General features: G+C 64.9%; 46 protein-coding genes, 1 tRNA gene and 1 pseudogene. 25 read left to right on the top strand and 23 right to left on the bottom strand.

The annotated features are described in order from the left end of the window. From pstP to MSIMFI_RS06215, 3 genes and pseudogenes are all read right to left on the bottom strand, one after another. A pseudogene (gene pstP, locus MSIMFI_RS06225) lies at nt 1–749 on the bottom strand (serine/threonine phosphatase PstP); the annotation flags it as partial. A gap of 19 nt (nt 750–768) precedes the next feature. Continuing rightward, a complete protein-coding gene (locus tag MSIMFI_RS06220; RefSeq protein WP_186245471.1) occupies nt 769–1,236 on the bottom strand; it encodes an FHA domain-containing protein FhaB/FipA in 468 nt (155 codons plus the stop codon). Between the two features lie 124 nt (nt 1,237–1,360). Then, nucleotides 1,361–3,040, bottom strand: a complete 1,680-nt coding sequence (locus MSIMFI_RS06215) for a DUF3662 and FHA domain-containing protein (RefSeq protein WP_191496547.1) — start codon at nt 3,038–3,040, stop codon at nt 1,361–1,363. A 199-nt stretch (nt 3,041–3,239) separates the two neighbouring features. Here MSIMFI_RS06215 and MSIMFI_RS06210 point away from each other — a divergent pair. The 4 genes from MSIMFI_RS06210 to MSIMFI_RS06195 all read left to right on the top strand — a co-directional run bounded on the left by MSIMFI_RS06210 (nt 3,240) and on the right by MSIMFI_RS06195 (nt 7,603). Next, nucleotides 3,240–3,322, top strand: a tRNA-Leu gene (locus tag MSIMFI_RS06210). A 302-nt stretch (nt 3,323–3,624) separates the two neighbouring features. Next, a complete protein-coding gene (locus MSIMFI_RS06205) occupies nt 3,625–4,611 on the top strand; it encodes an AAA family ATPase (RefSeq protein WP_191496546.1) in 987 nt (328 codons plus the stop codon). Continuing rightward, nucleotides 4,611–6,182 carry a DHA2 family efflux MFS transporter permease subunit gene (locus tag MSIMFI_RS06200; RefSeq protein ID WP_191496545.1) on the top strand — a complete coding sequence of 524 codons (1,572 nt, stop codon included), beginning with the start codon at nt 4,611–4,613 and terminating at the stop codon, nt 6,180–6,182. Before MSIMFI_RS06205 ends, MSIMFI_RS06200 begins: the two co-directional genes overlap by 1 nt. 95 nt (nt 6,183–6,277) lie before the next feature. After that, nucleotides 6,278–7,603, top strand: a complete 1,326-nt coding sequence (locus MSIMFI_RS06195; protein WP_191496544.1) for an ammonium transporter — start codon at nt 6,278–6,280, stop codon at nt 7,601–7,603. Between the two features lie 15 nt (nt 7,604–7,618). Here MSIMFI_RS06195 and MSIMFI_RS06190 read toward each other — a convergent pair whose 3' ends face one another. From MSIMFI_RS06190 to MSIMFI_RS06175, 4 genes are all read right to left on the bottom strand, one after another. Continuing rightward, entirely contained in the window at nt 7,619–7,957 is a 339-nt protein-coding gene (locus tag MSIMFI_RS06190; protein ID WP_191496543.1) for a GNAT family N-acetyltransferase, read from the bottom strand. After that, entirely contained in the window at nt 7,954–8,955 is a 1,002-nt protein-coding gene (locus MSIMFI_RS06185) for a pirin family protein (protein WP_191496542.1), read from the bottom strand. The genes MSIMFI_RS06190 and MSIMFI_RS06185 overlap by 4 nt, the downstream gene beginning before the upstream one ends. 18 nt (nt 8,956–8,973) lie before the next feature. Further along, a complete protein-coding gene (locus MSIMFI_RS06180; RefSeq protein ID WP_191496541.1) occupies nt 8,974–10,365 on the bottom strand; it encodes an acyl-CoA dehydrogenase family protein in 1,392 nt (463 codons plus the stop codon). A gap of 64 nt (nt 10,366–10,429) precedes the next feature. Further along, the gene (locus MSIMFI_RS06175) at nt 10,430–10,846 is read right to left on the bottom strand and encodes a WhiB family transcriptional regulator (RefSeq protein ID WP_191496540.1); all 417 of its coding nucleotides are present in this window, start codon (nt 10,844–10,846) and stop codon (nt 10,430–10,432) included. 142 nt (nt 10,847–10,988) lie between these two features. Here MSIMFI_RS06175 and MSIMFI_RS06170 point away from each other — a divergent pair, with 142 nt between their 5' ends. The 6 genes from MSIMFI_RS06170 to MSIMFI_RS06145 all read left to right on the top strand — a co-directional run bounded on the left by MSIMFI_RS06170 (nt 10,989) and on the right by MSIMFI_RS06145 (nt 15,218). Beyond that, nucleotides 10,989–11,765: a helix-turn-helix domain-containing protein gene (locus MSIMFI_RS06170; protein ID WP_191496539.1), complete on the top strand. Its 777-nt coding sequence runs from the start codon at nt 10,989–10,991 to the stop codon at nt 11,763–11,765. Then, a complete protein-coding gene (locus tag MSIMFI_RS06165) occupies nt 11,762–12,601 on the top strand; it encodes a C40 family peptidase (RefSeq protein WP_191496538.1) in 840 nt (279 codons plus the stop codon). The genes MSIMFI_RS06170 and MSIMFI_RS06165 overlap by 4 nt, the downstream gene beginning before the upstream one ends. A 16-nt stretch (nt 12,602–12,617) precedes the next feature. Continuing rightward, nucleotides 12,618–12,980, top strand: coding sequence for a DUF4226 domain-containing protein (locus tag MSIMFI_RS06160; protein ID WP_191496537.1), 363 nt, complete (start codon nt 12,618–12,620; stop codon nt 12,978–12,980). A gap of 110 nt (nt 12,981–13,090) precedes the next feature. Then, nucleotides 13,091–14,536: a DUF4226 domain-containing protein gene (locus MSIMFI_RS06155; protein WP_191496536.1), complete on the top strand. Its 1,446-nt coding sequence runs from the start codon at nt 13,091–13,093 to the stop codon at nt 14,534–14,536. 43 nt (nt 14,537–14,579) lie between these two features. After that, nucleotides 14,580–14,897, top strand: a complete 318-nt coding sequence (locus MSIMFI_RS06150) for an ESX-1 secretion-associated protein (protein ID WP_191496535.1) — start codon at nt 14,580–14,582, stop codon at nt 14,895–14,897. Between the two features lie 15 nt (nt 14,898–14,912). Then, nucleotides 14,913–15,218, top strand: a complete 306-nt coding sequence (locus tag MSIMFI_RS06145; RefSeq protein WP_191496534.1) for a DUF2694 family protein — start codon at nt 14,913–14,915, stop codon at nt 15,216–15,218. A 4-nt stretch (nt 15,219–15,222) separates the two neighbouring features. Here the strand turns inward: MSIMFI_RS06145 and MSIMFI_RS06140 are convergent, their stop codons facing one another. Continuing rightward, nucleotides 15,223–15,366, bottom strand: a complete 144-nt coding sequence (locus MSIMFI_RS06140; RefSeq protein WP_169726412.1) for a hypothetical protein — start codon at nt 15,364–15,366, stop codon at nt 15,223–15,225. 68 nt (nt 15,367–15,434) lie between these two features. Here MSIMFI_RS06140 and MSIMFI_RS06135 point away from each other — a divergent pair, with 68 nt between their 5' ends. The 9 genes from MSIMFI_RS06135 to MSIMFI_RS06095 all read left to right on the top strand — a co-directional run bounded on the left by MSIMFI_RS06135 (nt 15,435) and on the right by MSIMFI_RS06095 (nt 27,704). Further along, a complete protein-coding gene (locus MSIMFI_RS06135; RefSeq protein WP_191496533.1) occupies nt 15,435–16,496 on the top strand; it encodes a DUF5631 domain-containing protein in 1,062 nt (353 codons plus the stop codon). A 49-nt stretch (nt 16,497–16,545) separates the two neighbouring features. After that, complete coding sequence (locus MSIMFI_RS06130; RefSeq protein ID WP_191496532.1) at nt 16,546–16,872, top strand: DUF2710 family protein; 327 nt, start codon at nt 16,546–16,548, stop codon at nt 16,870–16,872. Nucleotides 16,873–16,926: 54 nt separating this feature from the next. Then, a complete protein-coding gene (gene eccB / locus MSIMFI_RS06125; RefSeq protein WP_191496531.1) occupies nt 16,927–18,435 on the top strand; it encodes a type VII secretion protein EccB in 1,509 nt (502 codons plus the stop codon). A gap of 2 nt (nt 18,436–18,437) precedes the next feature. Beyond that, entirely contained in the window at nt 18,438–22,529 is a 4,092-nt protein-coding gene (eccCa, locus tag MSIMFI_RS06120) for a type VII secretion protein EccCa (RefSeq protein WP_191496530.1), read from the top strand. An 82-nt stretch (nt 22,530–22,611) separates the two neighbouring features. After that, nucleotides 22,612–22,917, top strand: a complete 306-nt coding sequence (locus MSIMFI_RS06115) for a PE family protein (protein WP_224770099.1) — start codon at nt 22,612–22,614, stop codon at nt 22,915–22,917. A 9-nt stretch (nt 22,918–22,926) separates the two neighbouring features. Next, nucleotides 22,927–24,102, top strand: coding sequence for a PPE domain-containing protein (locus tag MSIMFI_RS06110; protein WP_191496529.1), 1,176 nt, complete (start codon nt 22,927–22,929; stop codon nt 24,100–24,102). A gap of 70 nt (nt 24,103–24,172) precedes the next feature. Beyond that, nucleotides 24,173–25,921 carry a serine/threonine-protein kinase PknH/PknJ gene (locus tag MSIMFI_RS29210; RefSeq protein WP_191496528.1) on the top strand — a complete coding sequence of 583 codons (1,749 nt, stop codon included), beginning with the start codon at nt 24,173–24,175 and terminating at the stop codon, nt 25,919–25,921. Nucleotides 25,922–25,934: 13 nt separating this feature from the next. After that, nucleotides 25,935–26,420 (top strand): Rv0361 family membrane protein, encoded by a 486-nt coding sequence (locus MSIMFI_RS06100; protein WP_191496527.1) that lies wholly within the window; start codon nt 25,935–25,937, stop codon nt 26,418–26,420. 33 nt (nt 26,421–26,453) lie between these two features. Beyond that, complete coding sequence (locus tag MSIMFI_RS06095) at nt 26,454–27,704, top strand: DUF7373 family lipoprotein (protein ID WP_191496526.1); 1,251 nt, start codon at nt 26,454–26,456, stop codon at nt 27,702–27,704. 96 nt (nt 27,705–27,800) lie between these two features. Here the strand turns inward: MSIMFI_RS06095 and MSIMFI_RS06090 are convergent, their stop codons facing one another. Together MSIMFI_RS06090 and MSIMFI_RS06085 are read right to left on the bottom strand one after the other, a co-directional pair. Further along, complete coding sequence (locus MSIMFI_RS06090; protein WP_191496525.1) at nt 27,801–28,574, bottom strand: TIGR03084 family metal-binding protein; 774 nt, start codon at nt 28,572–28,574, stop codon at nt 27,801–27,803. Nucleotides 28,575–28,585: 11 nt separating this feature from the next. Continuing rightward, nucleotides 28,586–29,872 (bottom strand): MFS transporter, encoded by a 1,287-nt coding sequence (locus tag MSIMFI_RS06085; protein ID WP_191498053.1) that lies wholly within the window; start codon nt 29,870–29,872, stop codon nt 28,586–28,588. Nucleotides 29,873–30,015: 143 nt separating this feature from the next. Here MSIMFI_RS06085 and MSIMFI_RS06080 point away from each other — a divergent pair, with 143 nt between their 5' ends. Continuing rightward, the gene (locus tag MSIMFI_RS06080; protein ID WP_186245440.1) at nt 30,016–30,621 is read left to right on the top strand and encodes a YqgE/AlgH family protein; all 606 of its coding nucleotides are present in this window, start codon (nt 30,016–30,018) and stop codon (nt 30,619–30,621) included. On the opposite strand, the gene MSIMFI_RS06075 is transcribed toward MSIMFI_RS06080, so the two are convergent. The 5 genes from MSIMFI_RS06075 to MSIMFI_RS06055 all read right to left on the bottom strand — a co-directional run bounded on the left by MSIMFI_RS06075 (nt 30,618) and on the right by MSIMFI_RS06055 (nt 36,777). After that, a complete protein-coding gene (locus tag MSIMFI_RS06075; RefSeq protein WP_191498052.1) occupies nt 30,618–31,622 on the bottom strand; it encodes a bile acid:sodium symporter family protein in 1,005 nt (334 codons plus the stop codon). The genes MSIMFI_RS06080 and MSIMFI_RS06075 overlap by 4 nt on opposite strands. 118 nt (nt 31,623–31,740) lie before the next feature. Next, on the bottom strand, nt 31,741–33,513 hold the full coding sequence (locus tag MSIMFI_RS06070) for a PE family protein (RefSeq protein ID WP_191496524.1): 1,773 nt from the start codon (nt 33,511–33,513) through the stop codon (nt 31,741–31,743). Nucleotides 33,514–34,231: 718 nt separating this feature from the next. Continuing rightward, on the bottom strand, nt 34,232–35,275 hold the full coding sequence (locus MSIMFI_RS06065; RefSeq protein ID WP_224770098.1) for a bile acid:sodium symporter family protein: 1,044 nt from the start codon (nt 35,273–35,275) through the stop codon (nt 34,232–34,234). Nucleotides 35,276–35,291: 16 nt separating this feature from the next. Next, nucleotides 35,292–35,642 (bottom strand): hypothetical protein, encoded by a 351-nt coding sequence (locus MSIMFI_RS06060; RefSeq protein WP_191496523.1) that lies wholly within the window; start codon nt 35,640–35,642, stop codon nt 35,292–35,294. 61 nt (nt 35,643–35,703) lie between these two features. Continuing rightward, on the bottom strand, nt 35,704–36,777 hold the full coding sequence (locus tag MSIMFI_RS06055) for an LpqN/LpqT family lipoprotein (RefSeq protein WP_191496522.1): 1,074 nt from the start codon (nt 36,775–36,777) through the stop codon (nt 35,704–35,706). 197 nt (nt 36,778–36,974) lie between these two features. On the opposite strand from MSIMFI_RS06055, the gene leuS reads away from it, so the two are divergent. Further along, a complete protein-coding gene (gene leuS, locus MSIMFI_RS06050) occupies nt 36,975–39,887 on the top strand; it encodes a leucine--tRNA ligase (protein WP_191496521.1) in 2,913 nt (970 codons plus the stop codon). On the opposite strand, the gene MSIMFI_RS06045 is transcribed toward leuS, so the two are convergent. The 8 genes from MSIMFI_RS06045 to MSIMFI_RS06010 all read right to left on the bottom strand — a co-directional run bounded on the left by MSIMFI_RS06045 (nt 39,876) and on the right by MSIMFI_RS06010 (nt 46,569). Beyond that, complete coding sequence (locus MSIMFI_RS06045) at nt 39,876–40,556, bottom strand: SDR family oxidoreductase (protein ID WP_191496520.1); 681 nt, start codon at nt 40,554–40,556, stop codon at nt 39,876–39,878. The two genes, leuS and MSIMFI_RS06045, sit on opposite strands and share 12 nt — an antisense overlap. A 20-nt stretch (nt 40,557–40,576) precedes the next feature. Further along, the gene (locus MSIMFI_RS06040) at nt 40,577–41,086 is read right to left on the bottom strand and encodes a MarR family winged helix-turn-helix transcriptional regulator (protein ID WP_191496519.1); all 510 of its coding nucleotides are present in this window, start codon (nt 41,084–41,086) and stop codon (nt 40,577–40,579) included. A 138-nt stretch (nt 41,087–41,224) separates the two neighbouring features. Further along, a complete protein-coding gene (locus MSIMFI_RS06035; protein WP_191496518.1) occupies nt 41,225–41,977 on the bottom strand; it encodes a GntR family transcriptional regulator in 753 nt (250 codons plus the stop codon). 130 nt (nt 41,978–42,107) lie between these two features. Beyond that, entirely contained in the window at nt 42,108–42,893 is a 786-nt protein-coding gene (locus tag MSIMFI_RS06030; protein ID WP_186245432.1) for an LLM class F420-dependent oxidoreductase, read from the bottom strand. A 15-nt stretch (nt 42,894–42,908) separates the two neighbouring features. Then, nucleotides 42,909–43,802: an alpha/beta fold hydrolase gene (locus tag MSIMFI_RS06025; RefSeq protein ID WP_224770236.1), complete on the bottom strand. Its 894-nt coding sequence runs from the start codon at nt 43,800–43,802 to the stop codon at nt 42,909–42,911. A gap of 42 nt (nt 43,803–43,844) precedes the next feature. Continuing rightward, nucleotides 43,845–44,954, bottom strand: coding sequence for an inositol-3-phosphate synthase (locus MSIMFI_RS06020; RefSeq protein ID WP_186245430.1), 1,110 nt, complete (start codon nt 44,952–44,954; stop codon nt 43,845–43,847). 62 nt (nt 44,955–45,016) lie between these two features. Next, nucleotides 45,017–45,556: a PadR family transcriptional regulator gene (locus tag MSIMFI_RS06015; RefSeq protein WP_191496517.1), complete on the bottom strand. Its 540-nt coding sequence runs from the start codon at nt 45,554–45,556 to the stop codon at nt 45,017–45,019. A 167-nt stretch (nt 45,557–45,723) separates the two neighbouring features. Further along, nucleotides 45,724–46,569: a DUF1707 SHOCT-like domain-containing protein gene (locus MSIMFI_RS06010; RefSeq protein WP_224770097.1), complete on the bottom strand. Its 846-nt coding sequence runs from the start codon at nt 46,567–46,569 to the stop codon at nt 45,724–45,726. 114 nt (nt 46,570–46,683) lie between these two features. On the opposite strand from MSIMFI_RS06010, the gene MSIMFI_RS06005 reads away from it, so the two are divergent. The 4 genes from MSIMFI_RS06005 to MSIMFI_RS05990 are packed head-to-tail and all read left to right on the top strand — an operon-like array spanning nt 46,684 to nt 51,857. Beyond that, complete coding sequence (locus tag MSIMFI_RS06005; protein ID WP_191496516.1) at nt 46,684–47,139, top strand: DUF5318 family protein; 456 nt, start codon at nt 46,684–46,686, stop codon at nt 47,137–47,139. Next, complete coding sequence (locus tag MSIMFI_RS06000) at nt 47,132–49,600, top strand: transglycosylase domain-containing protein (RefSeq protein ID WP_191496515.1); 2,469 nt, start codon at nt 47,132–47,134, stop codon at nt 49,598–49,600. The genes MSIMFI_RS06005 and MSIMFI_RS06000 overlap by 8 nt, the downstream gene beginning before the upstream one ends. Next, complete coding sequence (locus MSIMFI_RS05995; protein WP_191496514.1) at nt 49,597–51,219, top strand: glycosyltransferase family 87 protein; 1,623 nt, start codon at nt 49,597–49,599, stop codon at nt 51,217–51,219. The genes MSIMFI_RS06000 and MSIMFI_RS05995 overlap by 4 nt, the downstream gene beginning before the upstream one ends. Further along, complete coding sequence (locus MSIMFI_RS05990) at nt 51,219–51,857, top strand: DJ-1/PfpI family protein (protein WP_191496513.1); 639 nt, start codon at nt 51,219–51,221, stop codon at nt 51,855–51,857. Before MSIMFI_RS05995 ends, MSIMFI_RS05990 begins: the two co-directional genes overlap by 1 nt. Nucleotides 51,858–52,155 lie beyond the last annotated feature (298 nt).

Raw genomic sequence — 52,155 nt, 5'->3', positions numbered from 1 at the left:
GCCCCGGCCAGAATGGGCTGTGTCTGGCCGTACTCGTAGTCGACGACGTCGGCGACCACGACGGTGACATTGTCGGGGCCGCCACCTCGCAACGCCAGTTCGATAAGGCGGTAGGCGCTTTCGGCAACGTCGGGAATCTGCAGGGCCTCGTGGATGGTCTCATCGCTCACCGGGTCCGACAACCCATCGGAGCACAGCAGGTAGCGATCGCCGGCGCGCACTTCGCGCATGGTCAGCGTGGGCTCGACCTCATGGCCGGTGAGCGCGCGCATGATCAATGAGCGTTGCGGGTGGCTGTGCGCCTCCTCGGCGGTGATCCGCCCTTCATCAACGAGGGTCTGGACAAAGGTGTCGTCCTTGGTGATCTGCGTCAGCTCGCCGTCGCGCAATAGGTAGCCTCGCGAGTCACCGATGTGCACCAGACCGAGCCGGTTGCCGGCGAACAGGATCGCGGTGAGCGTGGTCCCCATTCCTTCAAGGTCGGGTTCCATTTCGACCTGCGCGGCGATAGCCGAGTTGCCGGCTCGGACCGCGGCGTCAAGCTTGGCCAGCAGATCGCCGCCGGGCTCGTCGTCATCGAGATGGGCCAACGCGGCGATCACCAACTGGGAGGCCACCTCGCCGGCTGCGTGGCCGCCCATGCCGTCGGCCAGGGCCAACAGGCGTGCACCGGCGTAAACGGAGTCTTCGTTATTGGCACGTACCAGGCCGCGATCGCTTCGGGCGGCATAGCGCAGGACCAGGGTCACGAGCGCCACTCTCCGCGGGTCACGGGCGCAACTCGATTGCCGTCTTGCCGATCCGAACCGGCGTTCCTAGTGGAACTCGTACCGCAGTGGTCACCTTCGCCCTGTCAAGGTAAGTGCCGTTGGTCGATCCTAGATCTTCGACATACCATTCCGAACCGCGCTTAGACAGCCTGGCATGTCGCGTCGAGGCGTAGTCATCGGTCAACACCAGGGTCGAGTCATCAGCGCGTCCAATCAACACCGGCTGCCCGCTCAGCGTGATGCGGGCGCCCGTCAGCGCGCCATCGGTGACCACCAGGTAGCGGGCCTCGTCCCGGCGCTGACGTGAAGGCAGCAGTGTGCCGCGCAACGCCAACCCCCGGCGGACCATGACAGCTCCAGTCGGTGCGTAGATGTCGGTTCGCAGGATCCGTAGCACGGACCAGATGAAGAGCCATAGCAACATTAAGAATCCGGCACGCGTCAGTTGCAGAACTAACCCCTGCATCTGGCGTCCTTTCCGTCCTGGCGCTGCCCACCCACGCTCGTCATGCCGAGCACATCAGCAAAGTCACGATACTTTGACAGTGGTCGACATGCAGTCAAGCGCGGCTGCTTTGAGCCCAGAGCGTTCAGTGAATCCGGACGATGATCTCAGAATGGCCCAAGCGGATCACGTCGCCGTCGGCCAACTGCCACTCCTGGACCGGTGCATTGTTCACAGTGGTGCCGTTCGTGGAGTTCAAGTCCGAGAGCAGAGCGACCTGCCCGTCCCAGCGGATCTCTAGGTGACGACGTGAGACGCCGGTGTCGGGCAACCGGAATTGGGCGTCCTGTCCACGGCCGATGATGTTGGAGCCGTCGCGGAGCTGGTAGGTCCGGCCGCTGCCGTCATCGAGCTGCAGAGTGACCGCAAGTCCGGGGGCCCCATAGCCGCCCTGGCCGTAACCTCCGTATCCACCACCGGCAGGTTGCCCGTAGTCAGCAGCGGGCGGCTGACCGTAGTCAGGTGCAGCCGGTTGGCCGTAGTCGTAGTCACTCCTGCCAGGCTCGCCATAACCGCCGCCCTGCGGGGGGTATCCGCCCGGCACAGCGGTCTCGGCGTATTGGGTGTAGTCGCCTTGCCCATAGTCTTGCCGACCGTATCCCGGGCCGCCCTGCTGGTAGCCCTGGTCGTACCCGCCGCCCTGGTCTGGGTAAGCCGGCTGCTGTGGTTCCGGCGGGGCCGAGGGTGCCGACGGGGCCGAGGGGGCCGAGGGGGCATAGCCGCCCTGGTCTTGGCGGGCAGGCTCACGTCCGTAGTCGCCGTAACCGCCGTACCCGGGCTGGCCGCCGGCCGGCGGAGGGGCGTAGCCGCCTTGGCGGTAGCCCTGGTCGTAGCCTTGGCCGCCGTAGCCGGGTGGCGGGCCGGCCGGAGCGGGCGGGCGTTGCTCGTACGGCGGTGGGTAGCCACCACCCTGCCCCTGGTCTTGGTAACCGCGTTGGTCGGGGTAGCCGCCCTGGTCTTGGTAGCCGCGTTGGTCGGGGTAGCCGCCCTGGTCTTGGTAGCCGCGTTGGTCGGGATAGGCCCCCTGGTCTTGGTAGCCGCGTTGGTCGGGGTAGCCGCCCTGGTCTTGGTAGCCGCGTTGGTCTTGGTAGCCGCGTTGGTCCGGGTAGCCGCCCTGGTCCTGGCGCGGCGGCGGGTAACCCTGCTGGGGTGGGTAGCCGCCCTCCGGGGGATAGGTGGGTCCGCCTTGCTGGCCCGGGCCGTCGTGCTGGTCCTCTTGCGGACGCGCGTAGCGATCGTCGTAATACTCGTCGGGCCGCCCCTGCCCCTGACCGCCGCGGTAGCTCGAATTGTCAGTCATTGGTGGTACTCCTGGTTCTGCGCCATACGCATGATTTGATTGTGGCCGGGCGGAATCGGTGACTGTCGGGCGGGGTTCGACATCAGGGTTGACAGCCCCGCGGGCGCGGAACTGGCCAGTATGTAAGTTCGACGACTGCTCGAACCGGACGACCACATCACCATACGTTTGCCACCCCTGTTCTTGGATATAGTCCGCCAGGTACCGAGCAAAAACGCTGGATGTGAGATCCGGGTCGGCGCCCAACTTCTCAGAGTCGTGCACACTGAGGGTAATGATGTATTCGTTGGGTGCCAAAAGGCGATTTCCCGGGAGCGACTGGACGCCGTCGGCCGCCTCGCGGCGTAACAGGGCCTCAATCTCTTGCGGCACGATCGAACCCCCAAACACTCGGGCAAACGCGTCACCCACGGTCGCCTCGAGTTTGCGCTCGATGCGCTGAACCAGCCCTTTCTGGCTACCCATTTTTCAGCGCTCGCCCCACCCGTCCTGGAATTTTGCGGTCGCAAAACAAACGACTCGCCCGCGTGTCGTGTCAATAAGCATGCTATCGGGACACCCTGCCGGTGCGGCACCGTGAGAATCCTGAGAATCAGGTCGAGGCGGCCCATGGCAGCAGTTGGGGTGCCCGGCTACTACAGTGGTATGGTCCTGCGGTTGTCTCGGGCGAGTGGCGGAATGGCAGACGCGCTGGCTTCAGGTGCCAGTGTCCTTCGGGACGTGGGGGTTCAAGTCCCCCTTCGCCCACAAATGTGATGAGTCGACCCAGCGCTAGCGGCGCCCAGGCTGCGCGCAATTGTGATGAGTACGCCAACGCCTGCCTCGGCGGAGCGCTATAGGTGTGTCTATCCGCATCCCCAAATCCTGAGGCCGGTTCCTCCTGCGAGGGACGCAACCTGGTGCTACACAGAGTTCGTGCATCGTTTTGATCCGCATCCAATTCGCGCGGAGCGAATGTTCCGCCATGTTGGGTGGGCCGTCGCCGAGGCACAGATCGTCTGTCTTGATCGGCTCGGCGGTGACTCCGTCGCCGGCGTTGGGGCACCGTCGTGACGCACGGAATGGTGCTGGGCAGGTTCGTGCCGCCGCACGCCGGACACGTTTATCTATGCGAGTTTGCGCGTCGATGGGTGGACGATCTGACGATCGTCGTCTCGGTACAGGACGGAGATCCGATTTCGGGCACCCAACGCTTGGCATGGATGCGGGAGCTGTTCCCCTTCGATCGCGTGGTCCTTCTCGCCGTCGAGAACTCGCAGCATCCGTCGGAGCATCGGCCGTCTTGGGACGTCTGGAAGGCGAGGTTGGAGCAAGTCCTCCCAAGGCGTCTCGACTTTGTCTTTGCTTCCGAGCCGTACGGCGCGGACTTCGCCCAAATCCTCGGAGCGCGTTTCGTGTCAGTCGATCAGGCACGTGCCGTCGTTCCGGTCAGTGCAACGTGCATCCGCGCGGACCCGTTTGCTCACTGGCAACACATTCCACGCTGCGTGCGGCCCGCGTTCGTGAAGCGGGTAAGCATCCTCGGCCCCGAATCCACCGGGAAGAGCGCCCTGGCCAGGGCGCTCGCGGAAAAGCTCGGAACGAAGTGGGTCCCGGAGTGGGGACGGACTCTGGGGGCGTTAGATGGCGACTCGCCGGAGGGACTGGATTGGACCGAAATCGTTCGCGGGCAGATCGCTTCGGAGGAAGCCTTGGCTCGCGACGCCGATCGCGTGCTGATTTGTGACACCGATCCGCTCGCCGCCGCCGTGTGGGCCGAGTTGTTGCTGGGGAGCCGCCCTCAAGAGCTTCGCGAATCAGCTTGCCGCCCTTACGATCTCACGCTCCTCACCGCGCCCGAAGCGCCCTCGGACGTGGCCGGCGCGCGTTATCCGCTCAGCGAGCGCGGTGATTTTTTCGCGCGTTGCAAACGCGCTCTGCGCGAGGTGGGACGACCATTCGTGGTGGTCAGCGGCGGTTGGGAGGAGCAGATTGCGATGGCTCTCAACGCTGTCGAAAAACTTGTGCCTTCGCCCCGCCCGACGGGCTTACCGTGATGCGTCGGGTGCGCGCGTCGCGACCCGCTTTCCCCGCTCATCCGGTGAGCCCTAACGAATGCAGCTATCCGGACAAACTCGACACCAGGCTGTGGTGGATAGCAGGAGTGTGCGTCCTGGGCTCATTCATGAACCTTTTGGACACCACTGTTGTCACCGTTGCGCAACGCACGTTCGTCGTTACTTTTGACTCGACCCAGGCCGTCGTTGCCTGGACGATTACCGGTTACACACTCGCGTTGGCCGCCGTGATCCCACTGGCAGGCTGGGCAGCCGACCGATTCGGCACCAAACGAATCTTCATGGGTTCAGTTCTCGTCTTCACACTGGGCTCGCTGCTATGCGCGATAGCGCCAAACATCACCTGGCTGATCGCCTCTCGAGTGGCGCAGGGCCTCGGCGGCGGCATCCTCACAACGCTCACCCTCTCCATCGTGAACCGCGAGGCCGGTCCCAAACGGGTTGGCCGCGTGATGGCCGTGTTAGGGATCCCGGTTGTGCTCGCCCCGGCTTTCGGTCCTGTCTTGGGCGGTTGGCTCATCGACTGTTATAGCTGGCAGTGGATCTTCTGGATCAACCTGCCGGTCGGAGTGGCCGCAATCGGCCTCGCCGCGATCGTGTTCCCTCGCGATCACCCGGCACCGTCGGAAACCTTCGACGTCATCGGTGTACTGCTGCTGTCACCGGGCCTGCCGGCGCTGCTGTACGGGATGTCCGAAATCCCCAGCCGCGGCACCATAGCTGATCGGCACGTGTGGATACCCGCGGCCATCGGTATGGCGTTGATCGTCGGGTTCGTGTTTCACGCCCTCTACCGCTCGGATAAGCCCCTCATCGATCTACGCCTGTTGACCAACCGAGCGTTCACACTCACCAATGCGGCCATGTTTCTTTACATCGTCTCAACTTTCGGCGCCGGGGTGCTGTTTCCGAGCTACTTCCAGCAGCTGCTCAACGAGACACCGTTGCAGGCTGGGATGAGCGTGGTCCCCCGAGGAATCGGTGCCGCGGTCACGATGCCGCTAGCTGGAACGTTGATGGACAGACGTGGCGCTCGCGGGGTTCTTTTCATAGGCGTCACGCTGATTGCGGTGGGCATGGGAGTCTTCGCCTGCGGCGTTGCCAACCAGCGCGAGTCCCTTCCGATGCTCTGGACCGGCCTGACGTTGGTGGGGCTGGGAATGGGCTGTACCAGGATGCCGCTAGTCGCGGTGGCAATGCAGACACTGGCCCCAAATCAAATGGCGAGAGGTTCGACGCTGATCAAAGTCAATCAGCAGGTGGCCGCCGCGGTGGGGACCGCGCTCATGTCGGTGATTCTGACCAGTCAGCTCCAAGAAGGGTCGACGCGCAGCGGGCTAGCCGATAACCTTTCGCACGCCTACAGCGTGGCGTTTGTGGTCGCAGTCGTACTGGCAGGGTTGATCGTCATACCGCTGGCTTTCTTGTACAGAGGTTCGGGAAGCCACGGCACCGAGGCAAACATGGTCGCGCCGAACACGCCGGAACGGGGTGAGGCCAGCGGTGGGGCCGTGCAGCGCAGCGGGCAGTCGTCGACAGGTGTGCACTGATCGATTGCTGGCCAGTCGCCGCATCCAGCGTCTACCGTCCCGCGTTAAAGAGCGCGCCGATATTCTCATCGACGACTAGCGAAGGAGCCGCAGAGTTGGACATCGATCCCGCCGCCACCGCGTGGCTGCTGGCCGCCACCGCACTCGTGCTGCTGATGACGCCCGGGCTGGCGATTTTCTACGGGGGCATGGTCCGCACCACGGGCGTGCTCAACATGATCATGATGAGCTTCATCTCCATACCGCTGGTCACCGTGGCATGGCTGCTGGTCGGTTACACGCTGGCGTTTTCCGACGGCGGCGCGCGCGGATACCCCGGCGGTTTCATCGGCGGATTGGCGCACGCCGGGATGCGGGGCATAGGCCCGGAGACCGCACACGGATCGGGTCCCGAACTGCTGTACGCCACTTTCCAGTTGAGCTTCGCCATCATCACCGCGGCCCTGGTCAGTGGCGCCATCGCAGACCGTGCCAAGTTCGCGGCCTGGATGGTGTTCGTGCCCGTTTGGGCGGTTGCGGTGTATTCCGTTGTTGCGCACTGGGTGTGGGCGCCCAGCGGCTGGCTGTTCAAGATGGGCGTGCTCGACTACGCAGGCGGACTGGTTGTCGAGATCGTCTCGGGTTCCTCGGCGCTGGCACTGGCGCTGGTGCTCGGTCCGCGCATCGGCTTCAAGGTGGAGGCCATGCGCCCGCACAACCTGCCGTTCGTGCTCCTCGGGGTGGGATTGTTGTGGTTCGGCTGGTTCGGGTTCAACGCCGGTTCCGCGTTGGCCGCCAGCGGATTAGCATCCGCGATCTTCCTCAATACCCTGGTCGCCGGCTGCCTGGGCATGCTCGGATGGCTTTCGGTCGAACAGGTGCGCGACGGCAAGCCGACCACTTTCGGTGCTGCGTCGGGAGTGGTCGCCGGCTTGGTGGCGATCACGCCGTCGTGCGGGACGGTGAGCACCGTCGGCGCCGCTGTCGTTGGACTGGTGGCGGGAATCGTGTGCTCGTTCGCGATCGGCCTGAAGTTCAAACTCAACTACGACGACTCGCTTGACGTCGTGGGCGTGCACTTTGTCGGCGGAGTGGTCGGGGTGCTGTTGATCGGGCTGCTCGCCACCGCGGTGATGACCCACGGCCCGAAGGGACTTTTCTACGGCGGCGGATTGGGCCAGCTCGGCAAGCAGGCTTTGGCGATGGTCGTGGTCGGCCTCTACGCCTTCGCGGTGAGTTATGCGCTGGCCATGTTGATCGAGCGTTTCATGGGGTTCCGGGTCAGCGCCGAGGACGAGGTGAGCGGTGTCGACCTCACCCAGCACGCCGAGACGGCTTACACCGAGGGCGTCTACGGATACCAGCAGGTGCGCCGACCGTCGTTAGGTCAGCGGGACGAGCTTCGCCCGCGCATGAAGGAAATTGAAGACGAAGACGCGTGAATTGCCGCCGTACGGTCAGCTCGGCTGCGTCTGTGCCCAGCCGCGGACCTCGGCGGTGACGGGGTCGGTGATGTCGTCGAATTCGGGATGCTTCTTGAGCACCGTGTCGACCATGGAGCACACCGGGACGATGCGTCTGCCGTCCTTGCGGGTGGCGTTGAGCGCCTCTTCGACAAGGATGGTCGCCAGCCCCCGTCCGCCGAACTGCGGATCAATCTCGGTGTGGTAGAAGACCCGCTGGGCGCCACGGTCCGCGTAGTCGGCGAGGCCGACCGTCTTGCCCTCCACGGAGATCGTGTACTTCTGGTGCTCCGCGCGGACGGTGGCTTCTGCGCCGGTCTTGTCAGTAGTCATTCGGGTTCCCTTCTGTTTGGTGACGGTCGAGGCCGCAGCCGCGCGGTGGGCAGCGGTGGGGCGGGTAGTCGGGCGACCGAACCCCGATAGCCCTGTACGGTGCCGAAGCGGTCCTCGAAACTGTCCTTGCCGTCCTGCCACAACCGGCGATAGGTGACGATGTCGTCGTGACTGCGCCCGACGAAGTTCCACCACATCACCAATTCTTCGGTGAACGGTGTGCCGCCCAGCAGCAGCACCCGCGCGGGGCGCTTGCCAAGGTTGTTCAGGCGTACTGACGGACTCCCGGGGCCCTGGTACCCGAGATCGGCCACCGCCAGGGCGATCCCGCACATCTCTATGTCGCCGGCATCGCACAGCACCCCATGTTCGAATGCCGGATCGACATCAATATCGAGCGCGGCACCCGCATCAACCTCGATCTGGGCGCCCAGCAACGGAGTGTGGGTCGGCACCGGCGAGCGGCTTCCGGCAAGCTCGCCGAGAAATACCCGCGCCACCGCGCCTGGCAGCGAAACCACTGGGGGCCGGTAGTGCGCGAAGTCGCGCCCGGTATCGCGATCGGAGTCCGGCAGCGCCACCCACAACTGCGCGCCGTGGAGCACCGCACTTCGATCGGAGTCGATGGACACTTCCGAGTGACAGATACCCGCCCCCGCCGTCATGAGATTGAGCTCGCCGGGCCGGACCATTGCATGGACTCCAGCGCTGTCGCGGTGCTCCACTTCCCCACTGAACAACCAGCTGACCGTTTGCAATCCGGTGTGCGGATGCGGCGGGACGTCCATGTGTGCGGACGTCGGACCGTAATGGTCAACAAAACACCACGCCCCGATCAGCGAGCGCTGCCGCTGGGGAAGTGTGCGTTGTACCCGGATTGCTCTCGGCCCACCCAGCGGGACCTCGCGGGGCCGCAGCACTTGCACCACCGGCGAGATACCCGCATCCCACGAAGCCCTGCAGGCGACTTCGGCCGGCGCGGTCTCCAGGTTGCTCATCGCCTAAGACGCTACGCCTTATCTGCCCGGCGGCCGCAGCGCATGCATGGCGACCCTCATGATCGGTTGGGGAATCCGATCCTTCATGGCCAACGCGGCCCCGGCGGCGCGGGACCGCAGTAGGGTGCCGCGACCAAACACCCGGTTCAGCGGTCCTCCGGACGGCTCGATCACCACGTGTAGCGGCGGGGCGTCCACGGCGGCGCCCCGCGCGTTCGAGATGACCAACCGCTGAATTTCGCTGGGGCCTTCAAAGATGGTGTACAGCTTGGCATCTCGATACCCCTTCTCCACCGGGGGATCGGTGATGTAGCCCCAGCCGCCCCTGGTCTGGATCGCCCGCTCGGTGGCCTTGACGGCAACCTCGCTGGCGGCGAGCTTTGCCATCGAACCCTCTGCTCGCTCGAATGCAATGCCGTTAGCCGCCATCCAGGAGGCGCGCCAAGTCAGGAGTCGGGCGGCGTCGACCTGGGTTGCCAGGTCTGCCAACGGAAACGCGATGCCTTGGTTATCGATGATTGGCCCGCCGAACGCCTCGCGCTCCGTGGCATACGTCGTCGCGTATTCCAATGCGGCGCGCGCGATTCCAATTGCCTGAGCGGCGACCATCGGACGGGTCTGTTCGAAGGTGCCCAATGTCGCCGAGCCGGCACGCTTTCCACCGGCGGCCGTTTCGCGGGCCTTGGCGAGTTTGTGTTCGAGCTTTTCTTGTCCGCCAAGTAGATTGGCTGCGGGGACGCGGACATTGTCGAACCGCAACTCGGCTGTGTGGGACGCGCGGCATCCCAGCTTGTCGAGCTTTCGCACCGTTTCCAGGCCGGGTGTACCGCCGGGCACCACAAACAGTGCCTGTCCGCGGTGGCCCAGCTCTTCGTCGACGACGGCGTTGACCACGTGCACGTTGGCGATGCCGCCGTTGCCGATCCACATCTTGTGGCCGTCGATGATCCAGTCCCCATTGGCCGAGCCGTCGCGGCGGGCGTGGGTACGCAGGTTGCGTACATCGCTGCCACCTTCGGGTTCGGAAATCGCTAACGCGGCAAGTTTGAGATCGCCTGGCGTTCCGAAACATTCGGGTGCCCATTCCAACATCTGTTCTGGCGTGGCAGCCTGACCGATGGCCGACAGCGCTAATGCCGGCATGACAATCGCCAACCCGATTCCGGCGCAACCCCAAAACAGGTCCTCCATGAACATCGGCAATGACAGGCCGGTCGGGTCGCCGATCAAATCGCGGTAGAACAGTGCGCTGTAGAAACCACGCTGGGCCGCCTCCTCCAGCACGGGCCAGGGAAATTCCTGGCTTTGGTCGTATTCGAGGGCGACCGGACGAACCACCTCTTCGGCGAACTCGTGCGTGCGCCGGGCCAGATCATGCTGCGCCGCCGTTGGTGTGAGGTCGAATGTCATGGATGCGCCTATGGTTTCCTGCGGCCCGTCTACCCCGTCGGCCGGTGGGGCAAACGAGCCATTTTCAGGCAGCCGAACGTGGGCCAATACGTACGGCCGGCAGGTGCAACACCACCGCGGTCACCGGGACAGAGGTGCTTTCGCTGCGTGCCAGAAGCGCTGCATTCTCGGGAAGTTGCCGTGCATTGATTTCACCGGCGGCGATCCGCCGCAGCACGTCGTGTGCCTGAGCCAGCTGTTCGCGCTTGCGATACTGGCCGCCGGGCAGCTTGACGCCGGCCCATACGCCGTACTCCTCCCGATGTTTGATGGCCCGTTGGGCGCAGATGCGCTGTTGTGCGAGTGGGCACCGACGGAGGCATTGAATCCGGGCCTCGGTGGCTGACCGCTCATAGGCGCGTGCCTTAGCGGCGCCGTCGCCGCCGTCGTCATCGGGGTAGCCGAACCATAGTTCAGGGTTGGCTGCGCAGGGGTTCGCCATGTCTCGGCCTCCTTGTTCGGTGAAACGTAGGCGGAAGCGTATACACAGATTGTGTGGGGGCGCAAGTAAAACGTGACAAAAACGTATATACACTGAGGTGTCGTGAGGCCTGTGTAATATCCGCCTATGGCTGGAGCCTGCGGTGAGCCGTGAGTCGGCCGGCGCGGCGATCCGTGCATTGCGCGAGTCACGCGATTGGTCGCTGGCCGATCTCGCGGCCGCGACCGGCGTCAGCATCATGGGCCTTAGCTATCTGGAGCGTGGTGCCCGCAAGCCACACAAAAGTACAGTTCAAAAGGTTGAAAACGGTCTTGGCTTACCGCCCGGTACCTATTCGCGGCTCTTGGTAGCCGCCGATCCCGAGGCCGAGCTGGCCCGATTGATCGCCGCGCAGCCGCCCAAGGCGACGTCACCCCAACGGGCTGGAGAGGTCGTCGTCGACCGCCACAGCGACACCGATGTACTCGAAGGCTACGCCGAAGCACAACTGGATGCCCTCAGATCGGTTATCGATCGACTACCTGCGACGACATCAAACGAATATGAGACGTATATTCTCTCCGTGATCGCGCAATGCGTGAAGGCCGAGATGCTGGCCGCAAGCTCATGGCGGGTGGCGGTGAACGCCGGGGCGGAGTCGACCGATCGGCTCATGGACCATCTGCGGGCGCTCGAAGCGACGCGCAGCGCCCTGCTGGAGCGGATGCCGACCAGCTTGAGCACGCGGTTTGATCGGGCATGCGCGCGGTCGTCGCTTCCGGACGCGGTCATCGCTGCGCTCGTCGGCGTCGCCACCGATGAATTGTGGGATATCCGCAATCGAGGTGTCATCCCACCGGGGGCGCTCCCCCGCATTCGCGCGTTTGCCGATGCGGTCGAGACGCCGGACCAGGCCGAAACAGCTGAGGGGGGCCAGTGAGTCACAACGAAGTCGAGGCATTGAGCCGTGCGCATCAACTGTTCGCCGGCGGAAGTCGGCCCCCGGCTCTCGACGCGGGTACTTTGGCCTACGACGGGCTGCTGCATAGGCTTGCTGGACTGAATCTTGTTGCGGGACAAGGGCGTTATCAGGAAGTGGCGCACCACAGCCGGGCGGCCCTGCTGTCGGCGGCGCGCACCGATGCCGGGGTCGCGGCGGTCATCGCGGGTGCTCAACGAGACCGGGCAATGGCTCGGGAGCTAACGGGGAGTGTTCTCGAGGAGGCCCGCGCCGATGCCGCTGTTAATCCGATGATGCCGATGGCACATCGCGAGGCGATGCGTCGCCGGGTCGCGCGGCTGCGGGCTCAACGGGCCCACGTCTTGACAGCGCGCGGACGGGCGCGACGGCATCTAGCGGTACTGCGTGCGCTGCGTTACCGGATGTCGCATCACCGCCATGGTTCAGGGCTGGTGGGACGACGGCTGCCTCCCGCGAGCGGCCGCGCCGGGATCGCCGTGCGTGCCGCGCTGTCGCGACTGGGCCGCCCGTATGTCTGGGGCGCAACCGGGCCCAATCAGTTTGACTGTTCCGGGCTGGTCCAATGGGCCTATGCGCAGGCCGGTGTCCATTTGGACCGGACTACCTATCAACAGATTAATGACGGGATACCGGTGCCCCGCTCGCAAGTGCGGCCAGGCGACCTCGTCTTTCCACACGCGGGCCACGTGCAACTGGCGATTGGCAACAACCTGGTCGTCGAGGCGCCCTACTCGGGTGCTTCGGTCCGGATCAGCCGGTTGGGCAGCAACGTGCAGATCAGACGTCCACTTTGATGAGAAGGTTGAACGCATGTCGGATCAAGCCGGATCGTCGGTAGCTGCCATTCAGGCACGGCAGGCGGCGCTGGCTAGACAGCACGACGCGATTGCTGAGGCCGACCGTGTGCTGGCCGAGGCTCTTGCCAGCGCCCATGCCGCGATGCGAGAGAGCGTCCGTCGGCTGGACGCGATCGCAGTCGAGATCGATCGAGCTGCAGCGGATCACGCTGAGCTGGCGGTCGATACGTCTTTGGGGGCGCGAGAGTTTCAAAAGTTTCTCATTGCTAAGCAGCGTGAGATCGCAGCTGTGGTGACAGAAGCCCAGGAGCTCGATCGCGCGAAAAGCGCAGCGCTGGAAAGCCTGCGCGCGCAGTACGAAACCCCGGCGGTTTAACCAAGCGTAGAAAGGTGAATTGTCGGCCTGGCGGCGCCTGGGTACCGTCGCCGGGCATGGAGGGGTCGCGACGTCGCCCGCAGCGGGGCGCAGCGCCGTTGGTCTAGACGATGTCGACGTATGCGGACCTACTCGCCGCCATCAAGACCGTGCGGGACGCCACGGGCGACCCGAACGCGTGGCAGACCGGACTGACACCAAGTGAGGTGGCTGCCGTCGTCACGCCCACGACGCGTGCGGAACAACTGGATGCGATTTTGGCCAAGATCCGCCAACAACATCCGAACCTGTTTGCCCCGGCGACCGGAACCATGCCGCAATACCCACCGGGCGCCCCGTCCGATCGACAGGAAGGCGATGCCGCCAAGGCTATTGCAGCCGCGGAAGCTGCTCTGGCGCACCAGAATTCGGTTAGTTCGCAACTTGACCTGCAAGTGATTACGGCGATCTTGAATGCTCACCTGAAGACCGTCGAAGGCCGAGAAGCGCTCAACAAGCTTCAGCAAGAAACCGAGGCCGCGGTACGTACGCGATCAGACCTGGACACTCCAGCTGGAGCTCGTGATTTTCAGCGCTTCCTGATCGGCAAGCTCAGGGATATTCGCGAGGTGGTCGCGAACGCGAGCCTCGACGACACATCGAAGTCAGCACTGATGGCGGCGTGGACATCGTTGTACAACGCCTCCAAGAGTGGGCCGGTCGTTCCCAACGAGCGCCCACCGGTCGCAGCCGCCACGGGGACATCAGCACGTGGTGCCAGCCAACAGCCGGCGGTAGCGCCCGACGATTCCTACCTTGATTCGCTGTTGCTCGGCGATCCCGGGCTACTGGGCGAGGCGCCTCCGGCGCAACCCACGGCTCCAACGGCGATGCCGATAACGCCGGCGATACCCGGCCTTGGTGGCGCGCCGGTACCGGGCGGTGGAACCGCACCGGCCTTTGGTCCCGGCTGGAGCGCGCCGGGTGGGCTCCCGCTCTCCGGGCTACTGCGCGGATCCGAGGCCGACCCGGCATCCAGCGGTCTCGAGGAAGGGCGACTGGACCCCAAGGATCCGAAGCCGGACGATGAGGTTTCCGACGAACCGGACGATGACAACGGCGACCATCAACACGACAAGGACGACGAACCCGGCAAGCCCGAATCGCCGCCGGCGGGCCCGACGACCGTCACCCTGCCCAACGGTGAAACGGTGACCGCCGCCAGCCCTCAGCTCGCAGCGGCGATCAAGGCCGCGGCCGGTGGAATCCCGATCGCAGATGCATTCCAACAGCAGGGAATTACGATTCCGCCCCCGGGCACGCCGGTTCCACATCCAATTGACCCGTCGCGCGTCGCACCAGGAGACATTGGGATGTTTACCGAACGGCACGCGCTTGCCCTCGGCCGAAGCAGGGCCCTTCTCGACGGCCAGATCCAACACATCTCTGCCGTGAGCGGACCAAGCTTTCTAGGCTGGGAGCATCCGCCAACGCCGGCGGCCGCGACCGCGCCGGCCAGGACCGAAGTACCGACACCAACCCGGCCGGCGGCGACGCCGACGACGACGCAAGAGTGATCTCGCCGACAGTAGCGCCGGCGCACAACGAAGGAGGCAGCCGATGGCAGAGCGAATCCGTGTGGTGCCCGCGGACCTACGCGAAGCCGCTGCTCATCACCAGGAGACCTCCGACTACTTGCGAACGATCCCGTCGTCGCACGCGGCGATCCAGGAGAGTCTGGACTCACTCGGGCCGATCTTCAGTGAGCTGCGCGACGCCGGGCGCGAACTCCTCGAGCTCAGGCGGCAGTGCTACGAGCAGCAAGCCGACAACCACACCGATATCGCGCAAAACCTCTGGACGTCGGCCGCGATGTGGGAGCAGAACGAGCAGGAAGGCGCGCGCATCCTAGGCAGCGTCGTTGACCAGGACCGATGACCGGTCCCAACATTCATGACAGACGCTAACCCCGCCTTCGACACCGTTCACCCCAGCGGGCACATTCTTGTTCGGTCCTGCCGTGGCGGATATATGCATAGCGTTGCATTGAGCGAGGCGGCTATGGAGACCGATGCCGAAAGCCTGGCAGAGGGCATCCTGCGGACCGCCGACGTCTCTTGCCTGAAGGCGTTGCTGGAAGTGCGCGATGAGATCGTTGCCGCTGGGCACACCCCCTCGGCGCAGGTTCCAACGGTCGACGATCTTGAGGCGGCGATCGACAAGCTGCTGGCGCATCAACTGCGTCGACGCGACAGCTAAGAACCTAGAGCAGCCAGGTCTTGGCGCTCTCGGGATCCGGCGCGATATCGGTTGGCGGCTCGATGGGGTTGGCGCCGAACAACTCTCGCGCGCGGTACAGCAGGGCACGTACCTCGTCGAGTTGCTGCTGCAGCGCAGAATCAGCCATAGCCCCACGCTACCGAGGTCGGCCCAGCCACACAATTCACCACCCGCACAGGCCGGTACGCTAACCCGGTGGCGATCTTCGGTCGGATGACGGCGCGTAGGCGCCTTCGGAGAGCGACCCAGGAATCATTGACGATTCCCACTTTCAGGTCTCCGGTCGATTGCACCCCCTGGGTGATCGGTGGGCTGTGGCCTGCGGAGCTGTCATCAAGCGATGCCGAAACATCAACGCTCGCAGCGCATCTCAACGATGACCTGCAGCGCATAGCTAGGTCTGCCAACGACGAGCTGATGATGATCAGGAGTGCCGGATTGGTTGAATCTGCCCACAGGGCCGAAGTGGCCAACGTGATAGACCACGCTCGGGCGCTAGCTGTGCGACGGGTCGAGTCCGCGATGCGTCAGCGGCGCCGGATCACGCAGCAGGTGTCCCGGGGGTACGGCACAGATCTGGATACGACCCGGGTCATGCCGGCCGTCAAGGAGCCGGCCGTCACGGAGGCGCTCGGTGTGGATCCGGAATCCGACGACGAGCGGTTGCATCGGCTGCTCGCGTTCGTAGCCCGTCAAGAACCACGGCTGAACTGGGCGGTTGGCGACCACGTGGACGGCACAACGATATTGGTCACCGACCTCGCCCACGGTTGGATCCCACCAGGTATCACGCTTCCCGAGGGCGTGCGGTTGTTGGACCCGGAGCGGCGCGGCGGCTCGGCGTCGACGCTACTGGGCGCCACGACACGCTCTGCGACCTACGTTCCCGGCGACTCGACCAGCTGGACGCCACACCTCACCGCCACGAAGGCTTCGATGCAGCCACGCGAGGTGCCGGCGGTCAAAGACTTGGGCCGGGAGCTGGGCAACGCAACGACCACGCGTGACGGACTGCCGCGGATGGTGCACACGCTGGCTATGGCCGCCGCTGCTGGGACTGCCGTTGTGGACGAGGAGCTGGAGCTACTACGGGTACATCTCGAGACTGCGCGCTACCAGGTGTTGGCCCAGTATCCCGATGTCGCGCCTGTGCTGTTGCTCAACTGCATGTTGTTGGCCGCCACCGAGGGAAGCGTCACGGCAGACCCCGTTGCGGCGAACTATCACTTCGCCTGGTTCCAGAAACTCAGTCGCTGAGTATGTTCTGTGATGAATTGACGCTGGTCGGAGGCGTGGACATACTGTCATGGTGTCGGGGTCGGGTCGCAGCGAAGTGGGCGATCTCAGCGACCGAGACCTCGTCGAATCGGTTCTTCGTGAACTGAGCGAGGCAGCCGATAAGTGGGAAGCACTTGTCGCGCAGGTCGAGACCGTCACCTACAGCGTGGACTTGGGAGATATTCACGCCGTTGCAAATTCCGACGGACGATTGCTCAAGTTGACGTTGCATCCGAACGTTATGACCGGCTACGCCCACGGTGAGCTGGCGGACAGATTGAACCTCGCACTCGCAGCGCTGCGAGAAGAGGCAGAGGCCGAGAACCGGGCACGGTACGGCGGCCCCTTGCATTGATATCGGTGCCGATACGACAGACCGACGGGTATCGGCATCGGAAGGAGAATGACTGTGCCACTGAATCTGTCAAATCGGGACCAGAATTCGGGGCACCTGTTCTACAACCGACGGTTGCGGGCGGCGATCACGAGATTTTCGGTGCGGATGAAGCACGACGATCGCAAACAGCAAGCGGCAGTGGCACTGTCGATCGTTCTTGTCCTTCTCGGTGTCGGCTGGATGGCTTTGCTTCACATCATGAAGCCCGCGGGTTTGATCGGTCAGTCGGCCATCGTCGGAAACCGTGACACCGGCGCCGTTTACGCGAAGATCAATGGGCGCCTATACCCCGCGCTCAACCTGACGTCTGCGCGACTGGCGGTGGGAAATGCCGCAATCCCGACTTGGGTCACCGCAAGTGAGATCGCCAAGTACCCGACCGGACCGATGGTTGGCATTCCCGGTGTGCCAGACAGCCTGCCGGTCACATCCAGCGCCATGTCAGCTTGGTCGGTCTGCGACACGTCGCAAACTGGCGGAGCCACCCTGGGCAATGGGACGACTCCGGTGGTGACCGCCATTGCGGGCCAACTCTCCCCGGTGGGTCGCGCGGCGGCGATGGGCCCGAAGCAGGCCGTCCTCGCGACTCACAAGGGTGCGACCTATGTGATCTGGGGCGGGCAGCGGTCCCGCATTGACCCGACCGACCGATCCGTCACGTTCAATCTCGGTCTTGATCCGGGGGTGACGTACCCGATCGAAGTTTCCAACGCGCTGTTCGACGCCATGCCGTCAACGGAACCCATTGTGCTACCGGTAATTCCGGAAGCCGGTGCACCGTCACAATGGCTACCTGGCTCAAACGTGGGCAGTGTGCTGGAATCCCGTGACGCGAACGGAGTCGTCAACGGCTTCTACGTGCTGCTGCCGGGTGGCGTGCAGAAGATCACCGGCTTCGTCGCGGACCTGTTGCGCACCGGCGACTCACAGGGCTCGACCACACCAACTCTGATCGCTCCAGACAAGCTGATCCACATTCCCGTCGTCGACGTGCTCAACGTCGACTATTACCCGTCGGGAAAGTTGGAATTCGTTGACACAGTGGCTAATCCGGTGACCTGCGTGGGGTGGGAGAAGCAGGCCAGCGATCCACAGGCCAGGATCACCATCTTCACGGGCAGGGGCTTGCCCGTCCCGATCGGCATGGATTCGCGCTTGGTGCACCTGGTTCGCGACGACCGCAACCCTGACTCAGCCGAAGCGCACCAGACGCTGGTGTTGCCGGGAGCGGCCAACTTCATCGCCACGACGAGCGGGGTGGCAACGGCCGACAGTCGGGAAAGCTTGTATTGGCTTTCGCCACAAGGCGTTCGGTATGGCATCCAGTCGGATCACCAGACGCTTCAGGCATTGGCGCTGGATCCACTTTTCGCCGTGCAAGCACCCTGGCCGATCGTGCGTGCGTTTGCGCCCGGACCCGCAATCAGCCGCGATGCCGCGCTCGTTGCCCGCGATGTCGTCCCAGGAGGAGGAGTGGTGGCACCCATTGCCGAATCGAACCAGCAGATCGCCGGGGGTTAGCCATGTCCAAACGAGGCTTCGTCCGCGGCAAGCGCAGGCCAACGCCAGATGTTCCACCGGTGCGAGTGGCTGTCGCAGCGCCGCTGGCATTGCCGGAACGTGAACCGCGAAACATCCTGCTGATGATCGCCCTTCCGGCGCTGCTGGTGGGGATCGTCGGCACTCTGGTGGTGATGTACGCATCCGGGATCCGGACGCTACAGTCCGGCTTCTTCCCCATGATCGGCCTCGTCGGTTTCGGAGCCCTGATGTTCGGCGGACGGTTTGGGCGTGGCCGCCGAATCAGTTGGGGAGAACAAGAAAAGCAGCGCCGCAGCTATCTGCGCCAGCTCGATGAGGACCGCGACGAAGTGCAGCGCGCTGCCCAGGAACAGCGGCGCAGTCAACTGTTCGTGCATGGTGATCCGCAGCAGCTGGACACCGTGATCGGCGGCCCACGAATGTGGGAGCGACGCCCCACCGACCCCGACTTCCTCGACGTCCGTCTTGGCGTCGGCGTGCAGCAGGCCAGCGAATCGGCGGTTACCTTGCAGTGGCCCGACGTTCCGATCGGAGAAGAGCTCGAACCGGTAACCGGCGGCGCGCTAAGGGATTTCATCCTCGAGCAGAGCAAGATTCGTGGAATCGGCAAGGTGCTGAGCCTGCGATCCAAACCCGGATTCAGTTTCATTGGCGACGATCCGAGCGAACTGCACAGTCTGGCGCGATCGATTTTGTGCGCACTCGCGGTGTACCACAGCCCCAATGATCTCAAGCTGATGGTCGTCACCCGCCATCCCGAACTGTGGTCGTGGCTGGTGTGGCTCCCGCACAACCAGCACGACGAGATGTTCGACGCCTGCGGACTGCGCCGGCTGGTGTTCGCGTCGCCGACCGAGCTGGAGGAGGCGCTCGATGCCGAGCTGCACCGCAAGGGCCGTGGACCGTGGGCGCCGCCGGTCGGAGCCAGCCCGACGTCTATGCCGTCGCCCATGGAGTCGGCCGCCGGCCTGGTACTGGGTCCGCACTGGGTGATCATCGACGACAACGTGGGCACACCCGAGCAATGGGAGGGCGTGACCGGGCAGAAGGGCATGGCGGGCATTACGGTGTTGCGGCTGGCGACTCGGGTCGGTGTTGGCGTCGGGTTCGCCGACGACAGCCAACGCTTCGCGCTGCGCGATGGCCGGCTCATGCATCGCGACACGTTCTACGCGGTGGCGGATATGCTCGCCGACAGCACCGCCAACAGATATGCAAGGGCGCTGGCCCGCTGGTCACCGATGAGTGCCGGGGAGTTGTCCGAAACCGACAGTCAAGGCGGCGAATTGCTGCGCGCACTGGGCATCACTGATCCACGGGAATTGGACGTTGACCGGCTCTGGGCCGAAAGTCGAGGCCGGGGCGACCCGAAATGGGCGATGGTGCCGGTCGGCGTCAAGCAGGGCGGCGAGCTTCAGTACGTAATATTGCGCGCCAAGGACTTCGGCGGTTACGGCTTCCACTCGGTGGTGATCGGGACGTCTGGCTCCGGTAAGTCGGAGTACTTCCTGTCGTTGTGCAGCGGGATCGCGCTGACCCACTCCCCGGAAACGTTCATCGTGATCTTTGTGGACATGAAGTTCGAGTCAGCGGCTCAGGATCTGCAAGGTTTCCCGCACGTCGCCGGCTCGCTGTCAAACCTCGGCAAGGACGACCGCCATTTGGCCGAGCGGATGCGCAAAGCCATTAACGGCGAGATCGCCAGGCGCTACCGGCTTTTCAAAGACGCCGGAGCCCGCGATGCCAACGAATACGAGGAGATGCGGCTCGCCGGAAGGGATCTGGAGCCGGTTCCCATTCTGCTGGTGATCATCGATGAGTATCTCGAGTTGTTCATACACCATCCGGAGTGGATCGATCTGGTAATCCACATTGGGCAGGAGGGTCGTGGCTGCAACGTATTCTTCACCCTTGGAGGCCAGCGCTTGGATCTGTCGTCACTAAGTAAGGTGAAGAGCAACATCGCCTTTCGAGTGGCCCTGCGCGCCGAGACCGCGGAGGATTCTCGAGACGTGATCGGCAGCGACTCGGCGCTGCACCTGCCGTCGAAGGAAAACGGCTACGCACTTCTCAAAGTTGGGCCGCGTGACCTGGAGCAGTTCCGATGCTTTTACGTGTCGGCTCCGTTTGTAGTGCCGAAGCGGGTAGTGGAAGTGAACAAGACTGTGGCCGTGAGCTTTTCTCAGCCGCGTGCATACACCTGGGAGTACCAGCCGCTAAGTGAAGCGGACAGCGCGGCTTTGGCGACGGCCGACGAACCCGAAGAACCCGACGAGTTTCTCTTCCATGCCGATGGCTTTCGCAAGAAGAAGCTCGTCGACGTCATCCGAGATTCCCTCGTCTCGTACCCCGCACGCCCGCCGCACCAGATCTGGCTCCCGCCTTTAGAAGTCAGCGAGCCGATCGACATGTTGGTCGCCCGTTGGCGCGGAAACACCTGGGATGTCGATTACGGGCAGAATCCCGGTCTGGTGTTTCCAGTGGGAGTTGTGGACATCCCCGAGGAACACACCCAACGGGTGCACGCCCTCGACGCCGAAATGGACAACATCATGGTGGTCGCGACGGCCCAGCGCGGCAAGTCCACCACCTTGATGACGTTGATGACCTCCGCGGCGTTGATGTACCGGCCCGAACGGGTGACGTTCTTCTGTATCGGGGCGTCGCTGTACCCGGTCGAAGAGCTGCCGCATGTGGCGTCGGTGGTTAGCCCGACCGACAGCGAGGGCGTGTCACGGACCATAGCCTCGATCGAGGGGCTGATCCTGGCCCGTGAGGCGTCGTTCAAGAGGTACCAGATCGACATCTCCGAATTCCGGCAACGACGATTCGGCGCAGATGGCGCGGACGGTTCGGGACGCACCGACCCGAGTGACAAGTTCGGCGACGTCTTCCTCGTCATCGACAACTTCAGCGACCTCTACGACAAAGACGCCGTGATGGGGGAGCGTGCGATCGCGATCGCGCGCCAGGGTCTGTCATATGGGGTGCACATCATGACCAGCGCCACGGCATGGTTGGTAGGGCAGAAGCAGCAATTGGTCAACGTGTCCAACGCACGCATCCAGCTGCGATTGAGCAACCCCGACGAAACGCAGATGGGCGAAGGCTTTGAGCGAAAGAAGGCCGCGCGCAACACGCTGGACAGGCCTGGGTTCGGCGTTACCCGGGATGGCTACGAGCTGCTGGTTGGGGTGCCGGAGATCATCGGTGCTAGTGGCGAACGAGTGGCGACTCGCGATGTCGGCCCGTTCATCGCGGGCCTGACCGGCGCCGGACGGGTGGAGAGCCTGGCGCGGCTTCCTGGGCGGGTTCAGCTTAGCGAGGTGATGGCCGCGTTTGCGGGCGCCGCCGAGGCGGCCGACCCGTTGAACCTTCCCTTCGGGATTGGCGAAACCGCTCTGCAACCGGCGGTGCTGCCGGCCCGAGCGGTGCCCAACCTCCTGGTGGTCGGCCGCCAGTTATGTGGGAAGACAACGACTTTGGCAGCTTTCGGCGAGGCGATCGTGAGCCGTTTCACGCCCGAGCAGGCCCAGATCACGATCATCGACCCCAAGACCTCGCTCATTGGCAAGATCCAGGGTGATCATGTGCGGGCATACGCTTACACAGCCGACGATATCGACACGGTGATCGGCGAAGTGGCCCAGATTCTGCGCGATCGCCTTCCTCCCTCGGGTCTGAGCCAGGAGGAGCTGCTCAACCGCAGCGACTGGGAAGGCCCGCATCACTTCGTCCTGATCGATGATGAACAGGAACTACGTCCCCATGGTGTGGTAGGCAAAGGCGCGGCGACGGCCCCGTTGTGGGGTTTGATCGAACGTGGCCGCGAGATCGGTCTGCATGTCATCGCGTCGCGTTTGCCCGGGAACTGGGCCGGGGTATCGGTGACCAACCCGTTCCTGCAGAAGATGACGGGCTCTCGCGCGCCCACGCTGTTCATGGATAACGACCCGGCCGCGGTGAAGGTGTTCGGCAGGACGAGTGCTCAGCAACTGCCGCCCGGGCGGGGACTGCTGGTCACGACCGATGGCGTGATCGAAGGAGTGCTGGTAGGCGACCCGGGAACCTGAATCGACAGCGGGCGCGGCCGACTTTAGACTCAGACAACTTCGCTTGCGGGGGCAAGCTGCGCAATCAAGTTTGGAGGCAGACATGGGTGGGCTGTTCGGCATGGTTCCAGGCGCCGTCGATTTGTCGGCGGCCGCGGAAGCGGGAATCAGCGAGGAAATGGCGGCAACGACCGCGGCTGGAGCGGCTGCGCTGACCGGGGTGATGCCGATGGCGCCCGACGCTGACTCGATTGAATTTGCGGCCGCGCTGAACGCCGCTGGCGCTGCCTACCTGGCCACGGCTGCCGAACACGCCGGGCAGCGGGCAGGCTTCGCCGGGGCGCAGGGCCTGGCTTCCGGTGCCACAGTCGCCGCCGAGGGTGCCAACGCAGCCACTCTCGGTCTGTAGGAGGACGGGATGCCCGATCCTCGGTGGACAGGTCCGCCCGAGGTCGTTGCGGCGATCTTCGAGGCCGGTTCGCCTGCCTCGGTAATCGCCAACAACGTCGTATGGGTCACCGAGACCGCTAATAAGGAACTGTCGGCGGGCCTGTCCGCGCTTAACACCTTGGCGACGGCCGCGCAGTGGCAGGGCGTGGGTGCGGTTGCTTCGACCGTCGCCGCGACCGGACTCAACGTCGGCTTGCAGACGCTGGTGGGCTGGACCGCCGCGAAGATCAACATCACGCAAGCCGCGGTCGAGGCGTTCACGATCGCGCGGTCCGCGGTGATTCCGTCGGTGGTTTCTGTCACCAACCGGGTTGAGACGCAGGTGTTGAATGACACCAACATTTTCGGCGTCAACACCCCGGCAATCGCCGAACGAGAGGGCGAGTACTACGGCGAACACTGGCCGCACAACTCGAGCGTGGGCTGGACGTACTCCGGCGCGCTGAGCGCATTGATTGCGGCATTGGCCATTCCCCCGCCGATAGCGCCGATGGGCGCTTCACCGGCAGCGCCGGCGGCTGCGGCCGAAACGGTGGCCCAAGCGGCTGCCCAGACGGGCATGAACAATGCGGTGCAGGCGTCGAGCCAGGTCGCGCAAACGGCGGGGCAAACCACATCCGCCCCTGCTGAGGCGACCGGGCAGCTCAGTTCGCTGATGCAGCAACCCATGCAGATGATGTCGAGTGCCACCGAACCGTTAAAACAGCTAGCCCAGATGCCGATGCAGGCGATGCAGGGCTTCAGCAGCCTGCCGCAGAGCATGATGCAGGCGATGGGTGGAATGTTTCCGACGGGCGGCGGGGCTTCGAGTGCCGCGGCCGCCGTTGCGGAGCCGGTCGCGGCTGCCGGTGGTACGGCAGGCGGGGCGGCCGGCGGCGGGGGCGGTGCTTTCCCCGGTGCCGGACTGACCAGCTACACGCGCCCCACTAGCAGCTTCGAGCCGGGCGGCAGACCGACCAGCCTGCGCGCCGGTGTGCTCAACGCCGCCGAGGTACGCGGTCCCACAGCGTCGGGGATGGGTGGTGCGCCAATGCCGATGACGCCGGCGGGCATGCTGGGTCGTGGAAACGGCGCGGAATCCGATAAGGACGCTGTGGCACGCGCGCGCGTTGTCGTTGAAGGCGACCCCACTGACCCGCGGTAGCGGTCCGATGAGAACAACGTCGCACTGCGGCCACCCCGCACGGGTAGGTCGGCCGTAAGGGGTGGTTTAAATGTTGACGGTCGGCTCCGTGGTCGGCGGTTATCGCATCGAGCAGGTTCTGGGCAGCGGCGGTATGGGCACGGTTTATCTGGCCGCCGACCCCGCGTTGCCGCGCCGTAGCGCCCTCAAGGTGCTCTCCGCCGAACTCTGTCGCGACCCCAACTTTCGTGCGCGGTTCATCAGGGAAGCCGATATGGCCGCGGCGCTGGAGCATCCCCAGATCGTGTCGGTGTACAACCGTGGCCAGACCCCGGATGGCCAGTTGTGGATCGCCATGCAGTTCGTCGACGGCACCGACGCCGACGCTGCGCTTCGAGATGGAACCATGGCCCCGCAGCGTGCCGTGCACGTCATCACCGAGGTAGCCAAGGCGCTCGACTTCGCCCACTCCCGAAACGTGATGCACCGCGACGTCAAGCCCGCGAACTTTCTGCTCTCGGGACCGGTCGGCCCGGGCGAGCGGGTCTTCTTGGGTGATTTCGGTATCGCACGTGCGCTTGACGATGTCGGGCTGACCGCAACTGGCGCAGTACTGGCCACGGTTGCCTACGCGGCACCCGAAGTGCTGACAAATGCGCCAATCGATGGCCGTGTCGACATCTACTCGTTGGGCTGCAGCCTGTTTCGACTGCTCACCGGCCAGACGCCGTTTCCTGCCGCCAATGGAGCTGCAGCGGTGATGACGGCTCACTTGTTCGCTGCTCCGCCGCGCGTCACCGACCTCGTGCCGTCGTTGCCCCACGCATTCGATCAGGTGATCGCCACCGCAATGGCCAAAGACCCCGGTTCGCGATTCCGCTCGGCGGGCGAACTCGCGCACGCCGCGGCAGGCGCATTGCACGGTTCGGCGCGTGGCGGGTCGCTAGCCCCCATACCTAGCGGTGAAGTCAGCACCTATCCGCAATCTCAAAGCCCCCTCGCGCCAGGGTGGCAGCCGGGCGGACCGCCCACCCTGGCCGCGCCGCCCTCAGGCCGGCAGGCTTATCCATTGTCGCGGCGGCGGAGGCGCTTTGTGATCGGAGTGGCGCTGGGTACGGTCGCGCTGGTTGGGGCCGGCGCAGTTGCCTTCGCGAATTGGCCCAACGAGACGCCAACGAGCCTCAGCACTGGACCCCAGGCTGGGCCGGGAACCGGAACAACCCCCGCATCCATTGCTTCGCAGCTACCGCCGGCTACCGACGTCACCAGCGCTGAGTTGCGACCAATCCTGTTGGCCACCAACCAGATTGCCAGCATCTCGGGCGGGAATCCGGTGATACTGGAACGCGATAGCGCAACCTTGTTCGATGACGCCGCAACCGTGGACAATCCACAATGTGCGGGCGCGTGGGCACCAGCCCAGCGGTCGGTGTACGGCGCAAGCGGCTACACCGGAGTGGCGGCCCAGGTGCTCCGCGGGATGAACGAAGCGATATGGCAAGACAGCGTCACCGAGGCTGTCATCGCGTTCTCGTCCCAGGACAAAGGGGGCGCGCTCTACGTCAGCCAACGCGGGCAATGGGGCCTGTGCGGCGGAAAAGCCATCGCAGTGACCCACCCCGGTGAAGCTGCGCAAATGTGGGAGTTTGGCCAGCCGCTCACGACAGCGGGAGTCTTGACTATTGAGGCCACACTGCGTGGCGGCGCGGCGTCCTGCCAACACGGAATCCTGGCGCGCGGCAATGTCATCATCGACATTCGGCAATGCCGTGCAACCGGCGGCAACGATGTCGCCGCATTGGCCAGCGCGACGGCGGCCAAGTTGCCCAGGCAACGATAGGGAACCTATACCGATGAACACCTCAACTTCGATCGTGGTGACTGTCGGTGTATTACTTGTCTCCGCTGGGGCCAGCGCTTCGTGTTCCGGTATGACAGGAGGCAACCCGGTCGCCGAGCGCACCTCCGCGCCGGCGACGGGCACCGCATCGACACCCACCGGTACCCCCCTCGCGCCCCCGCCTACAACAACGGTGTCCGCCGAGGATCAGATACGCGAAACCCTCGCCGCCTTCCAGGACGCCTATAACACCCAGAATTGGGATGCCTACACCGAATTGATGTGCTCTGCGATGCGCGCGAAGTTCAACGGCCCCACGATGGACTACGTGAAGAAGGGCCGAGCTGAAACCGGTATCTCCACGATCGCGGTCACCTCGATCGTGATCACCGGGGATACCGCGACCGCGACCCTACAAGCCCAAAACGAGGCACTGGGGTCGCGTGTGGTTACCATGCGGCTCAAACTCGAAGATGGCTGGAAGATCTGTCAGCTTTAGCGACACCCAGCCTTGGGCCGGTGAAGGAAAGTGATGCGCCAAGCGCGACAACGCCACCCCCGGAAGCTGGCCGTGTTACTGGCCGCGGTACTGGTCGGTTGTAGCCACACCGGTACAGATACGGCGCATCCATCGGCCCAATCGCCGCCCCAGCCGTCGGCGGTGAACACGTCGCTGCTCGATTCCGGCAACTATCCGACCACCCCGCTACCCGCACTGGGTGACGCCGGCTCCGAGCAAGCCGGGCGCCTCGTTGAGGGCCGCCGGATGGCCGCCTACGTTGTGGGACCGTGGCAAGCCGACAACACCCTGACCGCTGTGGGCTCAAACCGCGCGTCCGTGATCGAGGACTTTGCACAACTTTCGCGGGTCGTGTGGACGCCGATTATGGGCGGTGCCTATAACCTGCCGTTCGTCGTTGGATTCACGTCGGAGCGGCAAACCTCACGTCCTGATGCGCAGATGTCGCTGCGCAATGCAGTGCTGCGATTCGCCGACCCAGCCGCGGCAACGGCTGCCGCCCAAGGCATGTCGGCGAGAGCGATGAATATGCCGCGAGTGCCTAGCGTCACCCCGATCGTGATCGAGCCCGAGCGGGCGGTACCTGTCCCGGGTCATCCCGATGCCGCGGGGGTGCTGCTGACCTTTCAAGAGGGTGCGCAAACAGTGCGAGAGCTTTCCGTGTTCACCGCACATGGCCCGTATGTCCTAGTGCAGGTGGCTCGCTGCGCCGCCGGCGCTGACTGCGCAGCACCGCTGGTTGCACGCACACTCGACCTGCAGCTCCCTATGGTCGATGCGTTTGACGCCACCGCCGCCCAGCAATTCGCTACGCTCCCGCTCGACCCCACTGGGCTCGTCGCCCGGACCCTGCCACTGCCTGCTGACCAAGCAACTTCCACAACCGGTGCTGCCTACCCGCCTGTCGGTGCCCTGCACTTGGAAGACAATCCTGTCCAAACTGCGCCTGCACTCAGCACAGCGGGAGTCGACTACGTTTCGATCAATTTGTCGACCGTTTACCAGGCCAAAGACCCCGCCGCGGCACAAATGCTGTCTCAAAGTCTCGGCGACGCGGCCGCTGCAACTCCGGCTGCCCAGGCGGCTGCACCCGTGCCTGGGATGCCCCAAAGTCGATGCACTCGCATCGCAGGAGCCAATGGGCTGGTGCCCAGATACTGGTGTCTGGCCACCGCGGGTCGCTACACCATCAAGACCACAGGCCGCCAACTCGACAGTGCACATCAACAAATGGCGGCTCAGTATCGGATATTGACCGGATAGACCGACAGAACTGGCGCGGCTCTTCTTGGGTTGCGCGCGCTCATCGCCCGGCGCTTGGGCTGATGGGCCCCGGCTCTCTTCGCGCGCTGCGCGCGCTCATCGCCCGGCGCCGGGTGGCCCCGCGAAGGCTTGCGCGATCGACAACCACTTCTGCGCGTCCTCCCCTACAGCCGCCACATCAAGGGAACTGAGCGCGCGTCGCTGAGTGACCAAGAAGCAGAAGTCCTCGGCTGAGCCGCTGACGCGTTGGGCCGCGTCCGCCGGTCCCCAGGACCAGGTATCTCCGCCGGGTCCGCGCAGTTCGACCAGGAACGGTTCGGTTGGGGGGGTCAGATTGTTGACGACGAAGGCGTAGTCGCGGGCTCGAACGCCGAGGTGCGCGATCGATCGCAATCGGTCGGTGGCGGGTCGCCGAATACCGAGACAGTCGGCGACATCCAATCCGTGTGCCCAGGTCTCCATCAACCGTGCGGTAGCCATCGATGCCGCACTCATCGGTGGCCCGAACCACGGTAACTTGCGGCCTTCGGCAACCGTCAGCAGCGCCTCGTGCAGCCGCCCCCGGGTGATTCGCCAGTCGTTGAGGAGATCGCCTGCCGGCAATGCCGCCACCTCTTCGGCGCCGGCGTCGACGAAGCCGGCGGGATCGGCCGCCGCTGCGGTCAGCACATCGGCGAACCCGGCCTCGTCGGTGACCGCCGTCAGTGCAACTCGGTCGGTCCACAACAGGTGACCGATCTGGTGTGCGATGGTCCAGCCGGGCGCTGGTGTCGAGTCCATCCACCGCTCGGGCGGAAGTGGCGAAACAAGCGCATCCAGGTCGTCGCTTTCGGCCCGCAGATCAGCCACGATAGGACCGGGACCGGCCATGATTAACCTCCCTAACTATTGTTTGCGGGTTGGCCTCGCCGGCCGACGAGGGTGTGAACAACGAGCCCGATCAGGTAGATCAGCGACCCGAACAACACGATCATGGGCGCGCGCCCGTCGGCGGGAATCAACACCGCAGCAACCGTGACCGAGGCGATGTATGAGACCCAGAACAACGCATCCTGCACCGCGAACACGTGACCGCGCAGCGCGTCATCGACGTCGATCTGCATGGCCGAATCAGCGCACAGCTTGACCACCTGGCCGGCCACGCCCAGCAAAAACCCGCACACCACCATCACCGGTAGCAGCAGTGCGGCGCCGGCCGTCTGAATGACGGCGGCCGCCACCAACGCGCCATTGGCCGTCGCGTAGCGCCCCCAGCGCCGGATCAGGCCCGGGGTCAGCACGTTCGCCAGGAAGGCCCCCAGTCCGGTCGCGGCGAAGAACACCAGGGCGGTACCCAACCCTTCGACGTCCACATCGGCCATGTGGTGGACCAGCAGCAAGACGACCAGCGAGTTGATACCGACCACCATGCGGTGCGCGGCCAGTCCGGAGAGGGCCGAGCCGACCGTCGGGAGCTGGACGACCGTGCGCACGCCGTGGAGCCATCCGGTGACCACCGCGTAGACGGCGGATCCGTGGATGGCGCGTTTGGTGTCATCCGGGCCGAGCACGCGTGGGGCGAACCGCATCGACAGCAACAATGCGATCGTCACTGGAATGGCGGCGGTGAAAATGACCGCGGCGGCGCCCCGGTCGCCGCCGCCAGCCAGCCAGCGTGGCAGCAACATGAAATTAGCGCCCAGAAACGCCGCGACCGCGCCCGATGCCGTGGCCACCGAGTTCATCGTGACGACCTTTTCGCGTGGCACGACGTGAGGCAACGACGCCGACAGGCCCGAGGCAACGAACCGGGCCAAGCCGTTGGCCAGCAGAGCTACACACAACAGCAACAGATCGCCCGCTCCCAGCGCCAGAATCGTGCCAATCGCGGCGATGAACGCGAGGCGGCCGATGTTGGCGCCGACGAGCACCAGCCGGCGATCCCAGCGGTCCAGCATCGCTCCCGCGAAGGGACCCAACAGCGAATAGGGCAGGAACAGCACCGCGAATGCGCGCGCGATAGCCATCGGATCGGCGGCGCGGTCAGGGTTGAACAGCAGCGCTCCGGCCAAACCCGCCTGGAAGAGGCCATCGCCGAACTGGCTCACTATGCGCAGCTGCAGCAGTCGCCAAAAGTCGGGCAAACCACGCACCGACCGCCACAGACTGACGGGTGCGATTGCGTGCATCCGGCTTTGAACCACAGAACCCACTTCCACGATCGGGGCAGGCAAGGCTCGCCGCGCTACGCCGACCTCGTCAACATTACAAATATGTATGGGCCACGCTCGTTTGCCCCGGACGCAGTTGCGGTGGGTGCGATGATGTTCAGGTGGCGCCGCATGAAGATCCCGAAGACTATGTGGTGCCCGCCGCGCAACGGGTGCGAGCGGGGACCTTGCTGTTGGCCAACACCGATCTTCTGGAACCGACATTTCGACGCAGTGTGATCTACATCGTTGAGCACAACGATGGCGGCACCCTGGGTGTGGTGCTCAACCGGCCCAGTGAAACCGCGGTCTACAACGTGTTGCCGCAGTGGGCCAAGATCGCGGCCAAGCCCAAGACGATGTTCATTGGGGGCCCGGTCAAGCGCGACGCGGCCCTGTGTCTGGCGACACTGCGGGTCGGCGCGGATCCCGACGGCGTGCCGGGTTTACGCCATGTCGCCGGCCGGATGGTGATGGTCGATCTGGACGCCGAACCTGAGCTGATCGCGCCGTTGGTGGAGGGGGTGCGAATCTTCGCAGGCTACTCCGGCTGGACCATCGGTCAGCTCGAAGGCGAAATCGAGCGGGACGACTGGATTGTGTTGTCGGCGTTGCCATCTGACGTTCTGGTTGGGCCGAGGGAAGACCTGTGGGGGCAGGTGCTGCGTCGTCAGCCGCTGCCGCTTTCGTTGCTGGCCACCCACCCGATCGACGTCAGCCGCAACTAGAGCACTTCCCCGACTTCGTCGGGTTCCAAGACGGCCGCGGTCCGCGCCAGCCTGCCGGCGAGCAGCGTACCCGCGATCAGCTGGAATTGGTGGAAAAGCATCAGCGGCACCATCACCAACCCGACCGTGCTGGCGGGGAACAGCACCCACGCCATCGGAAGACCCGACGCCAGGGCTTTGTTCGAGCCGCAGAACAACAGCACGATCGCGTCACCGCGGCCGAGCCGGGCCATCCGGCCGATGACGGCGGTGTAGGTAAGCACCAGCGCGAGCAGGACGGCGGCGATAACGCTCACCGAGACCAGATGCCACGGATCGACCTTGCCCCAGACCCCCTCGACCATGCCCATGGAGAAGGCGGTGTACACGGCCAGCAGAATCGACCCGCGGTCAACCAATTTGATCAACACCACATGCCGGACAAGCACGGGCGTGAGCAACGGCCGCGCCAGCTGACCCAAGCCGAATGGCACCATCAGTTGTAGCAGTATTTCGAGAACCCCGTCGGCTTCGATTAGGTTGCCGCCGTCGGGGTTGATCAACATCATCACCAACAGTGGGGTCAACACCAAGCCGAGGATGTTGGACAGTGACGCCGTGACCATGGCAGCCGAGACGTGACCCCGCGCCATCGACGTAAACGCGATAGCCGACTGCACTGTCGACGGGACTAGGCACATGAAAAGCAGTCCGGTGTACAAGTCGGGCGTCAGCACCGAGGGCACCAGCGCCCGAGCGGCCAGCCCAAGCAGCGGAAACACCACGAAGGTGGTGGCCAGCACCATCAGGTGCAGTCGCCACTGGCGCATACCGTGCCAGGCTTGTTGCGGCGACAATCGGGCGCCGTAGAGGAAGAACAGCAACGCGATGGCCGCTTTGGCGGCGATCGACATTATGTCCGCGCCGATACCACGAGCCGGTACGAGCGCGGCAATGATCAACGTGACGGCCAGAGCCAATAGGAACGTATCGATCGGGAGCGCTTTCAGCCGCGTTAACACGACGTTCAACGCACGATCTTTTGCGCGCCCGCGAGCTGCATGGGCTCACAATACGACTTCAGCCGCTTTGCTGGTCGAAATGGACGGGTTAGAGGCGCCTAGATGTAGTCACAGGCTATTACGCCGGGCCGCCTGTTCCGCCGTCACCTCCGGTACCGCCCTGGCCGCCCGTGGCTCCAGAGTTGGGATCGCCTTCGGTTGGCCCGCCGGCTACCCCAATGCTAGGTGGGGGACCGCCGGGCCCACCGGTGCCGGCGCCCCCGATGCCACCGATGCCGCCGTTGCCGCCGTCGCCTCCGGTGCCGCCGGGGCCAGTGGCGTTGCCTCCGGCACCGCCTGTGCCTCCGGTGCCGCCGGTGCCTCCGGTGCCTGTGGTGCCAGTGCCGCCGTTGCCGCCGGTGCCTCCGGTGCCGCCGTTGCCGCCGACGCTCGTCCCGGTGCCGCCGACCCCGCCGTTGCCGCCGTTGCCGCCGGCAGTGCCGTTGTTGCCGGTGACCAAGCCGCCGGTGCCGCCGGTGCCGCCGTTGCCGCCTGTGCCGTCGGCGCCGACGGCGTTCCCGCCGGCGCCTCCGTTGCCTCCCTTGCCGGCGTTGAACACGCCGTCGCCGCCGTTGCCGCCCTGGCCGCCGGTGCCGCCGTTGCCGTCGTTGCCGGTGGCATTGCCGCCAGCGCCGCCGTTGCCCCCGGTGCCCCCGTCGCCGGTGTCGATGCCTCCGCTGCCGCCCTGGCCGCCGGTCCCGCCGGTGCCGAAGTCGCCGGTGGCCATGCCGCCGGCACCGCCGGTCCCGCCGGTGCCTCCCTTGCCGAGACCAGTGCCGCCATTGCCGCCCTGGCCGCCGGTGCCGCCGACGCCGTTGTTCCCGGTGCTGACGCCGCCGGCGCCTCCAGTTCCTCCGTTTCCGGCCGCGGCGCCCGCGGCGTTGCCGCCGTTGCCGCCGTTGCCGCCGGTCCCGCCGGTGCCGGTGCTGGTGCCTCCGATGCCGCCGGTGCCTCCAGTGCCGGCGGTGCCGGCGGCGCTGGTGGAGCCGCCGTTGCCGCCGGTTCCGCCGTTGCCGCCGATGCCGGCGGCGGCGGTGATGCTGCCGGCGGCCGCTGTGCCGCCCGCGCCCGCGGCGCCTGTCTCGTGTACAGCGGCCAGGGCGGTGCCGCCGGTGCCGCCGGCCCCGCCGGCTCCGCCCTGGCCGAACAGCAGCCCGCCGGTGCCGCCCGCTCCACCGATTCCTCCAGTCCCGCCAATGAGACCGGCGCCGCCGGTGCCGCCGACACCGCCGGCCCCGCCGTTGCCGCCGGTGCCGAAGAACACTCCTCCCGTCCCGCCGGTCCCGCCGGCCGCGCCACTGCCGCCGGCTACGCCCGCGCCACCTGCTCCGCCGTCGCCACCGCGACCGAACAGTCCAGCCGACCCGCCGGCTCCGCCGTTTTGGCCGACTGCGCCCGAACCGCCGTTGCCTCCGTTACCCCACAACAAGCCGCCATCCCCACCGGCTTGACCGGTCCCCGGTGCACCGTTGGAGCCGTTGCCCCACAGCGGGCGACCCAGCAGTGCCTGGGTGGGTGCGTTGATCACCGCGAGCACTTCTCGCTCGAGGGTCTGCAAGGGCGAGGCATTGGCGGCCTCGGCGGCCGCGTATATGGTGGAGGAGCGGTCCAACGCCGCGACGAACCGCTGGTGAAACTGCTCGAGTTGTGCGCTGATCGATTGGTATTCCTGGGCGTGACCCGAAAATAGCGCCGCAATGGCCGTTGAGACCTCGTCGGCACCCGCGGCGAGCAGAGCGGTCGTGGCGCCGGCTGCGGCGGCGTTGCCGGCGCTGACTGCCGACCCAACACCGGCTATCTCGGCTGCAGCAGCGCTGAGTATTTCCGGCGTGGCGATCACGAACGATGACATCAGCACCTCCGTTGTGCATACCTGGCATGGCGCGTATCCGGGCGGGCGAGAGATGTGCCGCCCGAAACAATCTGGACGTTATAACCATCGCTCGGCCGGGCCTCGGGTATTTGGCGAATTCTTATAAATTTTTGGGTTGGGCCGGCATAGCGACTTGCAGCTCTTGCCTCTTCGCCTATCTGATGTTCGCTCGACCTGGCATGAACGAGCTCCGGCGTCCACCGCCGCACTCATCACGCCGCTGGCGTCGCAATGCGACTGGGAATCGCTTCTGGCGCAGCATAATTGCGGCCCATGCAGCGGAAGTTCTTTCGATCCGTCGAATCCGGCCGGCACGTCGATGGCACTGGGATCGGGGCGCTGGGCGTTTGGTGTCGCGCCGCTAAGGCGGCGCTGGTCGCTAATTGCGGGTGAGGTCCCCGAAAGGAAGACCTTCTTGCGACTTCCCCCCCTAGCCTAGCCCGCCATAAGATGCGCTTTGTACAAATACTTTACATCGTGCCAACCGAAAGGTCGGGCTATTGGTAATTGCCACGCATTTGATAGAACCGACCAATTCCGGCCGCGATAGACGTACTGATTGTCCTGATTGTCGATGAGCGATCGTGTGTGGGAGGCAAAGCTGGCGTACCGTCCACGGTTCTCGGCGGACCAGGGCGCACCGGCGTGCCGGGGATTGCGTAGGGCTGTTGCGCCTGCACCAACTTGCGGATCGGCGTCAGCCGGAATTGACGCACTCCCCTGGTTCGTCGGGTTCCTGCATCGCGGCCGCCCTCGCCGCACCGGGCTCGTCGGCCGCCTCCCGGGCCAACCTGCTGGCGATCATCGAGCAGACGACCAATTGGATCTGGTGAAAGAGCATCAGCGGCAACATGATCAACCCGACCGTGGCGGCGTCGAAGAACACCCACGCCATCGGAAGCCCCGCTGCCAGGCTCTTTTTCGAACCGCAGAACAGCAGCACGATCGCATCGCCGCGGTCGAGCCGAGCCAGCCGCCCGACCAGTGTGGTGTAGGTCAGCACCACCGCGAGCAACAAGAGGGCGAGAACCGCGACTGAGACCAGGTGCCACGGGTCGACGCTGACCCAAATTCCTTCGACCACCCCCATCGAGAACGCGGTGTACACCACCAGCATGATGGCCACGCGGTCGGCTACCTGGATCAGCGTCGCACGGTTGAGGATGACCGGCGCGAGCCATGGCCGGACGAGCTGGCCCAGCCCGAACGGCAGCAACAACTGCAGCACCAGTTCGATGATCGCGTCGCTACTGACGCGGAAGCCGGCGCCGGTCTTCATCAGCAGCACCACCAGAAGTGGGGTGAGAAACAGACCGACGAGGCTGGACAGCGACGCGCTGACCATCGCGGCCGAGACGTGGCCGCGCGCTATTGACGTAAATGCGACAGAGGTCTGCATCGTCGACGAGACGAGACACAAGAACAGCATCCCGTTGTACAGGTCGGTGGTGAGCAGTGACGGCACGAGCACCCGAGTGGCCAACCCAAGCAGCGGGAAAATCACAAAGGTGGTGGCCAGCACCAACAGGTGCAGGCGCCACTGGCGCATACCGTGCCAGGCTTGCTGCGGCGACAACCGGACGCCATAGAGGAAGAAGAGCAACGCGATGGCCGCTCTGGCCGCGACCGCCATCGCGTCCGCGGCGCTACCGCGAGCCGGCAGCAGGGCGGCGATGGCCACCGCCGCGGCCAACGCCAACAGCAGCGAATCGACCCGGATTGCTCTCAGCCGCGTTAACACGACGAAGCGCGGTTTCTCAGTGGCAGGACAGGTTGCAGGTCGCGCAGGCGCCGTCGCAGCTGGCTGCCTTCGTGCTTGCCGTCTCACGGCGCAGCGCGTATCGCGCGCTCTGCCAAGAGCCGGTAGCGAGTGTGCCGAGTGCACCGGCAACACAGACGATCACCACCACCAAGGCAGTGTGCGGGGAGGCGGCCAGAGCCACCACTCCCCCGGCGCCCAGCATTATCGCGGCGGCCAGCTGGGTGGGCGCCATCGCGCGCAGCGCCAGCTGGGTCGCGTCCGGGGTGGGTTCCTGGGCTAGCGACGAGACGCCGAACATCGCCGAGACGACAGCCGCGCACACGCACAGCACGCCCGCGATAAACATGCGCTCACAATACGAGCTCATCGCTGACCTCGCTTGCTCGGCTCCACAGGCGGGTGGCGGGTTAGCGCCCCGGGACGGGCGTCACGGTGGTCAGTGGCGGACGGTTAGGCGTCAGGATGGTCTGCGGCGACGGTGCGGGGGCCAAGCTGGGCACGGGAGTGAGGTTGGTCGACGGCTGCTGTCCGGGGACGGCAAGGGGTGCCGGATGACTCGGCGCGGCAGGCGCCTGGGCGGCCACCGTCGGTACCGCTATCCGCGCAGGCGCCTGGGCGGCCGCCGTTGGTGCTGTCGGTGCGGCCACCCGGAAGCCATTGATGATGGCGTCGGTGGCCGGGGCATCGGCAACCGCCTGGGACGCAGCGGTGGTCACCGACAACGACACCAGGTACTTGTCGGGTCCTGAGCTGGCGATGACGTGGCGCCGCGAAGTGTTGAGTGTCATGTCGTTTTCGCGGTAAGTGCCCTCGATGACTGACGACGGGAAGCTGCCGAGGTTGGCCATTGAAGCGTTGGTCGTCTGCCAGGCGAGCAGTTGCTGGCTGTCGACGTAGCCGTGGGTGATGGCCTCGGCGGGATCGAAGTCACCGACCAGCTTGTACACGACCACCTGCGCGTTCGATGTGTAGATGCTGGTGCCGCCGACCCTGTCGGCGATCACGGCGAACGCGTCGGGCACGTTGGGGTCGGGCACATGCGTCCAGCGAGGGGGCATCGGCAACGTGATGTCGAGCGCCTTGAATCCCTGGGGCCGCTGGGCCTCGAGCTTGACTCCTTTCGCGTGGAGGTAATCCCGCAGCGTCCCGGTGATGGCCGGTGTCATCGTGGGTGGCATCGGCGCCGCCGCGGGCGCGGTCCCGATGGCCGCGGGTGCAAGCGGCGACGCGGCCGGCGCGGGCGCCGGTGCCTGCGCCGGTGCCGGGGCGAACCTGTTGGTATTGACGCCTCCGGGGACCGCCGTGAGGTTCTGGACCGGCGGTGCCACCATCTGCGCGCTTGGGGTAGGGGCGGGTGGCAATGGAGGCAATGGAAACCCAGGATCTGCCGATGCTCTACCGCCCGCAATGATCATGACGCCGACGAAACCGGCGGCCATGCCCCCGGCGAACACCCGCCAGGTACGCGCGATGTGAATCATTTTCGTCGGTACCTCCACATAACTCGGGCGTCACTGCCCGCCATAGTGGGTGAATGTAACTAGTGCTCAAAGGCGCCGAACAGGCTTGAAATAGACCTGGGATGAACCTCTGATCGGTGCGCAACCCAACCGATACCAACCCGTGGCCGGCGGATTGGCCCCGGCCGTTGCAGGGCCGCCCTTATACCCTGTTGGGCGTGACCGAATCGCCGACCGCACCACCTGACGGCACGTCGGGTGTCATGTCCGGTCTTCAAGACGCGGACTCCGACGCGCCGCGATACCGCTACACCGCCGAGCTTGCGGCCAAGGTGGAACGCACCTGGCAGGACAATTGGGCCCGGTCGGGAACATTCAACGTGCCAAACCCGGTCGGATCGCTGGCCCCGACGGATGGTCGCACGGTGCCCGACGACAAGCTCTTCGTGCAGGACATGTTCCCCTATCCTTCCGGCGAGGGGCTGCACGTCGGCCATCCGCTGGGCTACATCGCCACCGACGTCTACGCCCGGTACCACCGGATGATCGGCCGGAACGTGTTGCACGCACTGGGGTTCGACGCCTTCGGGCTCCCGGCTGAGCAATATGCGGTGCAGACCGGCACGCACCCGCGTACCAGGACCGAGGCAAATATCGTGAACTTTCGCCGCCAGCTGGGCCGGCTGGGCTTCGGCCACGACAGCAGGCGGAGCTTCTCGACTACCGATGTCGAGTTTTACAAGTGGACGCAGTGGATCTTTCTGCAGATCTACAACGGCTGGTTCGACACCACGGCCAACAAAGCCCGCCCGATCTCCGAGTTGATCGCCGAATTCGAATCCGGCACAAGGCGTCTTGAAGATGGACGGGAATGGGTCCAGCTGTCGGCGGGGGAGCGGGCCGACGTGATCGACCGGTTCCGGCTGGTCTACCGCGCGGACTCGATGGTGAATTGGTGTCCGGGGTTGGGCACTGTGCTGGCAAACGAAGAGGTCACCGCCGACGGCCGCAGCGATCGAGGCAACTTTCCGGTATTCCGAAAGCGGTTGCGGCAGTGGATGATGCGGATCACCGCCTACGCCGACCGGCTGCTCGACGACCTCGATGTGCTGGACTGGCCCGATCAGGTCAAGACCATGCAGCGCAACTGGATCGGTCGCTCGACCGGGGCATCGGCGTTATTTTCGGCGACCACTGTCAAGGGTTGCACGGTCGACCTCGAAGTGTTCACCACCCGGCCCGACACCTTATTTGGCGCCACGTATCTGGTGCTGGCCCCCGAGCACGACATGGTTGACGACCTGGTCGCCGCGACTTGGCCGGACGGCGTCAACCCCTCATGGACGTACGGCGGCGCCAACCCCGCCGAGGCCGTCGGCGCGTACCGCCGTGCAATCTCGGCCAAATCGGACCTGGAGCGCCAGGAGAGCAGGGAGAAGACCGGCGTTTTTCTGGGCAACTACGCCACCAATCCGGCCAACGGCGAACCGGTTCCGATCTTCATCGCCGACTACGTGCTGGCCGGCTACGGCACCGGGGCGATCATGGCTGTCCCGGGACATGACCAACGGGACTGGGACTTCGCCCGGGCGTTGGGTCTGCCGATCGTCGAAGTCATTGCCGGCGGTGACATTTCGGAGGCGGCATACGTGGGCGACGGCATCCTGGTGAACTCCGGTTACCTCGATGGCATGGACGTCGGTGCGGCCAAGGAAGCCATCACCGCTCGATTGGAATCCGAGGGCCGGGGGCGGGCTCGGATCGAATACAAGTTGCGTGACTGGCTTTTCGCGCGGCAGCGGTATTGGGGTGAACCGTTCCCGATCGTCTACGACAGCGACGGACGCGCGCATGCACTCGACGAGGCCGCGTTACCAGTCGAGCTGCCCGATGTGCGTGACTATTCGCCAGTGTTGTTCGACCCCGACGACGCCGATAGCGAGCCGTCACCGCCGTTGGCCAAGGCGACTGACTGGGTGCATGTCGAGTTGGATCTCGGCGACGGCCTAAAACCTTACAGCCGTGACACCAACGTGATGCCGCAATGGGCCGCCAGCTCTTGGTACGAACTGCGCTACACCGACCCGGACAACTCAGAGCGGTTCTGCGCCAAGGAAAACGAGGCCTACTGGATGGGTCCGCGGCCCGCCGAACACGGCCCCGATGACCCGGGCGGCGTCGACCTCTACGTCGGCGGCGCCGAACATGCGGTGCTGCATCTGCTGTATTGCCGGTTTTGGCACAAGGTCTTGTACGACCTCGGTCACGTCAGCTCACGTGAGCCTTACCGCCGGCTGGTTAACCAAGGCTATATTCAGGCGTTCGCCTACACCGACTCCCGCGGTTCCTATGTGCCGGCCGAGAAAGTGATCGAGCGCGACGGCGGGTTTGTCTATCCGGGACCTGACGGCGAGATCGAGGTATTTCAGGAATTCGGCAAAATCGGTAAGAGCTTGAAGAATTCGGTGTCGCCCGACGAGATCTGCGACAAATACGGAGCAGACACGCTCCGGGTGTACGAGATGTCGATGGGACCGTTGGAGGCCTCACGTCCCTGGGCAACAAAAGATGTCGTGGGCGCGCATCGCTTCCTGCAACGGGTGTGGCGACTGGTGGTCGACGAGGCCACCGGCGAAACGCGGGTGAGCGACGAACAACTGGATACGGATACGCTGCGCGCATTGCACCGCACCATCGCTGGAGTAACCGAAGACTATGCGGCACTACGCAATAACACCGCGACTGCCAAGCTCATCGAGTACACCAACCATCTCACCAAGCAGCATCGCGGCTCGGTGCCCCGGGCCGCGGTTGAGCCGCTTGTGTTGATGTTGGCACCGTTAGCCCCGCACCTAGCCGAGGAGTTGTGGCTGCGGCTGGGCAACACCACCTCGTTGGCGCATGGTCCCTTCCCACAGGGCGATCCCAGGTACCTCGTTGACGCCACGGTTGAATACCCAGTTCAGGTGAACGGTAAGGTGCGTGGCCGGGTGGTGGTTGCCGCCGACGCGGACGATGAGGTAGTGAAAGCTGCTGCCCTGGAAGACGAAAAGGTGCAGGCGTTCTTGTCCGGTGCCACCCCGCGCAAGGTGATTGTCGTCGCCGGCCGGCTGGTTAACCTAGTTGTTTAGAGGCGGTTTAGGCCTGATGACCACCTCATGCACCTGGCCGTCGGGAGGGGTGGCTACCACGTTGGCGACGACCTCGGCGACGGTTTCGGGCCGCAGGAACTTGGCGGGGTCGTAGTCGCCACCCTCGAAAGCCACGAGTTCACGCTGCATGTCGGTATCGACACGCCCCGGATGGATCGATGTCACTCGCAGCGCCGGCTCGTCCTGGCGCAGCGTATCGGCGATCGCGCGCAGTGCGAACTTGCTGGCTGAATAGGACGCCATGCCCGGCGAAACATTGTGGCCCGACCCGGAGTTGATGAGCACGACCTGACCGCGAGCCCGCCGCAGCGCTGGCAACAGCGCCAACGTAAGAGCCACCGCGCCAAAGACATTGACGTCGAACGTAGCCCGCCATTCGTCGACGTGTGAGTCGGCGAAGCGGCCGGGGATGGACACCCCGGCGTTGTGTACCAGCACGTCGAGTTCGTCGACGACTTCGCAGGCGGCTGCGATCGAGTCGGTGTCGGTCAGGTCCAGCGGAAACGTTGTGGAGCCCAGCCGGTCTGCGACGGCGTCCAGCCGGGCGGAGGGGCGTCCGGCCAATAGCAGGGTATGCGTCGGCGCCAGGGCGGTGGCGATAGCAGAGCCGATGCCGCCGCTGGCGCCGGTGATAAGTGCGGTTGGCATAACGTCAGATCAGTTGGGGGTCAAACACTTTCATGCTTGCCTGCGTGCAGGGGTCCCGCACCGCTATTTGCCGGTTCGCCGAGGGCGAGGCGGTCCAGCGGCGCCAACGCTTTCATCAGGGTGTCCAGATCGGACTGGGGGAGTTGGCTGAGCATCGCGGCCAGAGCGGCGTGCCGGTTGGCCAGCGATTCGGCATGAACCGCCCGCCCTTGGGGCGTGATGTCCACCAACACCGCCCGCAGATCGGATGGATCGCGTGAGCGTTTCACCAGCCCGATTTTTTCCAGCCGGCGGATCGCCACGGTGGTGGTAGGGGTCCGCACGCGTTCATGCGCCGCCAGGTCCGTCATCCGGATGGGACCGCGATCGAGCAAGGTGACCAAAATCGACAGTTGCGCCAGCGTCAATTCCCCGGCAACCGCACCATTCGGATCGCCACGTCGCAGTATCGCGAACAGCTTGGACAGCGCACGATGCAGCCCCTCCGCCAGCTCCGTTACCTCCGGCGCAATGGATTCGCTGTCCGCCATAAGTCGGCAGTCTAACCCGACGGACGGGTAGCGGAAGACTTTGCCCGAAGACAACGTTCGATGTCGAACCGGCAAAGCCTAGTACGTGGGTGACGACTGGTGAATGTGTTTGGCCGCCAATAAATCTTGTGGACCTGTTCAGAACACGATCGCCGACGGTTCGCGAGTTTCCGACTCTGGATGCGGAATCTGTGTGCTCAAGGTGTGTACCTCAAGAGAGCCGGAACACGCGCCATCGGCTGGGGCGAACACTCGACGCCGAAACAATTCGGTCAGCATGGTCTGGGCCATCAGGTTGGCGCGACCAATACAGGCGGCCCGCGCGGCGTCGGGGTCGCGCCGGTGGATTGCGGAGTTTTCCTCTTCGTAGAACGGCAGCATGTCGTCGCGGCTGTTTTGGTAAGTCATCCAGAACGTGCGGGGGATTAGGTTTTGCGACGCGCGGATGGTGGCATGCAGCCGCGGTCCGGCGTACTCGTCGTTGACCGTGCGTCGGTATTCCCACGCGATCTCGGAGAAATGCCGGGGTTCCTTGGCAGTGCGCAGCGATCGCATAAGGGCGTCGAGCTCCCCCAGGATCCGCGGCGTGGGATTGGCCGCCGCGCGCGCGGAGGCGATGCCGTTGAGCAGGCCGTCGAGTTCGTGGTGCTCGAGGACGGTGGCTTCGTCGAAACGCTCGACGAACGCTCCCCGGTGATAGCGAGTCGAAACGATGCCGTCGTGTTCGAGTTGAACAAGCGCTTCTTGTATAGGGACACGGCTAACACCCAGTCCCTGCGCGATTTCGTTGCGGTCGACACGGTCGCCGCTGCGCAATTTGCCAGTCAGGACCAGGTTGAGTATGTGCGAAACAACCTGGTCCTTTTCTTTGATCCCATATTTCTTCGGCATCGATGTTTTTGAGTCTCTTTTCAGCCCCCGATAGGCCATCAGCGCTGGCAAGTTTCTCATGACTGGGGGCCTGCGTTGCGATGTTTCGCAGATGAAGCGCAGACAAACTCCCCTTTGGGCGAAACTGCACTCAAAGTTGATCGCGCCACCGGCACAGCGCTGCGGCTGCGCTGAGGTCGTAATCCGGGCCATCGCAGCCGACGGTCAGTACCGTGACGCCGAGGCCGGTGAGGGCTTCAGCGCTAGCAATCAGGCCACTGCCTCCCTGGACTGCGGCCGAGCGTTCGATGGTGGCCGGGTCCCGGCCGACGTCCTCGCAATGCCGGCCGAGCACCGCGGATTTCGCCGGGAACTCGTCAGCCGAAGTGAAGCTGTGCCACATGTCGGCGTGCTCGGCGACCAGCCGCAAGGTCTTGCGTTCGCCACCGCCGCCGATCAGCACCGGGATGTCCCGAGTCGGCGGCGGGTTCAGTTTGGCCAGTCGCGACTTGACGCGGGGAAGTGCGGCCGCGAGGTCGTCGAGGCGGCTGCCTGCGGTGCCGAAGTCGTAGCCGTACTCGTAGTAGTCCTTGTCTTTCCAGCCCGATCCGATGCCCAGGATCAGCCGGCCATCGGAAATGTGGTCGACGGTACGGGCCATGTCGGCCAGCAGCTCCGGATTGCGGTAGGAGTTGCAGCTCACCAGGGCGCCGATCTGGATCCGCGAGGTCTGTTCGGCCCACGCCCCGAGCATGGTCCAGCATTCGAAATGTGGACCGTCGGGATCGCCGTAGAGGGGAAAGAAGTGGTCCCAGTTGAAGGCGATGTCCACACCGATGTCTTCACAACGGCGAACCGCATCCCGGATCTGGCCGTAGTGCGGGGCGTGTTGCGGCTGCAGTTGAACGCCGATACGGATTGGGAGGTCAGGAGTCATAGGACCACCGTAGGCTCAGCGTGCGTCGATCACCCCGCGCACGATCTCGATCAACGCGCGCGGTTGGTCACTTTGCACCGAGTGGCCCGAATTCTCGACGACGAGCGCGCCGCGGAAGTGCGTTGCGCGCCGGCTGAGTTCGGCGACGTCGTCGTCATTGACGAAGCCCGATGAGCCGCCGCGGACCAACGTGACGGGCGCCGATAACGTGTCGACGTCGTCCCACAAGCTCGCGAAGTCGGGGAAGGTGCGGATGGCGTCATAGCGCCACGCCCAGTTGCCGTTGTCGAGTCGACGAGAGTTGTGGAACACCCCGCGCCGCAGCGCCTTCACCTCGCGGTGGGGCGCGGCAGCAATGGTCAGGTCCAGCATGGCCTGAAAGCTGGGGAACTCGCGCTCGCCGTGCATCAGCGCCACCGTGCCCCGTTGCTCCTGGGTCATCTCGGAGTGCCGCTGCAGCGCCGATGGGGTGACGTCGACGAGGACGAGTTCCCGCACCAGCTCGGGCGCGAGGGCGCCGAGGCGTATCGCGGTCAGCCCGCCGAGTGACATGCCGACGACGAATTCGGCGCGCGGTGCCAGTTCGCGCAGCGCCGGTGCCAGGGCGTCAGCGTTGTGCAGCGGCGAGTAGTCGCCGTCTTCCCGCCATGCGGAGTGACCGTGCCCGGGTAAGTCCACGGCCAGCGCCGGCTCACCGAGGCCGACGATCACCGTGTCCCAGGTATGTGCATTCTGGCCACCACCGTGCAGGAAGATCACCCGCGGCGCGGGCCCACCCCAGCGCAGTGCACTGACGGAGCCCGCTTCGACCCGCTCGACTTGAGGAAGCGGACCCGTCACGCCGGCCTGCTCGGCGTTCTCGGCCAGCAGATCGAACTCGGATAGTCCAGTCAGATCGTCGTCGGGAATCTGGGTCACGACCCCGACATTACGGCGCGAGTTAGGGCGTCCCTACGTGCCCGAGATGAACTCTTCGAGCTGCGCGCGCGCGATGTCGTCGGGCAGCTGCTCGGGCGGGCTCTTCATCAGGTAGGCCGACGCCGGAAGCACCGGTCCGCCGATGCCGCGGTCCTTGGCGATTTTGGCTGCACGCACCGCGTCGATGATGATGCCGGCGGAGTTCGGCGAGTCCCACACCTCGAGCTTGTATTCCAGGTTCAGCGGCACGTCACCGAAGGCGCGGCCTTCCAGGCGCACGTAGGCCCACTTGCGGTCGTCGAGCCAGGCGACGTGGTCGGACGGGCCGATGTGGACGTTCTTGTCCTCGACCTTTCCGGCGAGCGAGCCGGTGAGGTTGGACGTGACGGCTTGGGTTTTGGAGACCTTCTTGGACTCCAGGCGCTCGCGCTCGAGCATGTTCTTGAAGTCCATGTTGCCGCCGACGTTCAGCTGGTAGGTGCGGTCCAGTGTGACGCCGCGGTCCTCGAACAGCTTGGCCATCACGCGGTGAGTGATGGTCGCGCCCACCTGGCTCTTGATGTCGTCGCCGATGATCGGCACGCCGGCATCCTTGAACTTCTTGGCCCATACCGGGTCGGAGGCGATGAATACGGGCAGCGCGTTCACGAACGCCACCCCGGCGTCGATGGCGCACTGGGCGTAGAACTTGTCGGCCTCCTCCGAGCCCACCGGCAGGTAGGAAACCAGCACGTCGACCTTGTTGTCCCTGAGGACCTGCACGACGTCGACTGGCTCGTCATCGGACAACTCAATGGTGTCGGCGTAATACTTGCCGATGCCGTCCAGCGTCGGGCCGCGCTGTACGACCACGTTGGTTGGCGGCACGTCGGCGATCTTGATGGTGTTGTTCTCCGAGGCGAAGATCGCGTCGGACAGGTCGAAGCCGACTTTCTTGGCGTCCACGTCGAACGCGGCCACGAATTTGACGTCGCGAACGTGGTACTGGCCGAAGCGCACGTGCATCAGGCCCGGCGCCGTCGAGGTGTCGTCGGCGTTGTAGTAGTACTCGACGCCCTGCACCAGCGAGGACGCGCAGTTACCGACGCCCACAATGGCGACCCTGACCTCTGTCGACGTCTGTGGCGCGTTGTGCTCACTCATTACGGCGTTCTCCTAACCTCATGACTTCTGGGGTGTTCTAGGTGTTCTGTGTCGTGCAGGGTTTACGTCTGTTCCGCGTGGGGCGCTGCCCGTTCCGCGGCGATGAGCTCGTTGAGCCACTTGACCTCGCGCTCGCTGGACTCGAGCCCAAGTTGATGCAGTTGGCGGGTGTAGCGGTCAAACGAATTGCTGGCCCGCGCGATCGCGTCACGCAGACCTTCCCGCCGTTCCTCGACCTGACGGCGACGGCCTTCGAGAATGCGCATCCGCGCCTCGGCCGGAGTGCGGTTGAAAAACGCCAGGTGCACCCCGAAACCGTCGTCGGTGTAGTTGTGCGGGCCGGTGTCGGCGACCAGCTCACCAAAGCGCCGGCGGCCCTCGTCGGTCAGCTGGTAAACCCGCCGGGCGCGCCGCACCGGAGTTCCCGCAGGGGCGGCATTCTCGGCGATCAAACCTTCGGCCTGCATGCGCCGCAGCGCGGGATACAACGAACCGTACGAAAATGCCCGGAAGGCGCCGAGCAAACCCGTCAGCCGCTTGCGCAACTCGTAACCATGCATCGGCGATTCGATCAGGAGACCTAGGATGGCAAGCTCCAGCATCGAGTCACCTCCCTCTGCCTGGCTGGTTATATGAGTCGTTACGACGGTTCGACGCCTCGCGCCATCGTATCGCCTCGATATATTAGCGACAACACCACCTGGCGTTAGTGCGCTGTTAGTCACAGTTGCGGGAGTTGACCGGCGCCGGTCGATCTACACCGCAGAAGTTACGGGTAGTTCACCTGCTTGATGGTTCCGTCGCCCGCGAACTCGATGTAGCCGCTGCCGTAATCGCTGGAGACATACAGGGTCAGCGACACCGCTCCCGGCGTGGTCGGGTCGGTGGCCGGCTCGACGATCAGATAGGTGGACTTGACGTCGGGTTGCTTGATCCCGAGGGTTTCCGGGGCACCCCGCAGAATGCCCACGGCCGTCTTCACGTCGAATTTGCTCAGGTCTACCAAGACGCTGTCGACGCTGCTCTTGGCCGAACTGCTGGGATCGCCCCAGCCGCCGCGATAGGTGTAGTTCAAGACCCGGCGGTCGTCTTTGGGGTCCTGGCGGTCCAGCGACGCGTACTCGGGATAGATCACCAGCCGGTAGCCCATGACGTCGCCGAATCTTTTGCGGGTTTGTTCCAGCAGTCCGGTCAGTCCACCGAGGGACTGCAGCTGCTTCGGCGGGGTGAGCACCACCGCCGCGACGCCGTCGGGCTTGGCTCCGGGATCCGAGGTGAAGTCCAGCGGCGAACTGGTGTTGCCGTAGAGCCCCCAGCCAATGCCGACACCCAGCAGCACCGTCACGGCGAAGGCAGCGATCGTGATGCCCAACCCGGTGCGCTTCGCCCGCGTTTTGAGCGCGGGCATTTGCGCGGGAGCGCTCTCGGACTGCAAATCGGCTATCAGGTGTTGCAGCTCGCCCAGAGTCACGGCCTTGGTGGCCGCGCTGACGCGTTCGCGATGTTCTTCCATCGAGATCTCGCCGTCGCCCAGGGCGTTGTCGAGAATCCGGCACGCGTCTTGCCGGTCGCTGTCTTTTGCCCGCGTCGACGTCGTACCCGGCCATTTCGCCACGGGGAAGATCGTAGAAGTCCGGCGCGCAACGTGATCACCCAATACCCCAGTACACGCCCGACAACAACCTCGGTTGCGTATCGGTGGTGGGGAAGGGGACGTACTCTGGTCAGCGTGCGACTGCAGCGACAGGTGGTGGACTACGCGCTTCGGCGGCGGTCACTGCTGGCCGAGGTGTACTCGGGGCGCACAGGCGTGTCTGAGGTCTGTGACGCGAATCCCTATCTGCTGCGCGCCGCAAAGTTTCACGGGAAACAAAGCCAGGTGATTTGCCCGATCTGCCGTAAGGAGCAGCTCACCCTCGTGTCCTGGGTGTTCGGCGAGCACCTCGGGCCGGTGTCGGGTTCGGCGCGCACCGCCGAGGAGTTGGTCATGTTGGCGACCCGGTTCTCAGAGTTCGCCGTTCATGTGGTGGAGGTGTGCCGAACCTGCAGTTGGAATCATCTGGTCAAGTCCTACGTTTTGGGCGCGGCACGTCCAGTGCGTCCTCCTGGGGCCCCTACCGGCGCCCGTCCTAGGGGCACTCGCACGCGGACGGCGCGCAACGGCGCCCGCACTGCCAGTGAATAACGAAGGGCGCCACCAGCAGTCGTCCAGTGACACCCCAGGCGGGTCGACGGCTGACGACGTGGTCCAGCGTCGCCAGGTTCCCCCCGACGACAGGATGACCGCGATCATCCCGGCCGTGGACGATGACCGCGCACCCCGCCAGGTCGACCCCATCGAGGCCGTCAAGGCCGCTCTCGACAGTCCCGGATCGGCGCCGCCGCAGGAGCGCGACCCGCTCGACCAGGTCAAAGCTGCGCTGGACGCGCGGCCCTCCCGCCGCCATCGTCCCGGCGTCGGACGGCGACCACCGGGCGGGCCGCCGCCCGGGCCGCCCGGGCCGATTGGCTTCCGGAGCCCGCGACCGAGGCCGGACTGGACCCAGCAGATCAACTGGAAATGGGTTCGGCGCTCGCTAGTCCTGGCCGCGGCGGTGCTGATCCTGCTACCGATCGTCACCTTCACGATGGCCTACCTAATCGTCGACGTTCCCAAACCGGGTGACATCCGCACCAACCAGGTCTCCACAATCCTGGCCAGCGACGGCTCGGAGATCGCCAAAATCGTTCCACCCGAAGGCAACCGGGTGGATGTCAACCTCAACCAGGTGCCGGTACACGTGCGCCAGGCGGTTATCGCCGCAGAAGACCGCAACTTCTATTCCAACCCGGGCTTTTCGTTCAGCGGCTTCGCGCGGGCGGTGAAGAACAATCTTTTCGGCGGTGATCTGCAGGGCGGATCGACGATCACTCAGCAGTACGTCAAGAACGCGCTGGTCGGTTCCGCGCAGCACGGGTGGAGCGGAGTGCTGCGCAAGGCCAAGGAATTAGTCATCGCGACCAAGATGTCGGGGGAGTGGTCCAAAGACGATGTGCTGCAGGCATATCTGAACATCATCTACTTCGGTAGGGGCGCCTACGGCATTTCGGCGGCTTCCAAGGCCTACTTCGACAAACCCGTCGAGCAGCTCACCTTGTCCGAAGGGGCACTGTTGGCCGCGCTGATCCGGCGGCCATCCACGCTGGACCCGGCCGTGGATCCCGAAGGCGCGCTGGCCCGCTGGAATTGGGTGCTCGACGGGATGGTGGAGACCAAGGCGCTGTCTGCGAACGACCGTGCGGCACAGGTGTTTCCCAAGACCGTGCCCCCTGATCAGGCCCGCGCCCAAAACCAAACCAGCGGGCCCAACGGGCTGATCGAACGGCAGGTAACCAAGGAACTGCTCGAGCTGTTCAATATCGATGAGCAGACGCTGAACACCCAGGGGTTGCAAGTCACCACCACAATCGATCCCCAGGCGCAGGCGGCCGCCGAAAAGGCGGTGGCGAAGTACCTCGACGGGCAGGACCCGGACATGCGGGCTGCGGTCGTGTCCATCGACCCGCACAACGGAGCGGTGCGCGCCTACTACGGCGGATCCAATGCCAATGGCTTCGATTTCGCTCAAGCGGGGCTGCAGACCGGTTCGGCGTTTAAGGTGTTTGCTCTCGTGGCAGCGCTTGAGCAAGGGATCGGTCTGGGCTACCAGGTGGACAGCTCGCCGCTGACGGTCGACGGCATCAAGATCACCAACGTCGAGGGCGAGAGTTGCGGCACGTGCAATCTCGCCGAGGCGCTGAAGATGTCGCTGAACACCTCCTATTACCGGTTGATGCTCAAGCTCAAGGGTGGGCCACAGGCCGTTGCCGACGCCGCACATCAGGCCGGTGTCGCGGAAAGCTTCCCGGGCGTCTCGCACACGCTGTCCGAGGATGGCAAGGGTGGCCCGCCCAACAACGGGATCGTGTTAGGCCAGTACCAAACCCGGGTGATCGACATGGCATCGGCGTATGCCACGCTGGCCGCTTCCGGCATCTATCACCGGCCGCACTTCGTGCAAAAGGTGGTCAACGCCGAAGGGCAGGTCCTCTTCGATGCCGGCACCTCGAGCAGCGGCGGCGACCAGCGCATCCCCAAGGCCGTCGCCGACAACGTCACCGCGGCGATGCAGCCGATCGCCGGCTATTCGCGGGGCCACAACCTAGCCGGCGGGCGGCCGTCGGCCGCCAAGACCGGCACTACCCAGCTGGGCGACACCACCTCCAACAAGGACGCCTGGATGGTCGGGTATACCCCGTCGCTGTCAACTGCGGTGTGGGTGGGCACCGTCAAGGGCGATGAGCCACTGGAAACTGCCTCGGGCGCATCGGTTTACGGTTCGGGTCTGCCGTCGGACATCTGGAAGGCGACGATGGACGGCGCACTGAAGGGCACCCAGAGCGAGACGTTTCCCAAGCCCACCGAAATCGGTGGCTACGCGGGTGTGCCCGCGCCGCCGCCACCACCGCCGGCGCCACCATCGGAGACCGTAATCCAACCCACGGTGGAAATCGCGCCCGGCATCACCGTCCCGGTCGGCCCGCCCACCACCATCACTCTCGCGCCGCCGCCTCCGGGGGCGCCGTTGGTTCCGCCGTCCTCTGAAAACCCGACGCCGCCGCCGTGACCCGCGCACAGTCGCAGCGTGCCAGCACCTCGCCAGCACCGCTGGCAGCCGATCGGCGTAGCGCAGACAACCGTGATTGCCCAAGCCGCACCGACGTTTTGGGCTCAGCCCTGGCCGGTGTGATCGGCGGCCCGGTGGGCCGGCACGCGTTAATAGGTCGCACCCGGCTTCTGACCCCGCTGCGCGCGATGTTTGCGATCGCTTTGGTGTTCTTGGCGCTCGGATGGTCGACGAAGGCGGCCTGCCTGCAAAGCACCGGTACCGGACCGGGCGATCAGCGGGTGGCGAACTGGGATAACCAGCGCGCCTATTACGAGCTGTGCTACTCCGACACGGTGCCGCTGTATGGCGCGGAGTTGTTGAGCCAGGGCAAGTTTCCGTACAAGTCGAGCTGGATCGAGACCGACGGCAGCGGCACGCCGCAAACCCGCTACGACGGTCAGATCGCGGTGCGGTACATGGAGTATCCGGTGCTGACCGGGGTCTATCAGTACGTGTCGATGGCGGTGGCCAAGACCTACACCGCGTTGAGCAAGCTTGGTCTCTTACCGGTGGTCGCCGAGGTGGTGATGTTCTTTAACTTCGCCGCATTTGGGCTGGCGATGGCCTGGCTGGCCACCGTATGGGCGACCGCGGGCCTGGCGGGCCGGCGGGTCTGGGATGCGGCGCTGGTGGCCGCCTCTCCGCTGGTGATCTTTCAGATCTTCACCAACTTCGATGCGCTGGCAACGGCTTTCGCGATGGGTGGTCTGCTGGCGTGGGCGCGGCGCAAACCGGTGCTCGCGGGTGTGCTGCTCGGGCTAGGTGTCGCGGCCAAACTGTATCCGTTGTTGTTCCTTGGTCCGTTGCTTGTGCTGGGAATCCGGGCCGGGCGGGTACGTGACGTGGTCCGGACTACCGTGGCTACGGCGGTCACCTGGCTGCTGGTGAACTTGCCGGTGCTGGTGCTTTATCCGCGGGGCTGGTCGGAATTCTTCCGGTTGAACACCCGCCGCGGCGACGACATGGATTCGCTGTACAACGTCGTGAAGTCGTTCACCGGGTGGCGCGGGTTTGATCCCAGCCTGGGCTTCTGGGAACCACCGGTGGTGCTGAACGCCGTTGTGACGGTGTTGTTCGGATTATGTTGCGCGGCAATTGCTTACATCGCGTTCACCGCGCCGCAGCGGCCACGGCTGGCGCAGCTGACGTTTTTGGTGGTGGCAGCGTTTCTGTTGACCAACAAGGTATGGAGCCCGCAATTCTCGCTCTGGTTGGTACCGCTGGCCGTGCTTGCCCTGCCGCATCGCCGGATCCTGTTGGCGTGGATGACGATCGACGCGCTGGTATGGGTACCACGGATGTATTACCTGTACGGCAACCCGAACCGCTCGCTGCCGGAGCAATGGTTCACCACGACGGTGCTGCTGCGCGACATCGCGGTTATGATGTTATGCGCGTTGGTAATCCGCCAGATCTACCGTCCCAACGAGGATTTGGTGCGCTGGCAAGGCCGGGTCGACGATCCAGCGGGGGGAGTTTACGACCGCGCGCCGGACGCGGTGCCGGACTGGTTGCCGAACTGTTTGCGTCCGACCGCGCTGAGGCAGCGGGTCGCTACTGTCCTTCTGGAGGCTTGATGCAGGTCGCGATCCCGCTGTTCCCGCGCTTCACCGCTCTGGACGCAATCGGGCCCTATGAAGTCCTGCAACGCATTCCGTCGATGGACGTGGTGTTCGTCGGGCATCAGCGCGGCGAGGTACGCACCGAAAATGGCATGCTCGGCGTGACATGCGATGCCACCTTCGACGAAGTCGGCGCGCCGGATATCGTGGTGTTCCCCGGTGGCATTGGAACCCGCGTGCTCCTCGACGACGAAACCATCCGCGGCTGGCTGCAATCGGTGCATCCGCGAACCACATTCACCACGTCGGTGTGTACCGGTGCGCTATTGCTCGGCGCCGCAAGACTTCTCGATGGGCTCACCGCGACGACGCATTGGCGGGCCGCCGACGAGCTCAACCGACTGGGTGCGCGGTATGTGCCGGACCGTGTCGTCGAGCATCTCCCGCAACGAATCATCACCGCCGCCGGGGTGTCCAGCGGCATCGATATGGCCTTGCGGCTGGTTGAGTTATTGGTCGATAGAGAGGCCGCGCAGGCTGCTCAGCTGCTCATTGAATACGACCCGCAGCCGCCGTTCGACTCGGGCGCGCTTGCCAAGGCCGACGCGGCGACAAAGGCCCGGGCCGCCGAATTCCTGCAATCTCGCAAATGACCGCTGGGAGCGCCATCAGTACGAAACTGTTGCTCACAGCGCCTCTGCCACATGAGCGGCGGTGACCGCGTGGGCTGTACTGGCGAGTTCGTCGTCGAAGAAGGCCCTTACCTTCTCGATAGGCATCAAACCGCGGCAGTAGCTATTTCTCAAGTGGGCAGATCCGGGTGATTCATACTATTTGCGGACCCCGCAGGAGTGTAGTTAGCAGTAACTAAAGTGTCAGATGAGGAGCTAGCTCGTGGAGCATGGTGGTGGTGCTGCCCTCGGGTTTGTTGGTGGGTCGGCGGGGTGTGGG

The sequence above is a fragment of the Mycobacterium simulans genome, assembly GCF_900232995.1.
In the GTDB taxonomy this organism is placed as follows: Bacteria; Actinomycetota; Actinomycetes; order Mycobacteriales; family Mycobacteriaceae; genus Mycobacterium; species Mycobacterium simulans.
This window is presented reverse-complemented; position numbering and strand designations above follow the sequence as displayed.

Bases quoted from the DNA above. Each gene is read 5' to 3' on its own strand.
- MSIMFI_RS06220 (WP_186245471.1), bottom strand. From the start codon at position 1,236: ATGCAGGGGTTAGTTCTGCAACTGACGCGTGCCGGATTCTTAATGTTG.
- MSIMFI_RS06215 (WP_191496547.1), bottom strand. From the start codon at position 3,040: ATGGGTAGCCAGAAAGGGCTGGTTCAGCGCATCGAGCGCAAACTCGAG.
- MSIMFI_RS06200 (WP_191496545.1), top strand. From the start codon at position 4,611: ATGCGTCGGGTGCGCGCGTCGCGACCCGCTTTCCCCGCTCATCCGGTG.
- MSIMFI_RS06190 (WP_191496543.1), bottom strand. From the start codon at position 7,957: ATGACTACTGACAAGACCGGCGCAGAAGCCACCGTCCGCGCGGAGCAC.
- MSIMFI_RS06185 (WP_191496542.1), bottom strand. From the start codon at position 8,955: ATGAGCAACCTGGAGACCGCGCCGGCCGAAGTCGCCTGCAGGGCTTCG.
- MSIMFI_RS06180 (WP_191496541.1), bottom strand. From the start codon at position 10,365: ATGACATTCGACCTCACACCAACGGCGGCGCAGCATGATCTGGCCCGG.
- MSIMFI_RS06175 (WP_191496540.1), bottom strand. From the start codon at position 10,846: ATGGCGAACCCCTGCGCAGCCAACCCTGAACTATGGTTCGGCTACCCC.
- MSIMFI_RS06160 (WP_191496537.1), top strand. From the start codon at position 12,618: ATGTCGGATCAAGCCGGATCGTCGGTAGCTGCCATTCAGGCACGGCAG.
- MSIMFI_RS06155 (WP_191496536.1), top strand. From the start codon at position 13,091: ATGTCGACGTATGCGGACCTACTCGCCGCCATCAAGACCGTGCGGGAC.
- MSIMFI_RS06150 (WP_191496535.1), top strand. From the start codon at position 14,580: ATGGCAGAGCGAATCCGTGTGGTGCCCGCGGACCTACGCGAAGCCGCT.
- MSIMFI_RS06145 (WP_191496534.1), top strand. From the start codon at position 14,913: ATGACAGACGCTAACCCCGCCTTCGACACCGTTCACCCCAGCGGGCAC.
- MSIMFI_RS06140 (WP_169726412.1), bottom strand. From the start codon at position 15,366: ATGGCTGATTCTGCGCTGCAGCAGCAACTCGACGAGGTACGTGCCCTG.
- MSIMFI_RS06130 (WP_191496532.1), top strand. From the start codon at position 16,546: ATGGTGTCGGGGTCGGGTCGCAGCGAAGTGGGCGATCTCAGCGACCGA.
- eccCa (WP_191496530.1), top strand. From the start codon at position 18,438: ATGTCCAAACGAGGCTTCGTCCGCGGCAAGCGCAGGCCAACGCCAGAT.
- MSIMFI_RS06115 (WP_224770099.1), top strand. From the start codon at position 22,612: ATGGGTGGGCTGTTCGGCATGGTTCCAGGCGCCGTCGATTTGTCGGCG.
- MSIMFI_RS06110 (WP_191496529.1), top strand. From the start codon at position 22,927: ATGCCCGATCCTCGGTGGACAGGTCCGCCCGAGGTCGTTGCGGCGATC.
- MSIMFI_RS29210 (WP_191496528.1), top strand. From the start codon at position 24,173: ATGTTGACGGTCGGCTCCGTGGTCGGCGGTTATCGCATCGAGCAGGTT.
- MSIMFI_RS06100 (WP_191496527.1), top strand. From the start codon at position 25,935: ATGAACACCTCAACTTCGATCGTGGTGACTGTCGGTGTATTACTTGTC.
- MSIMFI_RS06095 (WP_191496526.1), top strand. From the start codon at position 26,454: ATGCGCCAAGCGCGACAACGCCACCCCCGGAAGCTGGCCGTGTTACTG.
- MSIMFI_RS06090 (WP_191496525.1), bottom strand. From the start codon at position 28,574: ATGGCCGGTCCCGGTCCTATCGTGGCTGATCTGCGGGCCGAAAGCGAC.
- MSIMFI_RS06085 (WP_191498053.1), bottom strand. From the start codon at position 29,872: ATGCACGCAATCGCACCCGTCAGTCTGTGGCGGTCGGTGCGTGGTTTG.
- MSIMFI_RS06070 (WP_191496524.1), bottom strand. From the start codon at position 33,513: ATGTCATCGTTCGTGATCGCCACGCCGGAAATACTCAGCGCTGCTGCA.
- MSIMFI_RS06060 (WP_191496523.1), bottom strand. From the start codon at position 35,642: ATGTTTATCGCGGGCGTGCTGTGCGTGTGCGCGGCTGTCGTCTCGGCG.
- MSIMFI_RS06055 (WP_191496522.1), bottom strand. From the start codon at position 36,777: ATGATTCACATCGCGCGTACCTGGCGGGTGTTCGCCGGGGGCATGGCC.
- MSIMFI_RS06045 (WP_191496520.1), bottom strand. From the start codon at position 40,556: ATGCCAACCGCACTTATCACCGGCGCCAGCGGCGGCATCGGCTCTGCT.
- MSIMFI_RS06040 (WP_191496519.1), bottom strand. From the start codon at position 41,086: ATGGCGGACAGCGAATCCATTGCGCCGGAGGTAACGGAGCTGGCGGAG.
- MSIMFI_RS06035 (WP_191496518.1), bottom strand. From the start codon at position 41,977: ATGCCGAAGAAATATGGGATCAAAGAAAAGGACCAGGTTGTTTCGCAC.
- MSIMFI_RS06030 (WP_186245432.1), bottom strand. From the start codon at position 42,893: ATGACTCCTGACCTCCCAATCCGTATCGGCGTTCAACTGCAGCCGCAA.
- MSIMFI_RS06020 (WP_186245430.1), bottom strand. From the start codon at position 44,954: ATGAGTGAGCACAACGCGCCACAGACGTCGACAGAGGTCAGGGTCGCC.
- MSIMFI_RS06015 (WP_191496517.1), bottom strand. From the start codon at position 45,556: ATGCTGGAGCTTGCCATCCTAGGTCTCCTGATCGAATCGCCGATGCAT.
- MSIMFI_RS05990 (WP_191496513.1), top strand. From the start codon at position 51,219: ATGCAGGTCGCGATCCCGCTGTTCCCGCGCTTCACCGCTCTGGACGCA.